Origin of the sequence: Vitreimonas sp. (assembly GCF_036392335.1) — a bacterium.
GTDB lineage: Bacteria > Pseudomonadota > Alphaproteobacteria > Caulobacterales > Aquidulcibacteraceae > Vitreimonas.
Genome location: NZ_DASVYD010000074.1, coordinates 54903 through 112163, shown reverse-complemented (window position 1 = coordinate 112163; position 57261 = coordinate 54903). Strand labels below are relative to the sequence as shown.

Sequence of the window (57261 nt, the reverse complement as noted above, 5' to 3'; positions counted from 1 at the left end):
CCCCCGAGGGCGATCAAGCCGGCAGCGACCGCGAACGCCATGCCGGTCATTACGCTGGTGGCGCGGCTCAGATTCCGGTTGAGCCCGTCAAGATCAAGATCGGGTTGGGCCGCGCGGTTGAGCGGCATTTGGAAGAGGACTTCCACCGCCAGGAGCGGGATTACGATGGCAAGCGCCGCCTGGCCCCCTGAGAGGAAGGATATCCGGTCCTGCGCCAGGCTCGCTCGGGCCGTGAAGATGAGCCCAAGCCCGCAAAGGAGGAGCAATTTCAGCCATTGCAGCGATTGCGTGTTTGAGGACCAGAGCGCAGAGCTTGCCACCCAAGCGACCAGGCCCAGCAGGAGCCAAAGCGCCAGGGGCCTATTTTCAATAACTTGCCTCATCGCGCTGGATCGGAAGGAGAGGGCGCCCGCAAGGCAGAGCAACACCGGCAAAGCCAGCGCGCCCCCGACTGTCGCCGCAGGCAGCAAGGCAAAGAAGGCCGCGCGGGCGAAGCCGTCGATGTTGGGGGGCCGCAAAGCTTTGGTGCTCCTTATGGGATCATGGCGATGTCACAGCGTGGGCAGATCAGGCAAGGGGCGACCATTTCGTAGCCAATCTTTCAGCATCGTCACCGCTTACGGCGCCTTAGTGCTTGGCGCCGGGCGATATTTAAGCTTTGTTACGCCTGAGACGTGTATTGAGGGTCGCCCAAAAGGGGGCCAGCGCGTCTTCGCGTGCGGGAGCTAAGTCGATGACAGAACGGTCAGCCCAATCGTTTGGCGATGAAGCGCGCGATACGATTGTGAAGTCCAGCCTGACGGGCGTGGCCGCGACTATGCTTGCGGTAACGATTTTTTCACCGGCTGGCTTCGGCGGTATGATCGGCGTGAGTTCCGCCTTTGGCGGCGGCGCGGACGCGACTTCAAATTCCGACGATCCTTACGCCGTGTTGCCGGCTTATCCCGCGCCCCTCAGCGGCGCTGAACTCGATGCAATTCAGGCCGAATTGGCCCGCTCGGCGGTTTCGCTGGAAATCACGCGCGCAGCAACTGACGAGCGTATCGAGAGTCTCCGCTCATTGGCGATGGACGATGGTCTCGTCACTTTCGCGCCGACCTATGCCGCTGCAGCGCCGACCCCAGCGCCAGCGCGTGAGCAATTGCGTCTCACTCTGAGCGAACCCGCTTCGGTGGAGGCGCCGGCGCCGGAAACGATCACTGCCATGCCGATCAGCTATGGCGGCGCGAACATGGATCAGAGCGTGCCCTATCGCGATCCACACCTGGAACTGGCCGAACTGTTTCTGGCGCACGAGAGCTACTAGGCTTCTCACAACTTAGTTGAAGTCCCAAACGCGACGCATCTCGCGTGATGACGCGCGCGCTTGCTTGCGCTAGCAACGGATCGGGGGCGACGGGGGAAATACATGGTGCGCACGTTTGTGGCTTCGCTGGTCGTGATGCTTGTTGCTGCGACAACGGCCCATGCGGAAACCTATCGTCTGAATTACGAAGCCGCTGTGCTGGGCGTCGTCGTGTTGGGCGAAGCCTCTTACGAAGTGACGGCGACGCCGACGCGCTACGCCGTGCGCGCCAATTTGCGCACCGCCGGGGCCGCGCGCTTATTCGATCAGACGGAGATCACAGCGACTTCGACCGGCGCCATCGCCGGCGCGGCGATCAATTGGACGAGCTACGACATTTCGCACGCCTATTCCGGCAAGTTTCGCCGCACGCAATTGGCGCGTGGCGCGAGCGGCGTGACGTCCACTATTGCGCCGACCTATCGCGACATGGGCGCGCCGCCCGCCAGCCAAGCGCAACGCAACGGCTCCTACGACCCGCTGACGGGGGTGTTCGCGCTGGGACGTCAGATCGGCGTGGCGCGCGCCTGCCGGGGCTCGGTGCTCGTGTTCGACGGCCGCCAGCATTATCGGCTCGCCGTTTCGCCGCGCGCGGAAACGACTTTCAGCGGCGGCGGATATAGTGGGCCGGCCCTCCACTGCAATTTCCGCTATGAGCCGATCGCGGGCTTCAGCTCGAATTTTGACCCGTCGCGCGTACCGGCGGCGGAAGCTTGGTTTGCGTTGCCGGAGCAGCCAGGCTTTGCCGCGCCGCTGCGCATCCAGGTGCCGACGCCAGTTGGCGCAGCGCAACTGGACATTCGCGGCTATCAGCGCAGCTAGCTTGGACTAGGCTGGCGCCGAGAGGGGCGATGGCGCGCGTTCTCATCACTGGCGCATCGGGATTCATCGGTTGCGCGCTCGTTGCGGCGCTCAGGGCGGATGGTATTGCCGTGCGCGGCGCCTATCGTGGCGCTGCGCCGGCGGATATCGATGCAGCGCCTGTGGGCGCGCTTGGCCGCGAGACCGATTGGCGCGCCGCGCTCGAGGATGTCGACACCGTCGTGCATCTCGCCAGCCCGGCCCACGCGCGATTTGACGAGCCGGCCTTGCGCGAAGCGATCGTGGACGGAACGAGCGCGCTGGTGGATCAGGCGCAGAAGGCGGGCGTGAAGCGCTTCATCCAGATCAGCTCCATCAAAGCAATTGCGGTGCGGACCGAGGGGACCCAGGCTGTGCGCGAGGGGCAGGCGCCAGAGCCGGCGGATGCATATGGCCGGGCAAAACTGGCGGCGGAAGCGATCGCGCTGGCGCACGCCGAGCTGAACCCCATCGTCCTGCGACCGCCCTTGGTGCATGGCCCGGAAGCCAAGGCCAATTTCGCGCTGCTGCTGCGGCTGGCCGCAAGCCCGACGCCTTTGCCGTTCGCCCACGTGCGCAATCGGCGTAGCGTGCTGGCGCTCAGCAGTTTTGTTGACGCCGTGCGCACCGTGGTGCGGCGTCCGGAGGGACCGAACGGCGTGTTTCACTTGGCGGATCAGCCCGCGCTGTCGACCGCCGAGATGATCGCGGCCTTGCGCCGAGGTCTGGGACGTCCGCCCGGCCTGTTCCGCGCGCCTGTTCTCGCGGCATTGGCGCCGGCGGTTTTGCGGGAAAGCTTGGCCGTCGACGATAGCGCGTTTCGCGCGGCTTACGGCGAGATCGGCGCACAAGACTCAGCAGCGCTGCTCAGCGAAACAGCGCGAGCGTGGATGGCGCGCGCATGAACCGCCCGAAGTTGCTTTTCGTGGTGACGGAAGATTGGTTCTTCCGCTCGCACTTTCTGCCCTTGGCCCGTCGCGCCGTCGAGGACGGTTATGAATGCGTTGTCGCGGCCAGAGATACCGGTGCTCTGGCGGATCAACCGCACATTCGCTTAATCGACTTGCCATTCTCCCGACGTTCGCTTCGCCCCTGGGATGTCGGCAGGCAAATCGCGGCGCTGCGCACAATCATCGCCAGGGAGCGGCCGGAGGTGGTCCACGCAATTGCGCTGAAACCGATCGCGCTATTGGCGCTGGCGCGCATACGTGGGCCGGGGCGCGTATTTGCGGTGACGGGGCGCGGTTATCTCTCGGTCGGCCGCGCGCCTTGGACACGGCTGGTGAGCTGGCGGCTCCGGCGCATGCTGCGGCGCGAATTGCGCGAGCCGCGCTCGGTGTTGCTGGTGGAGAATCGGGCCGATAGCGATTGGGTCGCGGGCACAACGCCGCTCGGTGAAGACCACGTCGTACTGATACCCGGCGCGGGTGTTGATCCGACGGCCTTCACGCCTGTGCCTCCGCCCGAGAGGGGGTCGGTGATCATTGGCCTGGTGGCGCGCCTGATCTGGTCGAAGGGGGTGGATCTGGCAGTGGAGGCGCTGCGGGCGTTGCGCGCGGAGGGCATGGACGTGGTGCTGCGCATCGCGGGCGCTCGCGACCCACAGAATCCGGAGGCGGTGAGCGGCGAAGAATTGGCGCGCTGGGCCGACCTGGAGGGCGTCGAATTTGTTGGCCGCATCGACGACGTGAATGCGTTCTGGGCCCAGGCGCATATCGCCTGCTTGCCCTCACGCGGCGGAGAGGGACTGCCGCGCTCACTTCTTGAAGCCGCCGCCTGCGGGCGCCCTATTGTCACATCAGACGTACCTGGTTGCGCTGATTTTGTCGCGCACGGTGAGATGGGCGTTGTTGTGATGCGCGAGAATGTTCAGGGTCTTGTCGACGCATTTCGGAAGTTGGTCCTTGACGCCGACCTGCGTCAACGCATGGGAAGTGCTGCGCGGCAACGGGTGGTGAAAGGTTACACTGAGGTCCACGCTGGCGCGCAGGCGAGCGAAGCTTGGCGTTCTGCCCAGAGGCCGTCATGAAGCGCTTACTGATTTGGTATTGGTCCGCCACTGGCGGTGGCGGCAGTCAATACGCCGTCAATCTCGCGCATCGCTTGAGTAGGCGTTTTGGCGCAGGGGCAATACGACTCTCGTTGCACGCCAACGACCCTCTGCTCGCACGCGCGCGAGGATTTGCGTTCGAAACGCGCGCGGCAGAGGTTTCAACCAACCGCCACAAGCCGCTCAGCACCTTACTGGCGCTTGGCGACAGCGCGGGCGTTCTCGAAGAAGCCGCGCGCGATTGCGACGCTGTGTTGTTGCCGATGAATTTCGCGAGTGCCGCACCGCTGGCATTGGGCTTAAATAAGCCGCTCGTGTATTTCGCGCATGATCCCGCGCCGCATCCTGGTGACTACGCGGCGCTCGGTCAGCGCGCGACGCAAGCGTTGCTGACGGCGTGCGCGGTGCGTGTTGTGGCCATGTCCGAATATGCCGCACGTGAACTTGAGCGATGCGGTGTGACGAGACGAAAAATCATCATCGCACCCCTGAGCGCGGTGTTCGCACCGCGAACAGCATCATTTCAGAACGACGGCCCGAAACACCTGCTTTTTGCGGGACGCATGATGGCTTACAAGGGCATTGATCTCCTGGCCGATGCGCTGCCCTTGATTGATGCTCGCGCCGATTGGCGGGTTACCATCGCAGGTGAGGGACCAACACTTGATGATGCAATGCGCGCGCGGCTCTGCGACGAGCGAGTCGAGGTGCGTCCCGGCTGGATGAGCGAGGCCGCATTAGAAGATTTGATTGCTGTTTGCGACATTCTACTCGCGCCTTACCGCTCGGCAACCCAATCTGGCGTAGTTGCGCAGGCGTTGGCGCTTGGACGGCCCTGTGTCGTCACGCCCGTCGGCGCACTGCCTGAGCAGATTGGCAGCGGTCGAGCCGGTTGGATCATGACAAATGTTTGCGCGCAGTCTCTGGCAAGCACGCTGTCGGAGATCACCGCCTCCACTTGGAGGGAAAAGTTGCAGGCGGCTGTTTCGATGTCCGCTCAGAGCTGGGGTCATGATTACTGGGGCTGGCTTGACGAAGTCTAGGAATGCACCTGAGACTACAAACATCGCGCCTGCGCTCAGCGCGGCGGTGTGCCCGTAGAAGGAAAGCCAATCGAGTCGACCGCCAGCGGTCCCCGGTAAAAAGTTGCCCCAGACGACAAGCCTCCAGACGAGACCTCCCGTTCGTCATGTTGCCCTGAACTTTGGATTCAGCCTTTGAACCGACGGCGTGTGCTTGCGCCATAATCGATCATTGTCACGGTCGGCGGCGGTCGTGGTCCGCCGATCAATCACCGCCCAAAGTGCGTTGCTGTTCAGATAAAATTCTCAAGAGCGTTTGAGTCCTCTGGTCCCAACTCTGCGAACGCGCATAAGCCCGCAACGCTTCACGCGGTGCGGCTGCGCCAAGCGCCGCGGAAACCTCGTCGATAAAAGTTGGCCCATCGCCCAGATAAAGGCCCGGAGCTTCAAGTTGTTCAAGCTCGGCCCAGCGGGTTGCGACCACTGGTAGACCTGCCGCCATATACTCGTAGATCTTTAAGGGGTTGATCGCGTCTGCATAGTCCCGCTGTGCGTGAACTGCAAACGGCACCAGACCGACATCGCAATGCTGGAGATATGGAGAAAGGTCCGTCCATTTTCGTGGTCCAAGAACATGGACGTTCGGAAGGCGCGCGAGTGGTGCAAGCGCTGGGCGGCCGGGTCCGATAACAACGAAACTAACGTGCGCCAAGTTTTGCGCGGTTCGCGCCAAAAGCGTGATGTCGAACAAGGCACCGGTCTGTCCCACATAGACCGCACGCGGGCGGGGAATTGTGGCGTACTCTTGCGGCTCTGGCGCCGGGCGCGCGAAGTGATCGGCGTCTACACCATTGGGGAGGTACAGCAATCGCTTGGCGCCAAGAGATTTCGCGTCTCTTTCAAGTGTTCTTGCCGAATAGATCACGAGGTCGGCAGATTCTGCGCTGTGGTGGGCCAAATCCATGAGCGCCGGTGTCACGCCTGGCATGTGGCTGAATCTATCGAAGATCCGGAACACAAGGCGCTTGGGGTCTGCGAGTTGCGCGGCCGCGACCTGGAGTGGGCCGTCAATGATTGCCAAGTCCGGCCGATCAAATCCCAGATGCTCAAATGCTTGTTTGAGCGAGGGCATTGTCAGCGCTGGCCAAGCAGAGAGATTTCTTCTGCTGTTGGCGCCGCAATGCGCGCTTAGCGGCACCCAGGTGAAGGGTGCAATGACCCGGACGCCCTGATCTTCAATGCGGGTGAAATATTCGCGCCACCTCACACGAACCGACGCGGATATAGCTGCTGCGGCGATGTGTGGCGGCGATAGGGGGGGAGCCACGAAGAGCACCCTGAAATCAGCGCGCTGCAGTGCCGACGCCAATTGATGTGCGCCAAGACGAAATGGCCCGCTCCAGGGATGGAGACCAAAAACAATTGCATTCCTCGTCACGCCGCGCACCAGCGATCATGCCAAGCGGCGAGGTTGAACAGGGCCCAAATATAGATCGAATAGTCGCGCTCTCCCGCATAGTGGAGATCGATGAGACGCAAGCATGCTTCTCGATCGAGTGGGAGCGTCTGATAGACCGTACTATCCGCCATACGGCGGCGCAATTCGATGCCGAGGTCACCGCGCAACCAGTCACACATTGGTGCGCCGAAGCCCTTTTTGCGTCGGTCCAAGACGTCATCTGGAACAATGCCGCGCAATGCTTGTTTGAGAAGGTGCTTGGGCCGCCGACCTGGTATCTTGCTTTCCCGACCGAATTGTGCGGCCATCCGCACGATCTCTAAATCAAGAAATGGGACGCGCGCTTCAAGCGAACTGGCCATACACATCTTGTCCACGCGCATCAGAAGCAATTCCGGCAGGCGTTGTGCAAGTTCAAGCCAGATCATACGCTGTAGAGGTTCGGCGTTTGGCTCGGCCGCGTCGAGCGGCGCCAAGAGGGCAGATACGACAGCGCTTGACGGTTCGTCCCATGGAATAATGTCAAAGCCCGCGGCGCCAAGCCGAGGATCGATCGATTGCGCTGGCAGCCCACCGCGCCATATTGATCGCTTCATGCCGTCTGTAAAGACGATGGCGCCCCCCCAGAAAGCTTCTTGCCCGAGCGCTGCGCGCCGCAAGAAATCTGCATGAAAAGAACGTCGCAAATCTTGTCCGCCGATGAAGTCGGCCAATGCGGCGATGGGGCGACCCGCGCCGAGTGTGTGAAGCGCTGAAATCCATTTGTGTGGTCCAGCCGCGATGTCCAGATAGCGCAGGTAATGCTCATAGCCGCAGAATTGCTCATCGGCACCCTCGCCACAAAGCACAGTCTTGATGCCGGCCTCGTGGGCGCTGCGCGCAACTGCACGCAAGGGGAGGCACACCCAATCAGCTATTGGTTCGTCTTGTTCGAACACCATTTCGTCGAGAGACAAGGCCACATCGCGCGCCCCAATCCGCACTTCGGTGTGTCTGGACCCGAAACGATCCGCGATCGTGGCCGCATATGCCGCCTCATCAAGCTCAGTAGGTTCAACGAACCCGACGGAGAAGGTGCGCGGCGGTTCGGATTTGATCTCGGATGCGAGTGCAAGCAACGCTGTGGAATCAACGCCGCCAGAGAGGAAGAGGCCAACCGGCACGTCTGCCAGCAATTGTCTCTCGACCGAGGCGCGTAATACCTCGCGCACGCGCGCGACGCGTTCGGTCTCGGGCAGAGCATCGAGCGTGTTGTCCGGCCATGGCGAAAAATAGCGCGTACCATCAGCTTTGCCGCTCGCTGCGATGCGCATCCGCCAGCCAGCCGGCAATTTGTAAACGCCCTGAATCATGGTCATAGGTGCAGGCGCGACCATGAAGGTCAGATAGTGATGTGCGGCCGCGACATTGACCTCATTGCGGACGCCCGGCAACGTCAATAGCGCTTTGATCTCGGATGCGAATGCAACTCCGTCGTGATAGAAATTAAAGTAAAGTGGTTTGACGCCGACGTGATCACGCGCAAGCCAAGTTTCGCCGCTGCGCCGGTCATGTAGCGCAAAGGCGAATATGCCATTGAGCTTGAGGAGCAATCAGTCAAAACCCCAGGCTAAATAGCCCTGTACGAGGACTTCAGTGTCTGCGTGATCCGTCCGGAAGGTGTGTCCGAGCGCTTCGAGTTCGCGTCGCAAGTCTTGATGATTGTAGATCTCGCCGTTGAAGGTCACCCATATCTGCTGGCTAGATTCCGTCATCGGCTGTGCCGCAGCGGGCGTCAAATCTATGATTGCCAGTCGGCGGTGGCCAAAGCCAACATTTCCCTCCGGCGAAATCCAGATGCCGTCGCCATCGGGCCCGCGATGACGCAGGCGGTCAAGCATCCGGACAAGCGCTGCTCGATCGATGGAGGCGCCGCGTGGCGCAGCAAAACCGGCAATTCCGCACATGTTCGGTCTTGATGCCGTCAGTGGCTTGAGACAAGAGAATGCCTAGCTTAACACTTGTGCGGGTCAAGGGTGACCCGCTGTGGCGCAGAGGTTCAGTGGCTCGGAGACTTCGTCTCAATCTGTCGCGGCGCGCCTTTCTTCCCTCCGCGGATGAAGACGTATGGGATTCCGAGGTAATCCGCGCACGTTTGCGTGGTTCGGCGGCCTTAGGCGCGCTGCTACGTTATGAGCAGGTAGTGCTCAGTGTCGACAGTATTGACGAGTTGCTGACAGATAAGCCGATTCTGGCAGCGCGGTCGCTCGCCCGCTCGCATGCGCAAATCGAGGACTTGCGAGGGCAGAGGCGGTTGATCGGCTGGGTAGAGCTGCCCCGCATCGCGCTGCGCGCCGTCTCCAGCGTCCAGTCGTGGCGAGCAGCGCACGCGCGCCTCAGCCGTGACTTGCTGGCGGTTCAGCCGCGTCCGGCAAGGCGATTAGGGGACGGCGATGGCGCGCTCGTAGTGCGCCCGGATTTGTGGTTCGGGCTCGAAGCCGGCGGCGCTGTCGCACACACAGCAGGAATGCTTAACGCGCTTGCCAGAAGGGTTTTGCCGCTTCGGCTATTGACGAGCCACGACGTGCCGACCTTGTCTCCGGTCATCGAGAGAGTACAGGTGTCATGGAGGCGCTATCCGAAGCCTGAATGGGCTTTGTTGGCGTTCAACGCAGCTCTAGTCGACGCGGGAAAGAGGCTGCCGCGGCCGCGCTTCGTCTACCAGCGGCATTCCCTCTATGGCTACGCTGGCGCAACTTTGGCGCGCCATTTCGATGTGCCGCTGGTTCTAGAGTATAATGGTTCAGAAGTGTGGGTTGGCGATCATTGGGGGGTGCCGCCGTCCGCGCGCGACATCGCGCTTGAGATCGAAGCGAAGATGCTTAGCGCCGCGGATTTGGTGACGACGGTGTCTCGACCGCTGATGACTCAAGCGGCGGCGCTCGGCGCTTCGCGTGATCGACTATTGTTGTGCCCCAATGCAGTCGATCCCGAACGCTACACGCCCCAAGTTAGCGGCGCTGGAGTGCGTCAGCGTTACGGCCTTGGGGACAGCATCGTCATAGCCTTCATCGGCACGTTTGGCGCGTGGCACGGAGCGAACTTGTTGGCCGAAGCGTTCTGCGCGCTGAAGCGGCAGGTGCCGAGCAGCACCGCGCGCTTGCTGATGATTGGCGACGGCCCGCAGCGCGGGACAGCAGAGCGCATCATCGAGGATGCAGGATTTGCTGGGAGCGCGACGTTCACCGGTCTTGTGCCGCAGGACGAAGGGCCAGCGCATCTGGCTGCGGCGGACATTCTCGTTTCGCCAACCGTGCCCAACCCGGACGGCAGCGAATTCTTTGGCTCGCCCACGAAATTGTTCGAATACATGGCCATGGGCCGCGCGATAGTGGCGTCAGATTTGGCGCAACTCGCTGAGGTGCTGGCTCATGATCGGACAGCGCTGCTGACGCCGGCGGGAGACGCAGCAGCGCTGGCGGGCGCGTTGCAGCGACTGTGCGGTGACGAAGGGCTTCGGCGGCGCCTGGGAGAGGCTGCGCGCGAAGAGTCTGTTGCCAAGCACACTTGGGCGCAACGCGTCGAAGCGCTGACGGCGGCGGTGAACGCGCTTACCTGAAATTTCGGAAAAAGAGCGCGCTCACTGAATGGCGCAAGAGGCTGCTCACCAGTCGCTGCGGTTGGTGCATGAATTTTGGCCTGAATACTGGCTGCTGACGCAGCCACATCGCGATCTGCCCCAGCGTGTGCTCCTTGTGATACCAAGTGCCATGATACTGGTAGCCCATCGGACAGCGCGCACAGGGCGGCAGGACCTTGTCGGAATTGACCGTGCGGCGGAATAGCTTGGCCGTCGCGCCGTTCCACACTTCCTGAAAGCTTTGCTCGCGCAAATTGCCTAGGCTATAGCGTTCCTGGCTAGGCCCGGTCGCAATGCAGCACACGTCCATGCGGCCATCGACGGTGAAATTGTGGAGATCGCTCCATGGTTTGTGGCAGAAATACCTCTTGCTGCGACCCGTCGGCTCTTCGAGCGCGACTAGGCGTAACGGCCCTTTATCCATCGGCGGCGCCGCAATTTGCACCGGTTCGGCTTCCAGCTCGGCGCTGCTCGGCGAGGGCGGAGGCAGCGCGACGAGGCTGTCCTCCTCGGACACTGATTCATTGGTGATCGTCGCACCAGACAAATCCAGTTCGGCCGCAAGTTCGCCATCGTTTGCGGCATAGACAGCCAGGCGCACGGTGCTGTCCTGACCGCTCCATGCCTCAAGCTCGACGCTGCCGTCCTTGGCCGTGCTGGTCGCCAGCCATGTTTTCTGATCGCTGCTCAAAAGGCCAACGCCTAGTTCGCCCTTGTTGACGCGCGCCGTGAACTTGACGCGAACGCGAGAGCCTTGCTCAACGGGCAGAGCATAGCTCTTCAGTAGATAAGGACCTGCAGCGCCCTCATAGCGGATGCGTGCGCGGCCGGCGGAGGTGTGCGCTTCCATATTGGGCAGGCAGACCTCCCACCGCGCGTTACGCAGGACGTGTTCGGCACCCTCGACCGGCGCTGACGGCGTACGCAAGCACTCGAAGTCGATCTCCGCGGCGATCTCGCGAGCGACGCGGAAGCGCAAGCGTAACTTTCGCCGGTGCCCGACGCCGATTTCACTGTTCACATCTTCAGCGCCGCAACTCAGCATTTGACGCCAGACAATATCTGCTGGCGTGTCGCCTTCAACGATGACTTCCAGTGCGCCGGAACGAATCAATGGATGCAGGATCAGCCGCAGCTTTTCATTCTCAAGCACGGGGATCGGTGCCGACACCGCTTCCCAAGCGGCGCTCGAATCGCCGACGCGGCCGCTCAGAAACGCGCGGCTCGTTTGCCAGGTCAGCGAGACCTCCGCGGTGGAGGCGCTCCAATAGCGGGGGCGCGGCGCAAGCAGGCGATTCTCCATACCGAGCGGACGACGCACTTGGCCGAGTGGATCGGGACGCACCGACTTGAACGCTTCGGCTTCGAAGCGGATTTCGAGCTTGCGGCGTGTGTGCGCTTTGTAGTCTTCGACGGCGTCGATCAGATCCCGCAGGTCGGACTCGAACGGCACGATGTCGCGTAGGTCTTCAACCGAGCCCAGCTCGTTGCCGAGTTCCGAGAGCGGGCGAATCAACGCGACATCGACGCCGATCTCGTCTTCGGCGAGCGTCAGGAATTGCTCGACTTCGTGTGCGTTTTGGCGCGTCGCGACGAATGAAACCGACACCCTTGGATTGGTGGGCGCCTGAAGGGTTGGGTCCTGGAAGCCGCGGGTTTGTACGATCCGTTTCAGGCCCTCGACTACGGTGTCATGCTCTTTGAGCTTCATCACGGCGCGATGCGTTTCGGCGGTTGCGGCGTTGAGCGACACGTTTACCGATTCCAGCCGCATCAGTGAGGGGAGTAGCTGTTCGGAGAAACGCGAGCCATTAGTGATCAGGTAGGCTTCGGAATCGCTCGCCGTGAGCCCTTGAACGAGTTCGGGAAAGCCGCGATGCAATGTTGGCTCGCCGTTGCCTTCAAGCCCATACATCGCGACCGTGCGCCTGACCGGTGCGGTGAAGCGGTCGATCAGTTCGCGGTCAATTTCCTTTTTGATTATGCCAGTGCGATTGATTGTAACCGAGCAGAAATCGCACTGCGCGTTGCATTGCCCGGTTGGACAGAAGGACATGTAGCGCGGCATACTTATAAGTTCTTCGCGGCCAAGCCGGAACTCTATTCCTTGCACGAACGCATTGAACGCGGGCGAACGCTTGCACGCGCGGTGGATCAAGCGCTCCAGCTTGCCCCATTGCGGCAGATAGGTGTCGTGCTCATCGGTCCAGGACGCTGAAGTTTCCGTGCGCAAGTGCACGTCGACGGCGTGCAGCGTCGGCCGCTCGCGGCTTAGCAAATACTGCGCGACGACAGAGGGCTGGTACCGTCCGGGTGGCAAGTTGCGGAAAGGCGTGATCGCTCGAATTGGTCCATCGGCCAGCCAATAACGTCCAGCAGCGATGGTTTGGCGATCCACGTCGCGCAGCCAGAGGCCGATCACGAGCGGGGTGTCGCTCACGGCCTCAAAGGAGACCTCGCCTGAGACGCTGTGACGCGACTCCAGGATGGGTCCACGCAGCGCTTCGCCAGTGTGCAGCACTTCGAGTGCGTCGCCGCGCCAGCGAGCCGCATTCGTTGTCCAGCGCGGCAGTGCGAACGCATCGCTGTTGGAACGCACCGCCGTGCGTGCATCGAGGATGTCCGGACTTCTGTGCTCGCCATCTTCGATCTGGATGTGGAGCGTACGCCGGGGGCCATCCGGAATGGGGAGGCGCGCTTGTACGCGCGTGTCGCCGAATAAAGGCGCCTGGGCAATTTGCGCCCCATCGGGCGAGAGGGCCATGCAACGCAGCCCATCAACCTGCTGTCGCAAACGCAGGCTCAAGAATAGCGCACCCGGACCACTCGGCACGGTGATAGCGCCAACGCCCGCAGCTTTCAGCGCGTGCGCCGACAGCGCTCGACCACGCTTGCGGGCGTTCAGAGGCTGCTCCGCGCTCATATCCACCTCCGCTTGGGGAGCCGCCCCCAATGGCGGACGCTCATGCGGCCGCCCGCGCGCGCGGCTCCACCCAGCGCTCGTACCAGAACACTGCGTTCATCAGGGTCCACAAGTGGAAACCCCAGTTCGATGCCCCAGAGATCTGATTGCGCAGCAACGTCTCGACGAACTCATTGTCGAAATAGCCGTCGCGCCGCAGTCCTGAGCCCATGAACGCAGCCATGCATTCGCGGCCGAATGTCGGATCCTGGAACCATTTGTCCATCGGTGCGCCAAAGCCCTGCTTCTTGCGATAAACGAGGTCATTGTCGACGTAAGGCTCGGCGATCTTTTTCACGATGCGCTTCCCCACGCCATCGCGCAATTTGTATGAGGGGGGCAGGCGCATAGCGAAATTGACGACATCGTGGTCGAGGAATGGTACGCGTGCCTCGATGGAATGCGCCATCGTCATCTTGTCGACGCGCATTAGCAAGTGCTCGGGCAGCCGATTCTTCATCTCCATGTAAGGAATTTTCTGCAGCACGTCCGGTTCGACGAGGTTGCCCGCAAGATCGCCGAGATAAGTGTTCACTACGGCGTGGCTGTCGAGCAATCGCACACCCGGCGGCAACAGACCGTCGATTGGGCATTCGATCTCGTCCTGGAACGGCGATTTGTCCGGCGTAAGCTGCTGGCGCAGTCCGCCCCACCAGCACACCGCGCCCCCCCAGAACAGCTCTTCGCCATTATCGGCGCGGCGGCGGATGTCCTTGTCTTCCTGACTTTCGAGAAGGCCCAGCGAAAGGCGGCGGCGTGCCGGCTTATACACGCTCTGGTGCTTCTGGAGGTAATGATCGCACCACCAATAGCCGAGGAAATTCTCGTCGGCACCTTCGCCTACTTGCACGACCGTGGTGCCGGATTGGCGCACAAGTCGCGAGAGGAAATAGAGTGGAATGCAGACGTTGTCGGCGATCGGCTCGTCCTGCAATTCCACAAGATGCGGCAGAAAATCCAGTGCTTCCTGGGAGCTGATGCGCGTTTCATGGTGCTCGGCGCCGTAGCGCCGCGCGTGGCGACGCGCGAATTCGAACTCGTTGAACTCCTCGTGCGTTTCATAACCGACGGTGAACGTGCTCACAGGCCGGTCCATTAGTTCGGCCATCAGCGCAACATTGAGGCTGGAATCCACGCCGCCGGAGAGCAGCACGCCGAAAGGCACATCCGAGACCATGCGCCGCTTCACCGATTGCCGCATTAGCCGAAGCAGTTCTTCTGCCGCTTCGTCAAAGGACAGATCACTTTCTTTGAATGTGGTCGCCGCCGAAGGCCGACAATCCCACCATTGTCGCGCCTTGGCACGGCCCTCCCGATCGATCGTTACCAGGTAGCCGGCGGGCAGCTTAAAGACGCCCTTGAACATGGTCAGCGGGGCGGGCGCAACAATGAAGGTGAGGTAATGCCAGAACGCTGTCCGGTCCATTTCGCACCGCACGTCGTCATGCGCCACCAGCGCGCGGATTTCGGAACCGAACAGCCACTCGCCCTTCGGTGTGCGCGTGACATAGAGCGGCTTGATGCCGACGCGGTCACGCACGAGATGCAAAACCGGTGCGGCGGGATTGCGCGCGTCGTAGATTCCGATCGCGAACATGCCGTAGAGCCGATCGAGGAAGGCGAGGCCATACTCCTCGTAACCGTGCAGCAAAACTTCCGTGTCTGAATGGTTGGTCTTCCAGGAATACTTTCCCAGAGACTCCAGCTCCTTACGGAGCTCGGCGTGATTGTAGATCTCGCCGTTAAAGACAAGCGTTACGTTCCCCGCCGCGTTACTCATAGGCTGGTCAGCCGCGGCCGAGAGATCGATGATCGAGAGCCGGCGGTGGCCTAGTGCGCAATGGCCATCAGAGGAGCGCCAATTGGCCCCGCCGTCTGGGCCACGGTGGACCATGCGATCGCGCATGCGTGTGAGCATGGCTTCGCTGGCCGCCGCCCCAAACGGATTGAATGAACCAACTATGCCGCACATGAAGCTATCCCCAACGGTGCAGCGACGTCTAGCGTCTCCGCGTCCCATGATGCAAGCTGAGGTCTAGCACAGCGCCGCACCCGAGCAGGCGGGCTATAGCGCGCTGCGCTGCTTTGCGACTTTAATATCAATAATACGCCCTATGTCGCGCTGGCGCGAATGATCATCTTCAGCTGGACTGGGGTCGCTATCATGCCGCCGCGACCGACGCTGGCCGACCTATTGCAGCGCGTATTGCACGTTGTGGAGCGTGAACGTGGTATTGGCGGGCGAGCCCTGGTTGGTCTGCAGCACGATTTGCACGTCGCCGCTGACCGGCACCGTTTGCTCGCCCGTGGACCGCCGATCGGCTTCAAGTGGAAAGTTGCCCAACCAGGAGGAACCATCGCCCTTCAGGACGCCGATATAGCCCGGCCCACCCTGTACCGTGATATCGTAGCGAAGAATCATGGTGGTCGCGCTGCCGGCTGACACATTTTGGCTAACCTGGTAGCCCTGCACCGTTGGACTCGCCGTCACAAGGATGGTGTTGTCGGTTTGAGCAAGCACGGTGACCCCATCGACCAGAGCGCCCCACTCGGACAGAGTCACGAAGTTGGCCGCAGCCTGCACCTCCGCAGGAGCCTGCACCTCCGCCCCTTGGTTTTGGCCGCAAGATGACGCACCGACTCCCAGAATAAGGGCCGCCGCGAGCATTTTCAGAGTTGTCCAATTCAAGTGCGTTGCCCTCTGCAAGACGAGTTTCGAAGGATTGATGGCCCTTTGACGGTCGCAAACCGGCCATTTCCTGCGCCAGGCGGGGGCACTCGTCAAGCACGCCCAGTCGCGCTTCGGTCGTGATTGGGGGTAATCTGTGTATGGGCTGGCGAGCATGGGGCGGCGGTTGAGGGACGTGGTGACGGGGGCGGAAAATGACTTATATGAGTTGTACAAGCTCTCTAATGATCCAATGAGAATGAACATTTCCACCGACGCATCCACAGACGATGAACCAACACAGAATGCTGCTCAGAAGAAACTGGAGGCGGCGGCTCTCCTGTTTCCAGAGCTGTCATCGCAATTGCGGCTGCTGTCGGCCTACGTGACAACGTTGCAGGAGAGTTTGACGCGCGTAGAAGCGCTGGCTGAAGCCAACGCCGCGGGGTCGAGCACGCTGGATGAACTGATCGGCGAGGTCACGAACCTCAACGATCTGGAGCTCGCTTTGATCACCCGACAAGACGCTGCGGAGTCGGCCCAGCAAGAGCTGGGAACCATGCTGAGGAGCGCGGCGGCGTCTCACCAGGAAACCTTAGTCCACCTCGTGGAGAATTTTGGCCGTCTCGACGAGACCATGGTTGCGTTCGGCGGTCGGATGGATCAGGGCAGTGCAGCTGTTCAAAACAACATTGCCGACCTGACGCGGGGTTTCGCGCGCATCGACGAGACGCTCGTCGCGCTGGGGGAACGGCTCGATCAGAGCAATGTTACAATTCAGACCAGGATTACAGACCTCACGCGCGGTTTCGCGCGGGTTGACGAAACGCTGGTCGCCCTGGGCGACCGTTTGGATAGGGCGATCGGCATCATCGCCGCGCGCCTCGACGCGCTCGATCACAACATGGTGCAAGGCTTCGAGATCGGCAGAAGCACGCTCTGGGAAGTCCAGGCGGCGCTTGCTGCCCAAATGAAGGAGCTCCCGCAAGCACTTGTCGACGCTGGGGTCGGCGTTGGCGGTGGCGGCGGTCAGAGCGACGACGGCGTTCCCGTCGGCGAAATGATTTTTCCGCGCGCTGCGCGCGATGATGTCGTCACGCTGGACTTGGCCCAAGAGGTTGGCCGCTTCGGCCTGAAAATCGCAGAGCACACGAACGCGGCCACCTCGCAAGTCTTGGAGCTGCTGCCTGGCCGTGACCTCTCGGCGATGGGCCGCAATTCGCCTGAGCTGCGAAACTTGGATTGGGCGCCCTATATTTCACTCAGCGCCATCCGCGTGGCGCATACGCTGGATGCGGTCGAGCGTTTTGCGCCACGCAAAGCGAAAGTGCTCGATTTCGGCGCGTATTTTGGCAATTTTTCAATCGCGATGGCGCACGCGGGTCATCAGGTCGACGCCCTCGATGCTTATGGCGGCGCCTTCTCCGGTGCGCTGGAACCGTTCGCGGAAATCATGCGCACAGCCGGTGTGAATGTGATCGATGTGGCGGATGTCGGCTACGATCTGATGAGGTTCGGCGAGGGCCATTATGACGTCGTTCTGTTTATGGGAGCAATCGAGCACGTGCCACATACGCCACGACAGACGCTCGAAGCGATCACGCGCGTGCTGAAGCGGGGCGGCGTCTTGGTCCTGGACACGCCCAATCTCGGTTACGTCTACAACAGAAAGAAGTTCATCTCTGGCAAAACTGTTTTTCCGCCGATTGAGCATCAGTTCGAAGCCGAACCGCCGTTCTTCGGTCACCACAGGGAATATCTGCCAGACGAAATCCGCTGGATGCTCAAGCGCGTCGGCCACGAAGTCTTAGATGAGAGATATTTTAATTATTCCGGTTATGGCATGAGCAAATTGCGCGGGGAGCATCTTGCGCTCTGGCGTCTGACGGATGAGCATCCGCAGCTGCGCGAACTCATCTTTACGGTCTCGCGCCGTCCAGCGTAATTACACGATTTTGAGCCGTTGCGCGGTCGCGCCAGTGTTTGCGCCTTCCATATGCCACTCGGCGACGCCGACGACGGCCGTGCCTTGGTGGATTTGGCTCGCGCCTGCCACGGAGATCTCGGCGGCGACCGATTGTGCGAAATACACTTTCGGGTTCATCGAGAAATAGAGGTCTTGAGTCTCTTCGTAATAGCCCTCGGCCGCCACAAGGACGGTGATCGAATAGTCACCCGGCGCCAGCGGCAGCGGGTCAAGATTCGCGCGCACAACCCCGCGCGGCATCTCGCTCCCGTCGAACAGAAGTTCACGGCAGATGACGCGAAACACGTCTTCGACGCCGTGACGCTTGAAGGCGAGAACGACCTGCGCGCGTTCGCGAAGGTCCGGACGGGCAATGGCGTAGGCAAGCTCGAACGCCGCCGCCCGGTTCACTTCCAGGACCGGTGTTTCCCGCCCGTTCTGTTCGATCACGCGGAAGCTCTCGATACGAATGTCGCCCGCGCCGTAGACGCCGCGCGTGTTGACGCTGGAGTCGATTTCGCTTCCGTCGGCGTGACGTAGTTGCGCGGCGAGCGGCTCAGGCGCGGCTGAGTAGAGCACCAGCGTGAGGTGGGCGGTCTCGCCCGCGGCGAAATCCAGCGTCTTGGTTTCGGTGCCGATGATTTCATGTGTGTTGATCCACTGGCCTGCATCGTTCAGCGCGCCGATCCCCAGGCGACCGCTTTTCACCGACGCGGAGATCGGCAACAGGAGGCTCGCGCCGGGCGAGACGTGGATTGGCGGGCCCATCATCAAATAAGGTCCCGGCGCGCCGTGCCAGGCGAGGTTGAGCAGGTCCGGACCGATTTCGACGATGGTCCCGTCCGCCACCACCGACCAATTGTTCCAGTCGCTGATGTTAAGCGCCGGGGGAAGATTGGCGTCTGCCTCACCACCCGCATGCGTGGTGGCGACGGCCTCGTGGGTGGTCCATGCGCGTTCCTCCAGAGGCGGCAGGACGCCCAAATCGACCCGCCACTCCGCGCTCGTCAGTGAGACGCGCAAGTCGGACGGTGCTTCCATATAATAGTCGATGGCGATCGCGAAATCGCGCGCTTCAATCGTATCCACGGCGTCAATTTCGAACACGCCGGCGACCTTGTGGAATGGCGAGCCATGGGTGCGCAGCGGGCGCGCCAGACGGCCCTCAATGGTTGCCAGGTCGCCCCAATTGGAGCCCTCACGCTGAAGGCTGGCGCCACCACGCGCTTCGAATGCGTCCTCGCCAAAGCGCAGGCTGGCAACGGGCACTCCCGATTGCAGTAGCGTCGCGCGGCAGAACCAGACCGGCGCGAGTGGCGGCTGGTTGTCCTTGGACTGGATTTCGACGACCAGGCGCTCCTTGCGCGCGCGTTCGCCGCGTTCGCCGGCATATTTTAGCGCTTTTAGCCTGAGACGGCGCTCTTCCTGTTCGCGCACGGCGTCCTCGTAAGCGCGCGTCACAGTGGGCGGGTCAGCGTCGATCAGGATGCGGCCATGGTCAATCCAGATCATGCGATCGCACAGGCTCGCGGCGGAATAGACATCGTGCGTAACCAACAGCAATGTCGTTTCTCGCCCTTCGCACATCTCGCGGATGCGCTCAAAGCTCTTGCGCTGGAAGTAGGCATCGCCGACGCCCAACACCTCGTCGATGACAAGCAGGTCGGGCTTCATCATTGTCGACGCGGCGAACATAAGGCGCATGCCCATGCCGGTGGAATAGGTCTTCACCGGCTGATCGGCGAAATTCTCCAGCTCGGCGAATTCGATTGCGTCCGTGATCAGCGGCTTGGCCTCGCGTTCGCCCACCCCGAGGCTGGCAAGGTAGGCCCTGACGTTCTCACGGCCGGTGAAATCTGGATGAAAGCCGGTGCCTATCTGCAGCAACGCGCGGGATTCTCCGTGCACTTCTAGTGTGCCGCTGGTCGGATCGGTGACGCGCGTAATCATCTTCAGTAGCGTTGACTTGCCGGCGCCGTTGCGGCCGATGAGGCCGATCTTTTCGCCGCGCCGAATTTCGAAGCTGACGTCGTTCACCGCGAGGTGCTGGCGCACCTTCTTCTTCGCGTTCGGCAATAGCCCGAGCAGATCGAGTAGGCGGTCGCTCGGAGTGTCATAAAGTCGATAGGATTTGCTTACATGACGCGCGCGGATGGCGATGTCATTCATAGTCGACCACCACCGACTTGAAGCGGCGCGTCAGCGTTGCGCCGATGACCAGCACCACCATAGCGAGCGCGGCGAAAATCGCATAAACATTCCAGTCTATGACGCGATGGTTCAAAACCGCCATGCGAAACGACTCGATCAGGTAATTGGCCGGATTGAGGATGGTGATGAAGCGCAGGGGTTCAGGCACCATAGATTGGTCGAAGGCGATCGGCGACAGGAACATCAAGAACAGCATTAGTGTGCCGATGGCGTGATTGATGTCCGGGGCTAGCACGCCGAGCGGTGCAAAGATGAGCGCAAAGCCAAGCAGAAAGAAGAACTGGATCAGCAGCGCAAGGGGCAGCATCCAGAGCACCTTAGCGCCCAACGCCCCGTCGATCCCGGCGAGGCCGATCAGCAAAATCAGCCCAACGCCTTGCGTGGCCATCGCCATCAGCACGACGCGGACCGGGATGAGGTCGATCGGCATGATGACGTTCTTGATCAGATGCATATTCTGTTTCAGCGATGCGGCGGAAACGCTCGCCACCTCCATCGAGGCTAAGAACGGCACCAAGCCGGAGAACACCATCGTCACGTAGCCCAGGTTCGAAAGCCCCGGCAGGCGCATTTTGAACACGACCAGGAACAGGAACATGTAGACACAGAGGAACAGCAGCGGGTTGAGCGCTACCCACAACATGCCGAGCGCCGAGCCAGCGTAGCGCCGCTGGAATTCAACGCGCGTTGTAGCAAACAGCAGTCGCCGGTGCTCGGCAATGGCTTGGGCAAGTCTAAGCGCCGCGATCATCTACCCGCCTCTAAGCTCGCGATATCAGGCTTTCTGTTATCAGTGGAGGGCCCAATTCACCATCCCAGCTGAGCACAAGAGTTTTCGAAGGTCGTCTTACGCCGTAGGAGGGGGCGACCCAGCCCGGCTCGATCCGGGCCTTGAGCCGTGGATCATGAGTAAGGCGCAGTGACACGCCACCAGCATCCACTGATACGGCGCCAGCGCCGGCGAGTTCCAACCCGACTCCCGGGGCAGCATGGAAAAACCAGTCGAGGTGGTGCCGGCCCGAGCCGGTGACCTCATCAGTAATGACAAGCGCGCCGCTGGCGAGATCGAAACGAAAGCAACGTGCATGAGTGACGGGCTCAGCCAGCCGCGCATAGCCGGTGTGGCTACCGCGATAAATAATTATATCACCTTCCTCGCCGAAATGCTCGTGCTTGGGGTCGGCTTTCTCGAACATCCGGAATATCCACTCCGGATTGACTTCGTTCTGCTCGACCCCATCCACCATCAGGGTGTTGTGCGCCGCCGTGGATCTAAACATGTTTCGAGCGTCGAAGTCGGACGTGTAGACATACGAGCCCGTGTCGATGAACACCGGCGCGCCGTCAACGTGCAGCTCGAAGCCCAAGAGCTCGTTATGTTTATGATTGCCGAATCCCTTGGTGCCGACGACGCCGTTGGTTACGGCAAGATAGTTGCTGCCACGGCGTGCGATCGCAACGCCGGTGTCGGGGAAGAGCTGGACGAATGCTGGCGGTGAGCCAGCGCCGCTCGGCACATCGGCGGGATCGAAGCCCCACCAGACACTTTCCCACACCGCCTCACCACCACGCGCGGCCAGCCAATCCGTGCGGTTGAGCAATAGCGCAGCGGGCCCAAGCAAGTGGCGCGCGTCTTGTCTGTCCCAGCGACCCTGATCGGAGAAGATGTGCAGCCTACCATCATCGGCGTCGCCGATCACCGGCATCAGCCCATCGGGCCGCATCACGCCGACGACATAGTCGACCATCTTAGTCAGCACGTCGTGATAGTGCGACGAGAGCGGCGCGCCACGAAATTGGCACAGGCGGGCCGAGCCAAGGAAAAGCTCGGTTACCAGTCGGTGATAGGGGACCGCGGACTCAAAATCGGCACCGTCTGGTAGCACTTGCACGTCGATTTCGGTCTCGAGTGCCTTCTCCGCGAACTCATACCAGCGTTGGCCTGAGAGCACGTCGGCGAATTCGGCGCCGAGGTAATGCAGGCCAATGACGTTGGAAAGGAAATGGTTGGAGGTCACCTCATAAGTGTTCTCCAGATTGGCGCGGATAAATCGGCCGTGCTCGAACAGTGCGCCATAGGCGCGCCGCCAGAAGCTGTTATCCAGTACCTTTGCGTCTTGGACCAGCGCCAACCCTAAGCACCAATTGGCAGCACGCAGACCCACATCCATCGTGCAGGTCCAATTAACGCCGAACCCAACGGGATTTGCTTCCATGAAATCGTCGAGCTGATCGGCAATTTCCTGCGCGTACTTGGCGTCCCCCGTGAGCGCCCACGCTTGGCCTAGCGTTACCCAGTGCTGGCTGCGCGACAGCTCCCAGGGAAACTTCACATCCGCGTTCGCGGGGCGCATCTCGTAGAGTTTCCACTCGTTGTAGGGCACCTTACGCGGGAAGCGCAGATTGCGCACTGGATCGAAATACCAATCGATCGGCTGATAGCCACGCCGTGGGGACCGCTCGGGGTCGGCATAGAGACAGAACCCGCTACCAAGCAAATCGAATTCATGGCGAACAATACGATTGGCGTCCTCGACGAGCAGCGCGCAGCGCTGCGGCTCGCGCGTCTTCAGCGCGGCGATGTGAGCGCGACCCAGCTCGACATAGTGGCGGGGCGCGCTGCGGCGCTGGCGCAGGAATTCCGCAAATGAACGGCCTGTCTCGTCGAGCTCTTTGTCGAGACTGGTTGGCGGCGTCATCATGTTTTCGAGCGAACGCCTGGCCTGCTTGAATCGCAAAAGCGCAAACGTGCGGGCGCGTTTCAAAAGGCTGGTCACGGCGAAATCTCCTGATCAGCGCGGCTTGTAAGCCTTGACGATCAGATTCCAACCCATAAGGCGTCCCAGCACAGACGTCGGCACCCAGGTCAGCCAGGCCGGTCGCTCCTCGGGCACCATTTGTCGCTGACAGATGCGCACATCCTCGAAGCGGTGGAACATCTGGCGAAGGCGTCTGGGTGTGTAGACCTTCACCAGCGGCCGGCTGCCGTGTTCTGAAATTTCCACCGTCTCGGACATGATGTCACCGATCGAGCGCGTTTCCAGCTGCTGCTGCTCGACACCGATTCGAACCACCAGATTGCGCCAATAGTGCAGCGAGTTTTCCGCGTAGACCATAATGATAATACGTCCGCCGGGCTTCAGCACGCGGTACATCTCATCGAGAACGGTTTGCGTGTTCGGCGTGTGATGGATGACGCCGTTAGAATAGACGACATCGAACATCGCATCGTCGAACGGCATGCACTCGCCATCGCCATGCACGAACTCGCCCTTGAGCCCGCGCAGTTCGAAATTGCGCTTGGCGTGCGCCAGGTGGCCGGATGAGAGATCGTAATCGGTGGTAATGGCACCGTGCTTGGCGAACTGCGCGTGATCGGTGCCCATCCCGGCGCCAACTTCGAGCAGCTTCTTCCCGCGGTGTTTCGCGAATTCCATTACCTCGAACATCCACGGCGCATAGACCGCGTAGCGATAGCGTTCGGCCTCAAGATAGAAATCGAGCGTGCCGGCCTCGGCATCCTTCACGTAGTGCGATCCGCAGGCGTCGCGGTCCCACTGGCGCTGGACTTCGTCCTTGTAATGGTCGCCGGTGGCGAGGGCTGTCGTATCCATCAGGGTTACTCGATCCCTTTTGTCGCGAGGTCGGCGTGAAAGCCGTGCCGTTCAGTTCCACTCAGCACCGCCCACAGGTCGGCGACGTGTTGATCCCAAGTATAATATCTTTCCGCGGCCTGTCGGGCGTTTTTTCCCAACGCGGCTGACAGTGCAGGATTGTTGACAAGCGCAAGCACCGCCTCCACGAACTCATCTTCGTTCCCTGGCGCGCAGAGTAGTGCCCGGTTCTGGCCGGCTTCAGTGCGACCGCTCCTCAGATCCTCGAGGCGCAGGGCTGGCGCCAGCACTTCGCCGATCTGCTCAAGGTCGCTGGCGACGATGCCGGCTGCCATCGCCATGTATTCGAACAGCTTGGTGGGCGAGCCGAAGAACTTGCTGTCGACCATGTGGCTCGAATGCGGCGAGACGAGCACGTCGCATGCTTTGAGGAGCCGCGCGCCCTCCGTCTGCGGCACGCGGCCGACATCCTTCACTCGCTCGTGCAATCGGTGCTTTTCGATCGCCTCAAGCACCATCGGCTTGAGGTTGCCGTCGCCGATCAGCAGGAACCGCGCATTGGGCGCGCGCGCCAGTATCTTATGCATCGAACCGGCGAGCACATCGACGCCGTGCCAGCCTCCGAAGGTGCCGATGAAGCCGATCACGCGATCGCTGTCGCCGAATCCAAGTTCGGCCCGGATGGCGCGCCTTTCCTCGGTCGGGGCGGGCGCGTAGGCATCCAGTTCGACAGCATTCGGATTGGTGAGAATGCGTCTCCGAGGCACGCCCCTCTTGGCGACATCGGCGCCGACATGCTCGGATACGACGCTGATGAGCGTCGCCTGCTTGAACGCGAATTCTTCGGCCGCAAGGTAGAAGTCTTCGTTGTCGTAGCCTTGTCCGCTGAAGCTACGCATCATCGAGATCTCGGAGCCATTATACTCCGCGATGTAGGGAATACCGAGCTCCCGGCAGATCTTGGCGATGACGTAACTGCCGAGCACCAGGCGTTCGAAAATGAAGGCTGGCCGCATCGCTTCGATCACCGGCTTCAGCCTCTCGTAATAGAACCGGTTGGCGTCGACGATATTGGTCTCGTTGCCTTCACGACGTTCTGGCTGCACCACCACTTGGCGTACGCCGAGCTTGTCCAGCGTGCGGAACGGATTAGCGACGACGCAGGCGAAATCCTGCGTCGTGCGCGACAGCGCCTTGGCTTGGTAGACGGTGTGGCCATAACTGCCGCCGGAGGTCAGCGGCGCCCAGAAATCGAGCCGAGCGTACATGCCGGGCCTCGTCAGCGGTACCCGCGGGTTGGGCGCCTTCTCTAACCTGAACTCGGCAGGCTGCGCCATCGCGATCAGAGCGCGCACATCCTCCATCGCCGTCTGCACTGGCAGCGTGCGCTGCGGCGGCGGCGGCGGCAGCGCGTGCAGGGATGTCGCTGCCCCCAATGCATCAGCTGCAGCGGTGGCAAATTGCTGAACCCGGTCGAGCACGGGCAATCCGGCTTCGACATAGTCAGCGACGCCCCACATTTCGCGGCCAGCCACCTCCTGGCCGTCCTCAGCGTAGCGCCGCGAGAGGTCGCGCAAAGTCGCGACTGCGCCCTCATTGTGCACCTTGAGGCTGGAGGCCTCGCCGATGATGCGATCGAGGTGCGCCGCAAGCTCCGACGTTGCAGGTGCTGCCACGCCCGTAGAGACTCCGCCGGCTGTCGGATGTAATGCCGCGCTGTCAAACTGCGCCTTCCTCGCCTCACGTCGCGCGTGCCAGCGCCCGTAAACGCGGGTGACGAACCACAGACGCCAGAACGAGGCGAGACGCTCACGATCTAGCACCTCAAGCGCTCGCTCTTCCGGCCAATAGAAATATACTCTCTCGCCTGCACGCAGTAGTCGCCCGCACTTGCGCAGCAGCGTGAGTCCGGGGGCGCCGCGATCAAGCGAGAAGATTATCCCTCCAACGCCGGCTTGCGCGGCGAGGCGTTCGACATCCTGACCGATCACGAAGTCCGGCGCGTCGATGCTGAACTCGTGCCTCTCGGTGAAGCGCTGCAGCCGGTGGTCCCTGATCGTGGCCGTCGCGCGTGTGGCGACGTCCACGATGATGTACGTGGAATGGTGGTCAGCCGTCATGCCGCCCATGGATCAAATCCTCGATGTGCAGGGCGACTGCGCTGGTTTCGAATATCTCTTCAATCGGGATCGGCGACGGTTCACCGTTCACGATTGAATCGCCAAAGCTGGAGAGTTCATCGAAATGACCCTTGTCGACTGCACCGCTCCATAACACTCTGCCGTCGCTGCAACGCGTGATGCTCTTAAAATCGTCGACGATCCAAGCTTCGCCGCCGCAGAGGACTTCAATGCGCTCTTTCGGCATACCCTCCTTCGGGCCAGAGGCTGTGTAGACGAGATTGGCGATCGAGCCGTCGCTATAGGTGAGCGTCGCAGCGAAATTGTCGTTTCGCTTGTAAGCGGCGGAGCCCGGATCGATTGCGCTTGCGCCAATCGAGTTTACTGGCGCGCGCGTGATCGAGCGGAACACGTCGTACATATGGCATGCCTCGCCGATATTGCGTCCGCCTCCTTCTGGACCTTGGGTCCAATGATCCATCGGCAGATAGCCGGCGTTCAGGCGGTAGTTGATGATCACCGGCGCGATGCGCGCCGCGAGATCTTTGCGAAGCGCCTGGAGCGCCGGTGAGAACCGCCGGTTAAAGCCCACCATGAGGAGGCGTGGCTCTTTCAAACTTGCATAGGCATTTCGCACGCGGTCAAGTTCGTCCCATGACAAGGCGAGTGGCTTTTCAACAAATACGTGCTTGCCCGCTTCGAGCGCCCGCACGACTTGATCGGCGTGCTCATTGTGCCGCGTGGCGAGCACTACAAGATTGATGTCCTTGTCTGTGAGGATCGGTCCCAGCTCGGAGCAGAATTTCTCTACGCTCTTACTGCGCGCGAAATTGCCGCCGCGCACCGCGTCGCGGCTCACCACCGCCCGCAAGAAGAAGACGTCCTTACGCCTTTCCATTTGTGGGACGAGCATCGCGGTGCCGAAACCGCCGGCGCCGACCAGGGCATAGTTGATGCGATCCTCGCGCGGCGCACGATGACCACGCAATGTGATGAGTGGAGCATCTTGAGGCTGAGGAAGCGGACGTGCGTCGTCAGGATACTGAAAAAGCACCGCAAGCGGCGCCGTCGGTGAATCCGCCAATTCTCTATAAACACTGGGCGCCTGATCGATGGAGGCCACCCTGTCTATCAGCGAGCGCACGTCGATGCGCCGGTCGGCAATGAGCTCCATATAAGCTTGCATGTTGCGATTGAGCGTCCAGCGGACGTAGGCTGCTGGATAGTCGCGCCCAAAATCTTCGTAATCGCGGTCATACCGTCCTGGACCGTATGACGTGCTCATCAGCAGATCGATTTCCTTGCGATAGAAGGCGGTTCGCTCCGCTTTGAGGCCGATATCGCCGACCACCACGACGCGGCCTTTACGGCGCGTGATGTCCATCGCCTGGTTGATTAATCGGTCGGATTTGGAGGCTGCGGTGATAATCGTGGCGTCGACGCCAAGCCCACATGTGATATCATACGCTAGGCGCTCAAAGGCTTTGGGATCCGTCGCGGTGGCGCAAGCGCCCAGGCCTGCGGCGCGTACAGCGCGCTCATGGTCCAAATCGATGCCGATGACGCGCGCGCCGCTGGCGCGCAATATCTGCACCGTAAGCATGCCAATAAGGCCAAGCCCCACGACAGCGATGGTTTCGCCGACTTGCGGCAGGGTGCGGCGTACGCCTTGAAGCGCGATTGAACCGACCGTGGTTGTGGCTGCAAGATCGGGGGGGCACCCGCGTGGAATCCGGCACACCAAATTGCGCTTCACTGCAACATAATCGGCGTGATTGGCTTGACCTGCGCCGGCGCAAGCCACGAGGTCTCCCGGCGTCAGATCCTCAACGCCATCGCCTACAGCAACGACTTCGCCAGCAAGCGAATAGCCCACATTCCAACCCACGTCCGTCATCTCGGAGACGGCGAGACCGGTCCCATCGGGAGGAGAGAGGACAACATCGGCGCGGGTGAGCGTGAGGCGATTTTCTTCCTTGGTGCCGGCGTTGGTGATCATCACCGTGACGCTTGGTGAGCCTGCAGGATGGAAATGGAAGACCTCATCGAAGCTGTCGTCGTCGACCCGATAAATGCCCAACCATTGCGATTTGTCGTGATTCAGCAGGCCAAACGCGATCGCGCCTTTCTCAACGCCGCCTTTGACTCGCAGCGCCAAAGTGTGATCAGCTGGAACTTCAATGACTTGTGAGGTGGCCTGGTAACCTGCTTCCGAAGTATCAGTAGTAAGGGCTAGTGCGCCGCCGCCCTTGTTCTTGCAGGTTTGCGCGGTCTGATTAGTCCAATCGAGCGGGCCAAATTCGATTGATGGGCCTCGCTCGGCCGGCGCAGGGGGGGGCGGGCGCATGGCTCCGCGAAGAATCTCGGCGACCTTTTGGGCGGCCTTTTTAGGATCGCGCACCGCCTTGCCGAGATAGAGCTTAGCTCGGTTAGAGAGATCGCTCACTCGTTCGGCTGTGGTCGTGCCTGCTGTGCCTGCGCTCAGCGGGCGTAAGGACGCAAGCTCAGTGCCGGTACTGATGAGCGAAAAGTGCGTTTTCACCAGAACAGTACCGGGGGCGATGGCCGGCCGCGGCATGCGTGCGATGACGGCTTGTTGGCCGCTGAACAGTACCTGTCTCATGGAATCTTTTCGCTTAGGCCGCGCGCAAGACGCCGGAGGTGTCGATGATGCTCTTTCCCGCAAGGATGGTGCGGTTCAGATCACGAAACGCGTTGTGGGACACCAACAGCGTAACCACGTCGGAATTGGCGATGGCGTCCTCAAGCGGAAGCAGGCGCACATTGTTCCTTCCTTGGAGCGCCGGGGGTAGCTCTTCGATGTGCGGCTCCACGATATTGAGTTCGTTCAGCCAGTCTTGGCCGGCGATAGCTTGGGCGACGTGCATCGCGGGGCTTTCGCGCAAGTCGTCGATGTCGGGCTTGTAGGAAAGGCCGAGCAGCGCCACGCGCGGCGTGGTGTAAAGTCCAGCGTTGCGGCGAATTTGCTGCACTACCCAATCGGTCTTGCCAAGATTCACCTCGCGCGCGGTGCGAATCAGAGGGGTGCATTGCGGTGCAGCGTGGTGGATGAACCAAGGATCAATCGGGATGCAATGGCCGCCCACGCCAGCCCCCGGCAACAGGATGTTGACGCGCGGGTGAAGGTTGGCGAGTTCGATCACCTGCCAAACATCGACATTTAGCGCATCGCACGCGAGCGACAATTCGTTGGCAAACGCGACATTGACATCGCGGAACGCATTTTCAGAGAGCTTCGACATTTCAGCTACGCGTGCGTGAGTTTCGCGAATGTCGCCTTTTGCAAAGATGCGATAGAGCCGCTTAGCGGCCGCCGCGCTTGTTTCGTCAAGCCCGCCGACCAAGCGTGCATTTTCGACAAGTTCGGTCAGCGTGCGGCCCGGCAAAACGCGTTCCGGGCAATAGGCCATCAGGATATCCGACGCGTTCGGATGATCACTTGGAAATCTCAGATCTGGCCGCGCGTGGCTCAGAGCTGCTTCGGCGCGCTCGGTCGTGCCGACCGGCGACGTCGATTCAATAATAACCAGATCGCCCTTCTTGAGCACTGGCGCAATCGAGTTCACCGCCGATTCGACCATAGCCATATCCGGCGAATTGTCTTCGCGGATGGGAGTGGGCACTGCGATCAAAAAGGCTTCGGCGGGCTCCGGGTGATGGGTTGCGCGCAGTTTGCCATCGCGCACCACACGCTGGACTACTGCATCCAGGTCCGGCTCGATGATGTGGGTAAGCCCCTGATTAATTCGGTCGATGACCGCCGACGACTTGTCGACGCCAATGACGTTAACACCGGCGGCCGCGAGCGTGGCCGCGGTTGGCAGGCCGACATAACCAAGGCCAATAACGGAAACGGTCGAATATGGCTGCGTCATGATAGCAAATCCTCAATGATGCGTTTTGCGGATAGCCCGTCGCCAAATGGATTCGCTCCCGCACTCATAGCTTCATATATCTCGGCATCGTCGAGCAGCCGCACCGCCTCTTCGACAATGCGGTGGGACTCTGTCCCTACGAGTTTGGCGACTCCCGCGTGCACCGCCTCCATACGCTCGCTGGTGGAACGCATCACGAGCACCGGTTTGTTGAGCGACGGCGCCTCTTCCTGAATGCCGCCAGAATCCGTCAGGACGAAGCGGCAGCGTTTGAGTAGGTACACAAGCGATACGTAATCTACCGGCTCAATCAGATGCACATTGTCGAGTCCGGAAAGCAATTCAAATACCGGCCCTCGAACGTTCGGATTGAGGTGCACAGGATAGACAATTTCGACATCTGGCCTGGACGCCAGATCGCACAATGCCCGGCAGATGTTCTGAAAGCCTTCACCAAAACTCTCGCGGCGGTGACCCGTGACAAGGACAAGATTGCGGCGTGAGTCCTGAAGCCAATTGAACTTTGTATCGAGTTCCCTGCGCATGACGGGGTTAGTGTCGAGGCGCACAGCCACGTCAAGCAGCGCGTCTATCACTGTATTTCCCGTGATCACGACGTCTTTCTCTGAAATCCCTTCGCGAATCAAATTGTCGCGCGCTTGGGCCGTCGGTGCGTAGTGTCGGTCCGCCACCACGGAGACAAGCCTTCTATTGGCCTCTTCCGGCCAAGGTTGAGTCTTGTTTCCGGTGCGTAACCCCGCCTCAACGTGGGCGACTTTCACCTTCATATAAAACGAGGCGAGCGAGGCGGCGAACGCCGAAGTTGTGTCGCCCTGCACGAGCAGCCAATCGCTGGGGTGTCTTTCGAGCGCGGTTTGCACGCCTTGGATCGTCGCAACCGTGATGTCCCCAAGGCTTTGATTGGGGCGCATGATGTTGAGATCTGAGTCTGCCTTCAGATCGAATACGCGCATCGCCTCATCAAGCATCTGCCGATGCTGTCCGGTAGCGCACACGTGAACATGGATCTCTGGGTGGGCGCGCGCTGCGGAGATCACCGGAGCCATCTTGATAGCCTCCGGCCGGGTACCGAAAACCACCATGAGGCGCACACGTGCATTTGCACCGCCCGATACGGTCCGCCCATTTGAACCGTCGCTCAAAGCAGTGCCCCCCGCGCCTGCAACCCGTCGTTCCGCCCACAGGTTGTCCCGGCCCTTGTGGACACCCTCCTATTTTCAGTCAAGCGGGATGGGCACCCGACGCTCTGCGCGTGCCTTCAGGGGTAAGCGATGATGCGGGTGGCGCTCGATGATCATTGCAGTCAATTCAGTTGGGGCCGATGGAAACACCACTTTCCTCCAGTCCGCGAGTCAGGGCTTGGCCGGGCGCGTCGCCTCCCTGAATTCCGCAATAATTCAAACGGACAATCCCGACGAAGCCGCGCTCATCAGCGGCAAGCCCTGCATCCTCAAAAGATCGGTGCATTGTCTGCAAGATATTGTGTAAAAGCATGACTTGCTGTCTCGCAGACGTGGTTTCTCGTACGCCTCGAAGAACAATTTGTATAGTATCGCCCAGTTGGAGGCACGCTGGCGAACACGTGCAGCCGGCGTGGTGTTGGCCGGTGCACCAAGTGCGCGCGGCCGTCAGGCAAATCGAAGAATGATGCCGTCCCACCATCTGAATCCGCCGTATAAGCGTTGGATGTGGGGGTTCAGCAGAAGGGGATCAGCTAGGGCCCAAAGGTACGTCATGCGCCGCCAGCAGTTCTTGCAGTGCGGCGCGCGCCTCGGCGCTTCCGCCCGTAATGGAGTACACGCGCAGTCTCAGCAGATCGAACAGCGCGGAAGGCGTAGGGTCGAGACCCAGCGCGTCGAGCTCGCGCGCATGCGTGCTCATGAAGCGCTCCAGGCTGTCGTTAGGATGGGTGCATACTAGCAATCCTGGACCCGGCTCACAATTGCCATAGGCGGCTGGGACCGGTCGCCCCAAAGGCCAGAGCTGATCGCGCATAGTGGGGCGTTCGACGATGCGGACAGGCGCGCGCGCCAGGATCTCATTCAGAGGCGCCCATGTCGCGTCTGGGCGCTCGACGTGAAAATTAAACGTGGGGTCCAAAATGTAGAACTGACGTTGGCCAAAGGGGTTGAACACCACCGTTGTCACATGTGTCATTGAGCCTTCGACAGCACCGAAATCGATATTGAGGGCGTCGAACCCGAACTCGCGAAAGACCATGGCGCTGAACACTGCCGTCACAGAGCAATAGCCGCCGGCAACGTTAGGGCGGTACGCATGGGCGTACATTTCCAGCGCCGAGCGCTCGCGCAGCATTGACACTGTCAACTGATCGAACTCCGGAGCGTCGCTCATGTCGGCGTTGCGCGCAGTCCAGTCGAGAATGCGCAGCAGATCTGTTCTGGTGTCCGCAGGCTGTCCATCGGGGAAAATCTCAGCCTGCAGGCTGACAAGCTTGCGCCCCTCGTCATGGGGCGCGCATCCGGCAAGCGCAACGGCAAAGATGAAACCCCATCGCATACAGGTCATCCTAGCGCTGGAGTGACGCTATTCAATAGGAGTAGTTGATGCGCCGGCAGCGCTTTGGTCCAGCATTGTTAAGAACGACATCAAGAGCAAATATGCCAGAGACTCGATCCGCGGACTCGCTTTTGGGTCGGCCATGGAATACAACCCCGGCGGGTCATTCTGGGGGCGACATTGGGTAAGGTGCGCGCCAAAGCGGGAGCGTGGGCGGGAAAAAGGGTGCTGATCACTGGCGCTGCCGGCTCGATCGGACGGGCGCTTGCGGCTGGGCTTTCGAGCGACTTCCAATGCCAGGCGCTCATTCTGTTCGACCACCATGACCATGGGTTACTGGAGATCGCCGAGGCGTGCGCGGCCAGCGCGCCGGACACTCAAATCGTTGAGGCGCTCGGCGACATCCGCGACCAATCCCGCCTTATGCGCATCATGGACCGCGAGCGACCGGACATTGTGATCCACGCGGCAGCGCTCAAACACGTACATATGGGCGAGCGTCATCCCGGCGAATGCGTCCGAACCAATCTGATTGGCGTGCGCAACGTCGTCGCCGCCGCCGAGCAGGCGGAGGTCCAATCCTTCACCCTGGTGTCTTCCGACAAAGCCGCAGAGCCCGTTTGCGTCATGGGCGCATGCAAGCGCTTGGCCGAACTCTATCTGGGGGGGCGCAGCATTGCCGGCGCCCGCATGCGCATGCGCTCGGTCCGTTTTGGCAATGTGTTGGGCTCCAGTGGCTCGGTGCTGCCGCGCTTTGAAGCGCAGATCGCAGCGGGCGGTCCCGTTGAAATAACCCATCCAGACATGGAGCGGTTCTTCATGTCGCACGATGAGGCCGTCGATCTTGTGCTTGCAGCGAGCGCGCTTGATTCTGACTGCCTCTCCCGTGGCGGCGCCTATTACGTCGACATGGGCCCGGCGCGCTCCATCGTCGAATTGGCGCAGGAGCTTATTCGACGTTCGGGCCGCGATATTGAGATCCGATACACTGGCGCGCGCGCGGGCGAGAAGATGAGCGAGCGCCTGTTTGATGATCATGAAAGCGTGTCGCCCACGCCGATCGAAGGGCTTTTTTACGCGTCCCCGCGTGTCGAGAGCGCTTGTCTCAGCGATGCTGAACTTGATGAGATCGAACGCGTCACACGTCACCTCGACGATGCGGCGCTGGCGCATCATTTGTTTGCGCTGCTTGATCGAAAGCTCGAACGGAGCGCCCGTCTCGCGGGTTAGGCCAGCTTTGCAGCGCCAGCCCGGCGCCGCCAGTTCGCCCCGGGCGCGCCCAAGGCGACTATGCCGTCTTGTCGCCAGAGCGGGCTGTTTAACTCGGACTCTGCACAGCGTGCGCACCGGCGAGGGCGCAGTGTTGAGGGTGATTTAGCGATCCAGACCGCGCTGGCGTTCAAGCCGCAGCTTTTGCGTTTGCTGCTGATTAATCGTGCGCGTCCTTACAATCTCTTTGCGGATGTCGAGATGGCGCTCCATTGCGGCGAGTTTGCCGCGCCAATCCTCGACGAAATTGACCCCAAAGCGTCCTTTATCGTGAGCGAGACCCAGGCGCTTCAATTCCTGAAGTCTTGTCTTGAGCGCTGATCGCAGCGCTGGGTCGTTGTTGGGCGCTTGGATCTTGGCGATGGCAATAGTGCCGGCGCCGTCGAGTTGGGGGGCGAGCAGTGCGTCCAGCCGTGTTGGTCGATGCGCTCGGGCTTCGCGCTCAAGCGCCAGTCTTGCATCCTCTCTGGTTCGTAGTCCCAGGCGTTCGGTCGCTATGTCTCGCGCCAGATCGCGAAAGCCGTATTTGACGTAGTCACGCGGGATAACAAGTGACCTTCCATCGCTGCGGACGCCGCGCAAGACGATGTGCGTGTGCGCATTGTCGGTGTCCCAATGGTCGACGGCGACCCATTCGAGGTTCGTTCCGAGCGCATCTTGGGCGCGCGCCATAACCTCACGCGTGTAGGCGCGCAAATCGCCCAGCGCCTCGCCGTTCTCGGGAGAGAGCATCAGGCGAAAGTGGCGTCGATCTTCCCTGGACCATTTGGCGATCAGCTCGCCGCCGTAATCGCCTTCCCATGCCGGGCCATAGAATGGTTTGGCGCTGTCGCTCAGCTTATCGGGCGCTTTCCTCTCTGGCGCCGTCTCCTGTTCAACGGCGAGCTCGGGTTCGCGCGCTTCCTGCTCAGGCAGCGAGACGCCGGCGCGGGCAATGTAGCGGCCATGCGCCCGCATAGCCGCGCCACCTGCGCCAAAATTGCTGAAATAATGGATTTTCACGATCGCACGTTGTCGCTGGTCGAAACTGACCGGCCGCGGGGTGGTTTTGCGTTGGCTTCCAATCACGCGCGCACGGCCGACCAACTTGTCCAACTTGGCGGCCATACCCGCCTTGGCGCCTGTTGCGCCGCCTGCGCGTCCCTCGATGCGGCCGCGAATAGTGTCGATGTCGGCGCGCGTGCCTTTGGTCAGGTCGCTGCGCATCGTGGAGGGCGATGGCGCGCTGTCATCGGCGAGCAGGCGGTTCATACTCTGCAACTTCATCAGAAATTACACCGAATTTGACACGCACCCCGTTTGCACCTTGTGCAGGGCGGCCAAACCCCACACGCGCGACCTTAAACGCTGGGCGCGTCGGCAAGGCGTGGGGTAAGTTTTAACTGGCCTTTGCCCCACAAGCGAGCATGGCTTTGTTTCCCCTTGTTTCCGCGCTGGGTTATTTCTCTCACACGCCCGTGCGCAAGATGGCTGCGCCACATGCGAAGGCGATGAGAACCGGGCCATCAAGGTGCGTCGCGCCCGGACCTGTTCCGTCCCACGTCCGCGCTAAGCCGCGCGCCGCTCACGGTCGAAAAAGAGATTAGGCTCGCTCAAAGCCGTAAAGCGCCAATAGCGCTCGCCAAACGCTTCCACGATCCCTGCGAACTCCACCAAGCGCTCGCTCATCACCGCGCCGCTGTGCAAAACGCGATAGATCACGACCCGATCCAAGCGCGCGGCGTCCTGGCCCAGGTAGAGCACTTCAACATGGACGCCGCGATGATCGACGTAGAATCCAGGCCCAATGCCTGCCATGCGTGCCTTGCTTACCCGCGCCTTCATCGCCCGACCTAGAACGCCGATCTCCAGGCCGCCACTTTCAAACGCTAAGCTTGAAAGTGCGGTTAAGGCGCGCGGGCGTCACGCCCGCGCGACCACGACACGCTCAATCATCGGCGAACCAGTCGGCGATCTCGGCTGCGTGCTGAGCCTCAGCCGCTGCAAGCTCTGCTGCGATGATCGCCCGCTCGTCTGCGTCCGTGTTCGCGCCGAGCTCCAAACGCAAAAGCTGAATCTGATCGTAAAGCGCTGTCATGAGAGCCTCCTTCGTTTCGATGAGGCCCATGCCGCCGGGGGCGGGGCGGAGCGGGTCAAGGGATCGCCGGCAAAGCCGGCGACCGCGAGGCGGCGGGGGAAACGATTTTTTCCGGCGCGCACAAGGCCAACACCGCGAAAGCTCCAACCAAGCCGCGCCGGAAAAAATCGTGGGGCCCCACCGTCCCTTGAGGCGCTCCGCCGCGTCCCCGATGCTCGGACGGCCGTCGACGCCCCTAATCTGTGCAACTCCCGCCGCCATAGGCGCGCCATTCGGCGAGCTCTTGGGCGCGCTCGAACAAGAAGATCGCGCCGTGCGGTTCCTCGACAATGATCTCCAAGCGCCCGGTCCAAAGGCCCGGACGCAAGATGGCGAGGATCTCGATCTCGTCGCCGCGCACCAAATCTCGCGCAATATCGATGCACGAGGGTTTGGTGATCTCGATGCGAAAACACTCGGGGGCCGCGCCGTCGCTGACGCCCATGCGCAAGCTCACGCGCACGACGCGCCGACTGAACCAGGCGCGATGCAATTTGGGCCGAGCGATGAGCCAGCCAAAGAGACGGATCTGATTGTGCGCATGGGACATGAGCGCTCTCCTTCGATGTGATCAAGGCGCGGGCGCCTCCAAGGCGTCGCGCACGCCCGGCCATGAAGCGGCGGCGTGCAAGGCGAAAATGGTGGGACCCGCGCCCGAAGGGCCGGGCGCCGCGCGTGCAAACGCGGCGCGCGGGGCAACGATTTTCAGCTTGCACGCCGCCGCGGGCCGGGCCGAGTGGCGACGACAAAGAGGCGCCCGCGTCAGTGCGCATCGCAGCGCGCTCAACACCTGCCCGCACGCCTTTGCACCCGCGGCGCCCCATCACGGTCTCTCGCACGCGTCGGCGACGAAACCAGGGTGACGCGCGGTGTTCGAAAGGCGCGTGCGGATGCGGCGATGAAAAGGATGCGGCCCCGGCGATTGGGTGGGGGAGAATTGTCCGCCGGGGCCGCGATTGGACGCTTCTAGCGTCCGCTCGTTGAAACATCTATTGCGCGGGTTCGTTCCGCGGAGCGCTATGGTGACGGAGCGCGTGCGACCACGCGCAGGCGTGACAGCGCCCGCATCGTCAATATTCGCTCGGCAGGAAGATCACCTGGTTTTGGAACCAGAGAATGATCTCCGCCAAGGGAAAGTCGGTGAAGCCGATCTCCTGCTTGGCCACGAGATGATGGTCGCCGTCTTCGCAGGTCAACACAGCAGAGCGATTGGCGGCGACGACGAGCTTCCAGACTTGAAACTCATGCGCGGCCACCTTCGGATCAAGCTGGTGGGCGACGATGGCGTCCAAGAGCCAATAGGCTTCGCCGGCCCGCGCCACATGATGTGCGCCGTCCGTGTAGGTGATGTTGGGATTGAGCGGATGGCGCCGCCAGGTTTGCGAACCGGTGAATTGGGCAAGGTCGCTTGCGCGCAATGTCTTCGACATCACGGATCTCCAATGAGAGATGAGAGAAGAGAAAGCGCCGCCGCGATGTGCGGCGGCGCCAGCGTTCAGGCGGCGGTCTCCACGACGCCCAATGATTTGACCACGCCTTCAGCGGGATCGATGGCGACGAAGACCTTGCCGGTCCATGTGTCCGTGCCTTTGATCTTCCAGCGATCGTGACGCAGCACGCCGCGCACTTCGGCTTTCACGTTCTTGCGCATCGCCTTGGCGGTTTCTTGCTGACGCGGGCAATAGATCTCGATGGTGAAACGGTCGGTGCGCTCGCCGGTGCGGACATCGAGCCAGAGCGAGACGATTGTGCTGGTGACGCCGCGATGTTCGAGCGTGCGGAGCTTTGGGTCCGCGACCAGCACGCCAATGAGGTGGACGGAATTGTTCATGGGGCTTTTCCTTCAAGGCTCCCTTTCGGGGCCGCGGGGAGGGCGCCCCGCGACGTCGCCTCTCAGCCCGGCCGCGCCAAGCCGGCGTGCAAGCGCAAAATGGTGGGGCCCGCGCCCGTTAGGGCCCAGAGGCGCCCGCGTGCGCGCGGGCGCGCGGGGCAACGATTTTGCGCTTGTGGGCCGGCGACGGCCGGGCGCTCTGGGCGATGGCGTGGGGCGAACACCCAGGTCTCGAACGGGAGCTCAAGATCAGGCCGCATGCGCGGTCCGCACCGCGCTGGTATGGGCGCGATCCCGATCTCACGCAGGCCAAGACGAAATCATCCCGGCGCGCTCGCGCGCGCCCAATCGTTCCAATCCGCAAAGCCCGGCGGCGGCAGGGCGATCTCGCAGGCAATCGAACGCTGCGCGCGTGTGCGCAATCGCTCGGCTGCGGCCAGGCCCGCCTCGTCCTGGTCGGCGGCGATGATGAGCTTGTCGATGACGCGCGGCGGGTCGAATTGGGCGAGGTTTTCAGCACTCAGCAAAGCCCAGGCGCCCGCGCCCAGCGCGCGCCGCGCCGAAAGCGCGGTCTCCAATCCTTCGGCCACGACCAGGATGTCGCTGGGCGCATCGATGCGCACATAATGTCCCATGAGCCGCCCGATCGTGCGCCGGGGCGTTGCAAGTGCGGCTTTGGCCGCGCCATGCGCACTGAGCAACGTGACCTGGATGCCGCCCAGAGCGCCTGCCTTGTCGACGAGAGCCGTGACCAGAGCGGGGCGGCGCTCACGGTCTTCAAGGCTCGTCATGCGCGCATGAAAACGCAGCACGTCGGGACCGGGCAATTCGCCTTCGATCGCACGCGCGCGCAGATAGCGCTCAGCGATCGTGCCCGCGATCGGCGCGGCCTCCTGCCAAAGCCGGGTCAAGCGCGCCATCCGATCTTCTTCGCGCGGCTCGTCATGGACGCGCACACTCGCATCGGCCGTATCGCCGTGCGGCGCGCTCTCTTCGTCCAAAAGACCAAGGTTAGCCAATTCATCGCGCACGGCGCGCCAATCGTCGCGCGGACTGAAACAATAGATCAGCACCCGGCCATCTTCGGTTTCCAACAGCGAGACCGAGCGATCGTGGGGCCCGTGTCCGGGACCACGAATCCGGGCGCGCCGGCCTCCGTGTGTGATCTCGCCGCCCATGGCGTCGACGATGCGCTTAAGCCGCGACATCGCACGCCTCCGGGGCGGGGCTCTTGGTCAACAGCCAATCGACCGCGACCTGAGCTTGGCCAGCCGCGAACAGGAAGGCGCGTTTGTCGTGGGCGAGCACATTCATCCAAGAGCCAATATAAGCGCTGTGATCGAAAATGTGATGCGGCGGCAGGCGCATATGCGCGCCCAGGATCGCTGCGCCGATCTCAGCGATCAGCTCTTCGACGGCGCGCGCCTCGCGGCTGAAGCGTCGGGTCAGATCGCGCCCGACGCGGTGCTCTGCGCCAGTGGCGTGGACGCATTCATGGTTCAAGGTGGCGCAATATTGGGCGACGCTGTCGAAGGCGGCGAGCGCCGGCATGGCGATCTGATCGCGGCTCGGCATATAGCAGGCGATGTCGCGCGACAGCACGCGGGCGATCTCAAGTTTGGCAAACCAGGCTTCGTGTGCGGCGCTCGCCATGGGCGGGGCCAAGCTTGCGGGGGGATGAAAGCTCCGGCTTAAGCCCTCGATCTGATCTGCGTTGAACACCAGATAGGTTTTGAGAAAGCGGAAGCTCTGGCCTGCGTTTTCGGCTTCGCGGCGCGGCAGCGCACGCTTGGCGGCGCCGTAAAACACCACGGTCTCGCCGCGTTCGCCGCGCCGCACCTGGGCGCCCAATTTGGCCGCCTGGTTGAAGCTCAGCCAGAACGGCGATTGAAAGCCTGAGGCTTGAGCGCGCGACCAGAGCAGAATGATATTCACGCCCCGATAAAGCTCGCCCGTGACGCGGCGCGGCAGAGCCGGGCCAGCGCGCGCGCCATCCCAGGGCTTGCGCCACGGCATTGCGCCCTGGGCAAGCACGCTCAGGATCTTTTCACTGATATGGGCCGCGATATCGCAGCGCGTCTTGGTCGTCGTCATGATGACGCCTCCAAAGCAAGAAGCACGCGACCGGCGCTTGGGTCGGCCGCATGCAGAAGGGGTGATGGGGATCAGGCGCGCTCGGCCTGCGTCTCCGCCTCGGGCGCCTCTGCATCAAGGGCGATGGCAGGCGGCGCGCCGAGGTCTGGCGTGACAAGGCAATCGGGCAGCCAGCGCGACGCCGACATCGCCTTGGCCGCGGCCTCGGCGAAAGCGGCCTTCTTCAGTTTCGCCAGCGCCTTCAATTTGGACTCGGCGTCCTCTTCACGAAAAACCTTGGCCCCGCGCAGGATCTGAAGCGCCAAAGCGCGCGGCGCGCGCGCCCAGAAGGCGGCGTCCGCACACCAATGTGCGCCCATGTCGAGCGCGAGCGCGGAAGCGATCGTGTCGCTAGATCTTTGGCGGGCCTGGTCGCGGGCGCTCACGCCCTCATGGGTCAGATCAATGGTCTGCGCCACGATCATGGCCAGGCAGCGGCTGAGTTCAGCGGCGTCAAGGGCGAGGCAATCCTTGAGCGTCTGCGGCGCCGGCTTGCGCGGCTTCAAGCCCTGCAGCGTGTAAGCATCGTCGAAATCATGCGCGGTCGCTTGGATGTCGACGCCGCACAAGGCGTCTGCGTCCACGTTCTCGTGGCCCAGCATGCAGACGAGGAGCGCCAGCGCCAGGTGCGGGGCGGCGGCCACGCCCTCGCGAATGGCGCGTGTGCGCGCAAGCGTAAGCTCGCGCATCAGCGCCTTGCTGAAGCCAGACCCAGAATTTGGCCCGCAGGCGCCGGCTTGGTCGTCGCCCGAGGCGGCAAGCTTTGCGCGGCGCAGCTTTGCGATCGCTTTCAGATCGGTCCTGCGGATGAGCCCGCGCAGAATGACCGCCTTGCCATCGCGATCGACGCTGACCAGCAGCCCCGCATGCGCCATCTCGGTCGGCTCGAAGACGCGTGCGGCTTGCATGATCTGCTCGCGTTCTTGGTCGAGCGCACGGCGCTCATCCCAGAGCGCGTCCGCGCCATCGCAATCCTCCAAGGCTTCGAGTTCGGCCTCGAGGCGCGCGATCTTGGTTTCCAACGCGCGCAAGCGCCGCGTCTCGGCGGGGCTAAATTGGCGCACGCGCGCGTGCAGCCGCTCGCTCGCGCAGCCCTCAATCTGCGCGCCGGTCAGATTGATCTCTGACCAGCCCCAGCCTTCAGCATGGGCGGCGCGCAGCGCCTCGGCTTTTTCCAGAGCCAGGCGCTGCAGGATCTCGCCATCTTCAAGGAAGACGGAAGTCGCATCGAAGAGATCGCGCGCCAGCCGCCCGCCCGCCGCTTCATAGGCTTGAAGTCCGACAAACAGCGCCAGACGGTCGGTCTTCGCAATCCGCCCCGCGGTCAAGGCATTGCGTACAAGCCCCGCATTGGTGATGGGTTTGGCGAGGCCCTTGAAGACGCGTGCTTGGGCCTCTGGATCGGCGCTGATGCAAAACGCGCGCGCGACATCGAGGGTGATCTGGCCGCTGCGATAGGCGGCGCGCAGCGAAGGCGAAAGCCTTCCGAGCGCCAGGCGTTGCTCGACATGGCGCACGCTTGCGCCAAAGCGCTGGGCGATGTCGTCGACGCCCGCGCCCGCATCGACCAGCGCGACGAAGGCTTCGACTTCGTCCATCGCGTTCATCTCGACGCGCTGGATGTTTTCCGCGAGCGAGGCCTCCGCGGCCGCTTCCGCATCGATGACGACGCAGGGGACGGGCCAATTTTTCGCAAGTTTGCCCTCGCGCACGAGGCGTTTGAGGGCGTTATGGCGCCGGCCGCCCGCTTCGACGGCATATTTGCCGTCGGCGCGTGCGCTGACAGTCAGATTCTGCAGCAGGCCATGCGCCAGGATGGAGGCGGCGAGCGCCTCCTCATCGGCTTTGCGATGGGTGCGGCGCACATTGTTTGGACTTTGCACGAGCTTGTGCAGGGGAATGAGTTGGATGGCTGACATGAGAGAACCTCGAAAGCGCCCACGCCGAACATCGCGCGCGGGGGCCGCTTGGTGCGACGGGTGGTCTCATTGGCGCGCCCCAAGGCGCGGCCCGGGTCGAGGGCTTTAGAGCGTGAGCGTCCCTCGACGCGGACTGCGCCGGCGCGCATACATCGCCGTCGCACCAAGCGGCTCCGCGCGGGGGCGGACTAGCGGGTCCACACCGCGTCGATGTCGCCAACCGCAACGGGACCAAAATAGCGACTGTCGAAAGAATCTGCGCTGTCGCCTAAGACAAAGACCTCGCCGTCTAATCTGCGGCAGCCTTGCCAGCGCGGCATGAGACGACCCTCGCGATCAAGGCGGCGTCTGGAGGGGAGCTGCGCGCCATTGATCGTGACGTTTGCGCCATGCGCGCAGACGATGTCGCCGTCGACGCCAGCGACGCGCTTGATGAAGCGATCATGGGCGTCGGCGAAGCCGCGTTGGCGCGCATAGGCGGAGGCGACACGTTGGGCGCGCACGGTGACGATGGCGTGGCGCGCCGGTGCGTCCGTGCTGCGCCAATAAAACCCGACCGGCATCGACGCGGTCGCGTTGTAGAGGACAAGGTCCGGCGCGGGCGTGACAGCCAACCCAATGGCGATCGCGGCGGCCAGGACCCAGCGGCCCATGCAGATATTGGAAGCGCGTGTTGTGACACGGAGGCGACGGCGCGAAGGTCTCACAAATAAATCCGGGGCCGATTGCTGCGCGACGGCGCACGCCCATATTCGGCTAAACCAGGGGTTGCGGAAGGGGGCGCGCGCCAATATTGTTGAATATTGGCGCTGGCTGGCCGCCAGTGCAGTCGTCGGCAGCGTCGGTGCGGGGTGTGCGGCGGGGAATGAGCAAGCGGATTGCGACTTTCGAATTTTTGCAGGCTTGCCGCGCGGCCAGGACGGCTGATGAGATCGGTGGATTGTTGCAGCAGGCGCTGGCGCAATGCGGCGTGGCTTATGTCGCCTGCGCTTCGCACGTCGATCCGCTGAAGCCGCCGCGCGGTGCGGTGATGATGGTCAATTACCCGCAAGCCTGGCTCGCGCATTTTTCCGACAGCGGCTTTGCCCATGTCGACCCGATCTATTGGGCCGCGGGATGGATGCCGCGCGAATTTTGGTGGGACAAATTCTTTGCCGCCATGGAGCTCACGCGCGAGCAGAAACGCGTGCTCAACGAGGCGCGCGAATGCGGCATCGCTGGGGGCATGACCATTCCCATTCATTCCCCGGGCGCCTTGCCGGCGTCGTGTTCGGTGGTGCCGGGGCCTGACGGCGTCGACCCACTTGATATTCCAGACATCCAATTCATGGCCATCAACGCGCATGAGGAGGCGCGTTTGCGCAATGGCGGCGCGCTGACCGCGCCGCCCATTCTGTCGAAGCGCCAGCGCGAGTGCATGGCGCTGGCCGCGATGGGCAAGAGCGACAGCGTCATCGGCCAGATTCTGGGGATTTCGCCGCGCACGGTCGAACACACGATCGAAGACGTGCGCAAAAAATTCGGTGTTTCGCATCGCACCCAAGCCGTGGCGCTTTCCGTGGTGAGCCGATTGGTCAGTCTCAACGAGTTGTCGGACTGAACTCGGCGCTCTGAGTCGCACCGGAGTCAATTAGGGGAACGCCCCCTCTTGGGCGGCAGCGGCCGAACGTTCAGCATCGCTTCCATCAAAGGAGGCGATCGATGATCCAGATCATCACGCGGGAGAATAGGGCGCTCTTTCATCATGCGCTGACGGAAATGCACCGCCAGCGCCGCAGGCTCTTCATCGACGAGATGGGGTGGGGCTTGGCCGAGATCGCCGGCCTCGAGATCGATCAATTCGATAGCGAGGACGCGATCTATCTCATTGAGATGAACGCGCGAGGGGAGGTGCTGCAATCGGCGCGCCTCATCCCGACGACTAGGCCGCACATGCTGAGCGAGAAATTCGCCAGCCTTTGCAGCACAGCGCCTCCATCATCGCCCGCGATTTGGGAGGCGTCCAGGTTCTGTCCCGCGCCCGAGACGCCGAAGGGCGCGCCCAGACGGCGCCTGCTCGCGCGCATGATCGCCGCCATCCTCGAGACCGGTCTGCTCTTCGGCATGGAGCGGGTGACCTTTGTCGCAAGCGCAGCCCTTGCCCCGCTCGCGCGCACCGCGGGTTGGCGGGTGCATGCATTGGGGCCGGTGGTGCGCGCCAAGCGCGATCGCTTGGCCGCCTTCGCGGCGGAGATCTCAGCTGACGGCTTGGCGATGGTGCGCGCGCGCAACCAATTCGACGCGCCGCTCACCCGCCATGCCGATACTGGCCTGAAGCGCGCGGCCTAGAGGGGAGCATGACGATGATGAGTGCGGTCCGCCCGGGGGCGAGCGAAGCGTCACGATTGGCGCGGCATGCGATCGTGGATCTTTTGGCCCATGGCTATGTCATCCTTCCAGACGCCGTGAGCGCAGCCCAGATCGATGCGGTGGGGGCCGAGATGGGGCCGTACTTTGCGGCCACGCCCCGATGCCAAGGCGATTTCTATGGCTGGCAGACCACGCGCGTGGGCGGGCTTTTAAGCAAGGCGCCCAGCGTTCAGAGGCTCGTTTTGCACCCTCAAGTGCTGGACGTGGTGGAGACAATTCTTGCGCCATCATGTGATTGCATTCAGCTCAACCTGACCCAAGGCGTGCGCATCCATCCAGGCGAGCGGGTCCAAGCGGCGCATCGCGATGAAGAGATGTGGCCGTGCGAGACCAAAGTGAAGCCTTGGCTCGTCAATGTGATTTGGGCGCTGACGGATTTTACCGAGGAGAATGGCGCAACGCTGTTGTGGCCAGGCTCGCATAATGAGACGCTTGATCGCAGGATTAGTCCTCAACGTGCGATCGCTGCGCGGATGAAGCGCGGCTCAGCGCTCTTGTTCTTGGGCGCGCTCACCCATGCCGGGGGCGCCAACGCCACAGAGAGCCCGCGCGACGGGATTATCGTCTCTTATTGTCTGGGCTGGCTGCGCCAATACGAGAACCAATATCTGACCTATCCGCCTGAGATCGCGCGCGCCTTTCCGAAGGCGCTGCAGGAGCTCATCGGCTATCGGATGCATCGGCCCAATCTGGGCGGCTGGCAGGGGCGCTGCCCCAAAGGCGTGCTGGACGGCGAGGACGCCATCGGTCCCCATATCGACGCGCTGCCGCCCGCGATCGCGGCCGAGCTGAAAGCGCATTATGGCGAAGTCAGGTGAGCCGACGATCCCCGAGCGGGCGTATCAGGAGATCAAGCGGCGCTTGCTTGATGGCACGTTCAAGCTGCGCCAACGCTTGGATGCATCCGCGATCTCTCATGATCTTGGCATATCGGTCACGCCGGTGCGTGAAGCGCTTGTCCGTCTGGCGGCCGAGCGCTTTGTGATCGGCCGTCCTGCGAAGGGGTTCTACGCCATGCTCTGGACCGAAGCGCAATTGCGCGAACTCTATCTTTGGCGCGGCCTGCTGGCCCAGCTCGCTTTGGAGCAGCGCGGCAGGCAAGCGCCTATGCCAATGTCCCAAGCCGCCTATCCAGATTTGATTGCTGCGCTCTTGGCGGCCTTGCACGATGCTAGCGTCAATCCAGAAATCGTGCGCGCGGCCGACAATGCCGAAGATCGGCTGCGCCGCGCGCGCGCCGCGGAAACGAGTCTATGGGAGGATGTGCGCGAAGAGGCGGAGGCCTTGGCCGAAATCCTGGCCGACGCCAAAGTCGACAAGGCGGTTAAGGCCGTACTGGCCTATCATAGCCGCCGCGCCGCGCATGCAAGAGACATTCGCAACCTCGCCGCGCTGCACGATCTCCCCGCCAATGGCGGCTGAGTCCCCACTTTATTGTCATTTTTATAAAGGCGCTTATCGGCGCTGCGGCGCGCATCCTCCGCTCGGATCGATAGGCGATCCAGCCATGGAGGCAAACATGCGTGACCAAGACACTGAACTTGTCGATCTCGGCGCGGCCAGCGAAACGACGCTCGGGCCATACTTCCCGCCCTTCACCGAAGCGATCGTCGTCGAAGATCATCGCGATCCCGACTGAGCGTGTTTGAGGCGCGCAGGCCGCGGCCGGCGCGCCTCAATATCTGAGGCATGCGTCCAAAGCGCATCGATGGAGGCCGTAATGGAAAAGCAAACATGCGAGCCCGATCTCGTTGAACTCGGCAGCGCCAGCGTGATGACGCGGGGCGTTTGGGACCCGACGCTGATGGAAAGTCTTGTGCTTCAAGACTATCGCGATCCCGACTGAGCAAGTGGGCGCGCCAGCAAAAGCTGGCGCGCCCGAGATTGCGCGAGGGCGTGTTTCACGCGCCACAGCGCCTGACACCAGGATATGGAATGTGCTCGAAGGCGTCCGATGTGGACCTCATCGTGCTGAGCGAGGCAGGGCGTGGCGCTCGGCGCGGCGCGCTCATCCGGCGCGCCCCATGACGCGCCCCACCGCTCTCGCCGCTCATGTCTACGCCGTGCGCGAAGGCGATTGGGTCGTGTTCTATGATGTGAAGCAAGATCGATATAGCGCGCTGCCGGCGCATGCGGCGGATGCAAAATCCTGGGCCGCTCTCGGCGTCGATGTGGGCGCGTGCGACCATAGCGTCGATGCAAAGGTCGATCTCACAGGCCTGCTCGGCCGCAGCAATTTGCTGGATGTCGGCGCGCCTGCGTGTGCTGCGGCAGGACCGCCGCTCGCGTGGTTGCGCGCGCTCCCGGATGGATTGGCGTTCTTGTATGCCTGTGTTTGGGCGCGCGCCCTGGTGCGCCGGCGCCGATTAGATCTGGCCTACGCCAATCTGAGCATTTGGAAGCGCGCGGTCGCGCCTGCGGTCCCGACAAAGCCTATGCTTGCCTATTATGAAGCGGCGCGGCCCTGGTTTCCGGAGCGCCGCGTCTGCCTCTTTGACTCGCTTTCCCTGCTGACCTTCATTTTGTCGCGCGGCGCGTGCGCCGAATTGGTCATTGGCGTGCGCGGCCGACCGTTCGCGGCGCATTGTTGGCTTGAAGGCGGCGGCGAAATTCTCAATTCACCGTCTGACGCATGCATTGGGCATGCGCCGATCCTGCGCATCTAAGATGGCGCGCCTGTTCGGCATGCGTTGGCAGGTGGGAGATGTTGCGGCGACGCGCGCGGCCGCCGCGATCGGCGAGACCTTTGCGGCGCCTTGGCGGCGTGTGATCGCGCGCCGTGGCGTACTCTTATGGGCAACCCAGGATGGGGCGCAAACGCCGGCAATCGAGCTCCCGCATGAAGGCGGCATGCTTGTCGGGCAGACATTCGAGCGCGCCGATGGCGTGTCGCGGCCGCTTATGGGCGAGGCGATCGATGCGCGGCGCTGCGAGGCTTGGGTGACAAGAAGGGGCGAGGCCTTTGTACGGGAGTGTTGGGGCCCCAACCTTGCGATTTTCCACGACAGCTTCGCCGACAATCTAACGATCATTCGCGACGCTGGCGGGGGACGGCCGCTCTATATCGATGCGCGCGCCAATCCGATCCTCTTCTTCACGCATGTGGATGATTGGCTGACGCACGCCAAATCCGTCGAACTTGATTGTGACTATCTTGCAGCCTTTGTCGCCCAATCGCGCATCGTAACGAGCCAGACCGGATTGCAGGGCGTGGAGGAATTGCTCCCCGGCGGGCGCGTGGTGCTGGGGCGCCGTGGCCTCAGCTGGGACATGGTTTGGCGCCCGCCGATGCGCGGCGCGGCGCCCATGTCATTCGATCAGGCGAGGTCGGCGCTTCGCGCCGCGGTGTTTGACGCTGGCCAAGCGTGGCGACGCGCATCGGGCGCGTTTGTCCATCGTCTCTCGGGCGGGCTCGATTCCTCGATCGTGCTGGCCGCGTTGCATCAGGGCGAAGGCGGCGCGATCGTCTGTGTCAACGAACGGGCGGAGAACCTGCCCGAAGCCGATGAGTTCGCGTTGGCGGCCCAGACCGCCGCCTATTGGGGCGTGCCGATCGAAGCCTGGACCTCGATCCCGCAGCACGTGGATTATGCAGCGCTGCTTGAGATCGAAACGCATGGCAAGCCGTCGCTCGCCGATATGGGCTTTGCCGATCCCGTCGCGAGAGCGCTGGCCAAGCGCGCCGCCGGGGCCGTGGTCAGTTCAGGACAGGGTGGCGATCAGATCTTCCAGCGGGGTCGGGCGCCGTTCTTGGTTGCGGATGCGCTACGCGATGGATTGAGTCCCAAAGCAATCATGCGCGTCGCGCGCGACGCGGCGCGCTTGTCGAAGACCCACATGTGGGAAGTGCTTGGCGAAGGCGTAAAGCATGGACTCTTTCGCGCGCCCTTCGATCCGATCGGGCGCGAACGGTTTGCGACACCCTTGGCGAGTTCCGGCGGCATGGATCATGCGAACGCGCTGCGCCAAGCCCATGCTTGGCTTTTGGGCGCGAAGACGCTGTCGCCAGCTAGGCGTTGGCGGCTGACGCGTGCGGTGGATTTGGCTTTCTATGCGCAACCCAGCGTGCTCACGACCGCGTCCACGTCCGCGGCCGTATTAGCGTCGAGACCCGTGATGGAATGCGCCTACGCCATTGCGCCTTATGTCATGGTGGAAGGCGGTGTTGATCGCGCGCTGGCGCGCAGCGCTTTCGGCGATTGCGTGCCGGCGGCGGTGCTGGCGCGAACGCGCAAGGGCGACACCACGCGCTTCCATACCGCCGTGCTTGAGCGCAATTTCCCGTTCATGCGCGAAATGTTGATTGGCGGACGCCTGGTCCAGCACGGGCTTGTCGATGCGAACGCGCTGGAGAAGGCGCTGTCGCGCGCTTGGGCGCCAGATGGCTTGCTCAACGCCAATTTGACGACCTGTCTTTTGGCGGAGACCTGGATCAGACGTTTGGAGGCCGCCCAAGCGCGCACGCGTCAGTCGCCGGCCGCGCGCGCTTCTTGAGCCTCGACCATCGCGCGCCAGCGCGCGCGGCGTTCGGGTTCGATGGCGCTCTCAGTGTCGAGATCGCGAAGCCAGAGATCGATCCAAGCAAGATTGCGTTCCTGGATCGCCTCAATCTGCGACGGCATTGGCTTCAGATGATAGGCATTGGGGTGAAGGTAGAGTTCGACCGGCCGGCCCAGCTCCTGGAGGCGTGTGCGCAGCGGCAGAGCCGAGATGAGTTCGGTCTGCGCCAAATTTAAAAGCAGAGCCGGCTGATACTGGTCCGCGTGTTCGGCCGAGGACATGCGGTCCCACCACGCGCTCCAGCGCGGGTCTGTGTCCGAATAGGGTGCGGTGATCGCGCCTTGGCGCTGGAGTGTGGCGCGGTAAGCGCTCGACATAAGCCACCAGGACGCGCGGTCCATCGGTGGGGACGAGCTGATCGCGGCGCGGAAGCGCCAGCCGCGATCGAGCAGCGCATACAAGGTCTCGGCGCCATCGCTCATGCCTGTGATGGCGACGCGATCACCATCAATCAGTCGTCGCGCCTCAAGCGCGCGCAGCATGAGCGCGATCGAGGCGATCTTGACGTCTATTTCCGAGCCGTCGAGTTCGGTGCGCATCTGCGTTTCGGTGAAGCCATAGACACGGCGCACTGCCTCGACCTCGGGACGATCGACCGCCAAGACAAAATAGCCGCGCGCGGAGAGAGGCAGAACCGGATATTCGCCGCTGACGCCCGCGCCCAAAAACCCGCGCGCGCGATATTGAACGATGACGAGGGGATAGCGTCGGCCTGAGCGCCAATGCAGCGGATAGACGAGACGACCGAACGAGGCGTTGCCCGCGCTGTCGATAATGTCGAGGCGATCCACGCGTGGTGCGGCGATGGCGGCCCATTGCGGATTGGGATTGTAGAGGACGCGGCGTGCGCCGGTGCTGAGGTCAATGGAGACGATCTCGCGCGGACGCTGAAAGCTCTCTTCAAGGCAATAGAGAGAAGCGCCTGCCAATTGACAGCCGTGCAATTGGCCTTGGGTGCGATAGATCAGCCGCGTCGTTTGCGCGGCCCGGTCCCAGGCGCGCACGCTCATCTCGGCGTCTTCAGCGTCGGGGCGCACAAAATATACGATGTCGCCGCGCGCGCTCAAAAACACCTGGCGAAAGCGCGCAAGGCATGCGGCCAGCGCGCATACGACGCGAGCGCCGTCCGCGAGTTCCACGGCAGGCGCCAAGATTGCGCCCGCCGCGTCAGGGTGGTCGCCTGTGGCGACGATGCGTGCGCGCGGGAAGCCGCGCCCTTGCGCCTCGCCAGACAGACCTGCGCTCTCCGTGTCGTTGGCAGGGCTGACGAGGCCCGTGGCCGGATCGATCCGCACGACGGACGCGCCAGCGGAATCGTCGGCGATACGCCCGACATGATAGAGCGCGTCAAAGCGGTCGCCCAAGGCAAAGCCATAGGCGACATCCTGGCGTGCGATCCGCGCCAGCTCCGTCCTGGGCGTGCCGATACGCGCGATGATCGCACCGTCGGCGCTCCATGTGATCGCCTGCACATCGCCTGGAAGTTCGGCCACGCGGGCGCCAGTCCCGTCCGGCATCGCAATCGCCCAAAGCTCGGCGCGACCCTCGCGTTCTGCGATGAAGGCGATGCGCGATCCATCCGGAGACCATATCGGCGCACGCGGGAGCGGCGCGCCGCCGCGCCGACCCCGCACGCTGGCGAAGAGATATGCTCCAGCATCCGCCAGGATACGTGCGTCGCCGGTGTGAGCATCAACGACAATCAAGTCGTGGCGAAGTTTATTGTGGACGCGATCAGTGCGCCGCTCAATCAGGGCAAGCGAGCGACCGTCCGGGGAGAGGGCGAGCCCGCCTTCGAACTCGCCGAGACCCCGCAAGGCGGCGAGATCGTCGCGCGTCGCTGGCCGCCCGGCGCGCGGACTAGACTCAAGAATGATGGTGGCGCGTCCGCCCTCGACCCAGTTCGGCGTTTCGGCAGGCTCCTGCGCGGCGCCGCTACAGGCATACAAGAGCGTAAGCGCGACAATGCCGCGGCGGATGGCTTGGGACATGGGCGATCACCAACGCTTGCGGATTTCGACCGCAAACAGGCGTCCCACGGGCGAGGCGTTCTGGGCGTCGAAGGCAAAGCCCAACGGATTGTTGGCGAAGGGCGGATCCTCATCGAAGACATTCTGCACCGAGAGCGAGATCTCTGAGCCGCGCGCATCCAGAGCAAATCCTGCGCGCATGTCGAACGTCAGGGATGAATCGATCTCCCGTGTTGGCGTACTCAGATTGTCTCGGTAGCTGTCGACATAGATCCCAGTCACCCCGGCGCTCCAATGGCCAGCCTGCCATGCGAGGCTGAGCCGTGCGCGCCAATCGACCGGATTGAACATGGTGTTGAGGGCTTCGATCCCGGCAGCGCCGGGGACTGTCATTCGCTCATATTGAAGCAGACCGCTCGCCGACGCGTTCAGCGTGAATTCGCCCATGCGTGTTGCGAATGCGTATGCCGCCGAGAGGTCGATTCCGCGCACGCGCAGGCTCGCCAGATTGCTGAGCCGGCCGTCGAAAATCGCCTCGACGCTCGAGAGCGGCAGGGAACCGGCGACCGTGTCCACGGACGCGATGGCGGCTTGCACTTGCGCCAGCGTCGGATTGCGCGTGAAAACGGTCTCAAGTCCGGTTGGGTCGCGAAACGCGGCCAAAACATTGCCGGGGGTGGCGATGCGATTGGCGAAATCGATGTCAAAATAAGCGGCGTCGAGACTCAGTCCGCGCATGATGCGCGGGCGATAGGTGAACCCTGCGGTCCAGCTTTCCGCCTCTTCGGGTACAAGGTTGGGATTGGAGCCGCCCAGAATGAGCAAGCCGGTCGAGCCATTTGTTGCTTGGGGGTCTTGCGCCGCTGTCGCGCTCGTCAGCGTGCCCGACGTCGCGCCGAGCATTTGCTGGAATTGTGGCGCCTTGAACGAGAGACCCCAAGTGGCCCGCAGCGTCAGATCACCTGCAATTGCCCACGATACGCCAATTTTTGGCGTTGTCGCGTCGAACGTGTCGGAGCGCTCCTGCCGCACGGATGCTGAGATTTGGAACGTGTCCGTAACGGGGGCCAGAATTTCCGCGAACACGGCCTCGATCGTGCGCTCACCCGGGGCTTGGATTGGCAAGCGCGTGATCCCTGATGTGCGGATGAATTCACGATCGATGGTGAAGCTCTCCTGCCTGCGTTCGAGTCCCAGGGCCGCGCGCAAGACCCCGCCTGGCAGATCGAACAAGGGTCCATCGGCTTTGGCCGCAAAGGTGCGGATTTCGGAATCGGTGTCGATGTGCTGGTCGTAGGTGAAGGCGGCGAGCACGGAGGCGGGTGTGTTGGAGCCGTCCGCGAACGGATTGAAGGCGGTGGCGATGGCGTTGGAGGCATAGGCGGCTGTGACGGCTGGTGATGATTCAAACGTGTTCTCGATGCGCGTGTCCTCCTGCACCAGCGCATGGGACCCGACCAATTCCAGCCGCCACTCATCCCAGAGCGCGATCTCGGCGCCGGCGGCGACATTGTGACCTTGGCTTGAAGTGACATGTCGGATGGGGCCGAGGTCTGCGCCGAAATAATAGCCGATCGTGAGATTGCCTTGACCGAGGAAGAGCCCGTTGAGCTGGCGATAATAATTTGTCTCGGGGATGACGATCGAGGTCGCGATCTGCGTGTCTTGGGCGTAGGCCTCGCGCACGCCCGCCAGCGCATCGACAAAGACTTCGACATGCGGCGTCGCCTGCTGACGCGCGGATAGGAAGATGGAGTGGGACCTCTGCTCGGGGAGGAGATAGGAATCTTCGTTGATGTCTTGCTGATTGAGGCTGCCGGCGATGAGATCGGCTTGCGACAGGGACGTACCGTCTTGGCCCGTAGGAATGGCCCATGACGCCGGAATGGCGCCAATGCGGGTGATGTTGCCGGGGTTGGACAGCGTGCGCGAGAAATTGGACCCGCCATAGCGGCGAAGATCGGAGTTCGACGTGGTGTCGCGATCGGCGGCTGCAAGCGCGCCCCGCTCGCGATAATCGTAGCCCATCATCGCATGACCGGTTTCCCATGATGCGCCAATGAGCTGCGCTGCGGCGAATTCATCCATGCCGCCATGGCCGTCGCGGCCGACGCGCACGCGCGATGCGGCGCCTTCAAAATCGGAATCGAGGATGACGTTGACCACACCGCCCACGGCGTCGGAGCCGTAGGTGGCTGAAGCGCCGTCAGCCAACACGTCGATGCTGCGCACCGCGCTCAAAGGAATGAGCGAGAGGTCGACAAAATTACCAAAGCCCGATGGCGCCAAGCGCCGTCCATTGACCAGGGTGAGCGTGGCGTCGGCGCCGAGCCCGCGCAGATCGACGGTAGAGCCAAAGGCGATGTTGCGCCGCCCGTCCGTGGCGCCCAATTGCGTGAGTTCGTTCTGACTGCCCGGGAAGTTCTGCGGCAAGGTCGCCACCACATCTTGCACCGTGCCGCGCCCGGTGGCGTCGATCGCGTCGCGATCGAGCGACAAGACGTTCGAGCCCGCGGGCGGGGCGCCGCGGATGCGTGTGCCCGTGATCACCAGATCAGCGTCCTCGGCCTCAGCAACATGCGTGGGCGCCGCGGGAGCGCCGATCGTGTCGTCGGCGCTCCCGCTTTGGGTATGGCGCTGGGGGATCTCGCGAATGACCAGCGTGTCGCCGGTCAGTTCAGCGCGAACCCCCGTATCGCCAAGCAGGAGGTTCAGGGCTTGGCGAGGGGGGTGAACACCGTGCAGTGCGGTGGACAAGAACGGCCGCACGTGCGCGCGTGCGAACAGCACTTGGACGCCGGTTTGTTCGGCGAAGCGCAGAAGCGCGGCATCGAGCGGTTGGGCGGGTATGTCGTAGGCGACGCTCTGTTCGGCGGCGGCGGCCGCGCGCTCCTGCGCGGCCGCGGCGCCCGCGAGCGCGAAGGCTGAACTTGTCGCGAGCGCGATGGCGAAAAATGAGCGTGCGCCGTCGCGGCGCGTGCGCGCCGAAAAATTCCGCATGAAAAGACTCCCCGCGATCCGCCTGTTATCGGCGGCTTCTGCAGGAAGAGACGAACGGGGACGCCAAGCTTAGAGCGGCGCGGGCAAGAATTTTTCGGGCGTCGTCTGGTTCAAAGAGAGTCGAACAGCAGAAGCGCCAACGCCGCGCCCAACATCAAGGCCGCCGCGCGCATGCGTGTGCGCAAGCGCGCTGAGAGGCGGGGGACGTCCACATCGTTGGCGGGCCGGCGGCGCAGATGGCGCGCAATCTCATAGCCGGCCAGCGCCAGCGCGCCTCCAGTGAGCGTCAAGGCGATCAAGGGCACGATCATGAGCGGTCGTCACAGAACATATATGTTATGCTTCGATGGGCGGCCTAACACATAATCGTTCTAATCAGGTGGACGTGGGCCGTTATTGGCGTTCGCGCGGCTGAGCCCAGAGCTCAATTGTAATTGCGATTGCCCCAGAGGTCGGCGGGGCAGGCGAGCCCCCAGAGTCCGCGACGATTGGCGCGCGCTTGTGCTTCCTCGTCGGCGTAAGCGCCGCCGCTATAGCGGCGCCAATCGCGGGCCCAGCCTTGGGCGACCATGAATTCATTGACGCTGGCGCCGGCGACACTGCACTGGCCGATGTCGCGGCCGTAGCGATCAGGCGGCCCTGAAATCGTGCAGAGGACGGTGCGGCCCTCCACGAAACTGTCGAGCGCTTGAGCCGCGCGCTGGTAGACATTCACATCGCCGCAGCGTCTGCCGCGTTCGGGCGCGTCGACGCCATCCAAGCGGATGCGGCGGCCGTGAATCTCAAGCGTATCGCCGTCGATCACGCTGGCGCCGCCCACGCGATCATTGGCGTTCTGCGCGCGCGCGCCAGGGCTTGCGGCCAAGCCAGCAAAGAGCGCCACAAGGATTGCCGCTAAGAGAGGGATGTGTGCGCGTTGCATTGAGCCTCCACGAAAGTCCGTCACAGCCTAACGCTGTTCGCAAGCAAGCTGCAGCGTCCAAGACGAGCCCAGCCGTCCGCGACCGACGCCTCTTCTCCACAGACGCCTCCGCGCCTCGCCTTGACGCCAGAACATAACAAGAACAATATTGCACGCCTGGAACGAGGCCGGCGATGGACGAGTGGATCGACGACACTTGGGATGTCGATCAGCGTGTCTTTGACGAGGACGCGGACGAATTCGAAATTCCGCTGACGCGCGCGCACGCGCTTCGCCCGCCGCGCAATGCATGGCGCTTCGATTGCGACGCGGCGCCCAATCGCCGCGTCGTCTATGCGCGTGAGCCCAACGCGATGCGCGTGCTCATCGCCCAACGCGAGGACGAGGATTGGTTTTTGATCACGCGCGATGGCGAGGTGCAGCCCTTGGACGACGTCGCCTCTTGGGCGCCGCTGATCTCGGCGCTCGTTTGAGTGCGCGCGCATGGGGGCAAAGATCACTTTGGCGCAAGCGCGCCGCCAGAACCGCTATGCTTATCTGGTGGTCAAATGCGCCAGCACGCCGGCGCAATTCGGCGGCTGTCATCACAGCGGAGAGATGTCGCTCTTGCATGCCATTGTGCTCTGGGGCGAGGACAGATGTCTCGATGATTTGCCGCTCCGGTGCTCCAGATGCGGCTCGCGCAAAGTCGAGGTGCGCGCCGATCACCCCCGCGGCGAGGGCGGCAATCCGCTGTTTGAGTGAGCGCGGGCAGGGCGGCTCGGTTGGCTCGGCGTTGAAGCTTGAGCTTGCGTATTTTGAAGACTTGATGCTCCTCGATAAATCAAGGCGACGTGGCCGCCGAGCTCGGCTAGATGCGCGAGCTTGATCGAGCAATGGAGACGTGCATGCGCGGCGTAATTCTGGCCCTTTCGCTGATGCTGGCCGCCTGCGCGACGACGCCTGAGCGCCAGGTGCAATCCTTGCGCATCGCGGCCTGGAATATTGAGCATTTGGCCGAGCGCGACGAGAGCGGCTGCGAGCCCCGCAGCGAGGCCGATTATGCGGCCTTGCGCGCCTTCGTGCGCGGCCTCGACGCCGATATAGTGGCGTTTCAGGAAGTGGAATCGCCCGCCGCGGCAGCGCGTGTGTTTCCCGCAGATGCGTGGACCATCATCATGGAAGCGCGCCCGGGCTCGGGCCGGACGAGCGCCTGCAATGATCGCCCGACCCACACGCTCAATCGTCAAGCGACGGGGTTTGCCATTCGCCGGGGCGTGGCTTTCGAGCGCATGCCCGATCTGACCGCGCTCCAGCTTGGCCAGGAGGATTTGCGCTCCGGGGTCGATGTGATTGTGCGCCCGGCGGGGGCGCCGCCGATCCGGCTCCTCGTCGTGCATTTGAAGTCGCGCTGCGCCAGCGGGGCGAGCGGCGACGATTGCGCGGTGTTGATGGGCCAAGCGCCGATCGTCGAGGCCTGGATGGAGGCGCGCGCCGAGGCGGGCGAAGCCTTCCTGGTGTTAGGCGATTTCAACCGGCGGCTGGCGCGTCCCAGTGATGTTATCTGGGCCGATTGGGATGATGGGGCGCCGGACCTGCGTTTGGCCAGCGAAGGGCGGGGCCCCCAATGCGACCCCCGCTATTCTGAATTCATCGACCATATCGTGTTCAACGCCGCCGATGGGTCACGCATCACAAATTTCAGGGAATGGACCTATGCAGGCGCGCGTCTGTCCGATCATTGCCCGATCTCGATCGATCTGGATCAATCCGCGTTCTAACCGACGGAGTTTGCGTCAACGTGCACGCCGAGCAGCGTGTGGGCATTAACCTTTGATTTCGGACTCAGCAGGCATGGGCCAAGGCGTGGGACGCAAAGGTCCCGCGATGGAGCGCTACATGGCTGCGAAGAAGAAAGTGGCGAAGAAGGCCGCCCCCAAGGCCGCCAAGACCGCCAAGAAGACCGCGAAGAAGAAATAATCTCCAACGCTTGCCTCCCTTCACCGGGGGGACCCGTTGAATCGCAGGAAGCGCCGTCGCGAGCCCGCCTCGCGGCGGCGCTTTTCTGTGGCGCCTGACTAAAAGGTCGCCGTCGAGCTCAAAACGAAGACGCCGTCGACGCTTTCGGCGTTGATCGCCAAATTCTCCCGCAAGAGAAGCAAGAAGCCATCCAAATCATCGGCGCGGATGATGCCGCTGACGCGCAAGTCGCCCAAGGCGGGATCGCCAAATTCAAATCGCGCCCCGGTCTGGCGGGCGACGTCGGCGACGGCTTCGGCGAGCGAGGCGTTGTCAAAAGCAAGCTGGCCTTGGCGCCAAAGCGTGCGCCGCATCAAGGGCGCGCGCGCCACGGGCGCCACATCAATCGCATCGCGCCGGAGCAGCATTTCGTTGTGGGCGTCGGTGCGCGGCGTCTCGCGCGCGCGCAAGAAGCTGCGCTGCATCCCCGCGGCCGCGCCTGAAAGCAAGGAGACCCGCACCTGATCGGCCAAGACCTTGGCCAGCACTTCGCCGGCTTCGCATGCGATCTGGCCGTAGGGGGTCTTGATCACAAAGGGTCTGTCGCCCGCGGCAATCACAAAAAGCGCCTCGCCTGCACGAATTGTGGCGCTGCGCTCGCGCACCTCGACGCGCGTGGCGGCATTCAAGATGACGGATGAGCCGTCAACCAAACGCACGTCGCGGACTTCGCCGATCTGGGTTTCAAAAGCTTGGGCCTCTCCGGGGGCGAGGCTAGCATAGCCCGCCACGCCAACGGCCAGCACGCCTGCGCCCAAGCCCGCGAGCAGCATCCGCCGCGAGGCTAGAGGCGCCGCCGCATCATTGGCCGCGATTGGAAA

General features: G+C 62.6%; 50 protein-coding genes and 1 pseudogene (2 of these 51 running past the window's edge). 20 read left to right on the top strand and 31 right to left on the bottom strand.

All coding sequences use genetic code 11. The annotated features are described in order from the left end of the window. Window positions 1-383, bottom strand: partial view of an O-antigen ligase family protein gene (locus VF769_RS18045; protein WP_331009824.1) — the beginning only. The gene continues 649 nt to the left of window position 1, outside the view; 383 of the gene's 1032 nt are visible here — the first part of the coding sequence; the start codon lies at window positions 381-383; its stop codon lies beyond the left edge, outside the window. A 350-nt stretch (window positions 384-733) separates the two neighbouring features. Here VF769_RS18045 and VF769_RS18040 point away from each other — a divergent pair, with 350 nt between their 5' ends. From VF769_RS18040 to VF769_RS18020, 5 genes are all read left to right on the top strand, one after another. Beyond that, complete coding sequence (locus VF769_RS18040) at window positions 734-1306, top strand: hypothetical protein (RefSeq protein WP_331009823.1); 573 nt, start codon at window positions 734-736, stop codon at window positions 1304-1306. A 102-nt stretch (window positions 1307-1408) separates the two neighbouring features. Next, window positions 1409-2167: a DUF3108 domain-containing protein gene (locus VF769_RS18035; RefSeq protein WP_331009822.1), complete on the top strand. Its 759-nt coding sequence runs from the start codon at window positions 1409-1411 to the stop codon at window positions 2165-2167. Between the two features lie 29 nt (window positions 2168-2196). Next, window positions 2197-3090 (top strand): NAD-dependent epimerase/dehydratase family protein, encoded by an 894-nt coding sequence (locus VF769_RS18030; RefSeq protein ID WP_331009821.1) that lies wholly within the window; start codon window positions 2197-2199, stop codon window positions 3088-3090. Then, a complete protein-coding gene (locus VF769_RS18025) occupies window positions 3087-4214 on the top strand; it encodes a glycosyltransferase family 4 protein (protein WP_331009820.1) in 1128 nt (375 codons plus the stop codon). Before VF769_RS18030 ends, VF769_RS18025 begins: the two co-directional genes overlap by 4 nt. Next, complete coding sequence (locus VF769_RS18020; RefSeq protein ID WP_331009819.1) at window positions 4211-5278, top strand: glycosyltransferase family 4 protein; 1068 nt, start codon at window positions 4211-4213, stop codon at window positions 5276-5278. Before VF769_RS18025 ends, VF769_RS18020 begins: the two co-directional genes overlap by 4 nt. A gap of 244 nt (window positions 5279-5522) precedes the next feature. Here the strand turns inward: VF769_RS18020 and VF769_RS18015 are convergent, their stop codons facing one another. The 3 genes and pseudogenes from VF769_RS18015 to VF769_RS18005 all read right to left on the bottom strand — a co-directional run. After that, a complete protein-coding gene (locus tag VF769_RS18015) occupies window positions 5523-6704 on the bottom strand; it encodes a glycosyltransferase (RefSeq protein ID WP_331009818.1) in 1182 nt (393 codons plus the stop codon). Beyond that, window positions 6692-8029, bottom strand: a complete 1338-nt coding sequence (locus VF769_RS18010; protein ID WP_331009878.1) for an asparagine synthase C-terminal domain-containing protein — start codon at window positions 8027-8029, stop codon at window positions 6692-6694. The genes VF769_RS18015 and VF769_RS18010 overlap by 13 nt, the downstream gene beginning before the upstream one ends. A gap of 135 nt (window positions 8030-8164) precedes the next feature. Beyond that, window positions 8165-8596, bottom strand: a pseudogene (locus tag VF769_RS18005) (asparagine synthetase B family protein); the annotation flags it as partial. A gap of 161 nt (window positions 8597-8757) precedes the next feature. Between VF769_RS18005 and VF769_RS18000 the strand changes: the two are divergent. Continuing rightward, a complete protein-coding gene (locus VF769_RS18000) occupies window positions 8758-10314 on the top strand; it encodes a glycosyltransferase (RefSeq protein WP_331009817.1) in 1557 nt (518 codons plus the stop codon). Here VF769_RS18000 and VF769_RS17995 read toward each other — a convergent pair. The 3 genes from VF769_RS17995 to VF769_RS17985 form a co-directional block, all read right to left on the bottom strand. Further along, a complete protein-coding gene (locus tag VF769_RS17995) occupies window positions 10307-13258 on the bottom strand; it encodes a radical SAM/SPASM domain-containing protein (RefSeq protein ID WP_331009816.1) in 2952 nt (983 codons plus the stop codon). The genes VF769_RS18000 and VF769_RS17995 overlap by 8 nt on opposite strands. Window positions 13259-13298: 40 nt before the next feature. Then, a complete protein-coding gene (gene asnB / locus VF769_RS17990; protein WP_331009815.1) occupies window positions 13299-15269 on the bottom strand; it encodes an asparagine synthase (glutamine-hydrolyzing) in 1971 nt (656 codons plus the stop codon). A 219-nt stretch (window positions 15270-15488) separates the two neighbouring features. After that, window positions 15489-15986: a hypothetical protein gene (locus VF769_RS17985; protein ID WP_331009814.1), complete on the bottom strand. Its 498-nt coding sequence runs from the start codon at window positions 15984-15986 to the stop codon at window positions 15489-15491. A 238-nt stretch (window positions 15987-16224) separates the two neighbouring features. Here VF769_RS17985 and VF769_RS17980 point away from each other — a divergent pair, with 238 nt between their 5' ends. Beyond that, window positions 16225-17910 carry a class I SAM-dependent methyltransferase gene (locus VF769_RS17980; RefSeq protein WP_331009813.1) on the top strand — a complete coding sequence of 562 codons (1686 nt, stop codon included), beginning with the start codon at window positions 16225-16227 and terminating at the stop codon, window positions 17908-17910. Here VF769_RS17980 and VF769_RS17975 read toward each other — a convergent pair whose 3' ends face one another. The 8 genes from VF769_RS17975 to wecB are packed head-to-tail and all read right to left on the bottom strand — an operon-like array spanning window position 17911 to window position 30884. Then, window positions 17911-20100 (bottom strand): ABC transporter ATP-binding protein, encoded by a 2190-nt coding sequence (locus VF769_RS17975; protein WP_331009812.1) that lies wholly within the window; start codon window positions 20098-20100, stop codon window positions 17911-17913. It lies immediately after the preceding gene. Next, complete coding sequence (locus VF769_RS17970) at window positions 20093-20893, bottom strand: ABC transporter permease (RefSeq protein WP_331009811.1); 801 nt, start codon at window positions 20891-20893, stop codon at window positions 20093-20095. The genes VF769_RS17975 and VF769_RS17970 overlap by 8 nt, the downstream gene beginning before the upstream one ends. Before the next feature lie 10 nt (window positions 20894-20903). Next, window positions 20904-22919 (bottom strand): alginate lyase family protein, encoded by a 2016-nt coding sequence (locus tag VF769_RS17965; protein WP_331009810.1) that lies wholly within the window; start codon window positions 22917-22919, stop codon window positions 20904-20906. Between the two features lie 15 nt (window positions 22920-22934). Next, window positions 22935-23756 carry a class I SAM-dependent methyltransferase gene (locus tag VF769_RS17960; protein WP_331009809.1) on the bottom strand — a complete coding sequence of 274 codons (822 nt, stop codon included), beginning with the start codon at window positions 23754-23756 and terminating at the stop codon, window positions 22935-22937. 5 nt (window positions 23757-23761) lie between these two features. Next, complete coding sequence (locus VF769_RS17955) at window positions 23762-25885, bottom strand: glycosyltransferase (protein ID WP_331009808.1); 2124 nt, start codon at window positions 25883-25885, stop codon at window positions 23762-23764. After that, the gene (locus VF769_RS17950) at window positions 25866-28499 is read right to left on the bottom strand and encodes a bi-domain-containing oxidoreductase (RefSeq protein ID WP_331009807.1); all 2634 of its coding nucleotides are present in this window, start codon (window positions 28497-28499) and stop codon (window positions 25866-25868) included. The genes VF769_RS17955 and VF769_RS17950 overlap by 20 nt, the downstream gene beginning before the upstream one ends. Window positions 28500-28512: 13 nt before the next feature. Then, a complete protein-coding gene (gene wecC / locus VF769_RS17945; protein ID WP_331009806.1) occupies window positions 28513-29772 on the bottom strand; it encodes a UDP-N-acetyl-D-mannosamine dehydrogenase in 1260 nt (419 codons plus the stop codon). After that, complete coding sequence (gene wecB, locus VF769_RS17940) at window positions 29769-30884, bottom strand: non-hydrolyzing UDP-N-acetylglucosamine 2-epimerase (RefSeq protein WP_349258167.1); 1116 nt, start codon at window positions 30882-30884, stop codon at window positions 29769-29771. Before wecB ends, wecC begins: the two co-directional genes overlap by 4 nt. Before the next feature lie 199 nt (window positions 30885-31083). Here wecB and VF769_RS17935 point away from each other — a divergent pair, with 199 nt between their 5' ends. After that, window positions 31084-31281 (top strand): hypothetical protein, encoded by a 198-nt coding sequence (locus VF769_RS17935; RefSeq protein WP_331009804.1) that lies wholly within the window; start codon window positions 31084-31086, stop codon window positions 31279-31281. 222 nt (window positions 31282-31503) lie between these two features. On the opposite strand, the gene VF769_RS17930 is transcribed toward VF769_RS17935, so the two are convergent. Further along, window positions 31504-32313 (bottom strand): hypothetical protein, encoded by an 810-nt coding sequence (locus VF769_RS17930; RefSeq protein WP_331009803.1) that lies wholly within the window; start codon window positions 32311-32313, stop codon window positions 31504-31506. Window positions 32314-32538: 225 nt separating this feature from the next. On the opposite strand from VF769_RS17930, the gene VF769_RS17925 reads away from it, so the two are divergent. Further along, window positions 32539-33543, top strand: a complete 1005-nt coding sequence (locus tag VF769_RS17925) for a polysaccharide biosynthesis protein (RefSeq protein WP_331009802.1) — start codon at window positions 32539-32541, stop codon at window positions 33541-33543. A gap of 144 nt (window positions 33544-33687) precedes the next feature. Here VF769_RS17925 and VF769_RS17920 read toward each other — a convergent pair whose 3' ends face one another. From VF769_RS17920 to VF769_RS17875, 10 genes are all read right to left on the bottom strand, one after another. Further along, the gene (locus VF769_RS17920) at window positions 33688-34833 is read right to left on the bottom strand and encodes a relaxase/mobilization nuclease domain-containing protein (protein ID WP_331009801.1); all 1146 of its coding nucleotides are present in this window, start codon (window positions 34831-34833) and stop codon (window positions 33688-33690) included. A gap of 297 nt (window positions 34834-35130) precedes the next feature. Continuing rightward, on the bottom strand, window positions 35131-35379 hold the full coding sequence (locus tag VF769_RS17915; RefSeq protein WP_331009800.1) for a hypothetical protein: 249 nt from the start codon (window positions 35377-35379) through the stop codon (window positions 35131-35133). Window positions 35380-35509: 130 nt separating this feature from the next. Beyond that, window positions 35510-35659, bottom strand: coding sequence for a hypothetical protein (locus VF769_RS17910; RefSeq protein WP_331009799.1), 150 nt, complete (start codon window positions 35657-35659; stop codon window positions 35510-35512). 235 nt (window positions 35660-35894) lie between these two features. Continuing rightward, window positions 35895-36248: a hypothetical protein gene (locus VF769_RS17905; protein ID WP_331009798.1), complete on the bottom strand. Its 354-nt coding sequence runs from the start codon at window positions 36246-36248 to the stop codon at window positions 35895-35897. Between the two features lie 520 nt (window positions 36249-36768). Continuing rightward, window positions 36769-37128 (bottom strand): DUF6876 family protein, encoded by a 360-nt coding sequence (locus VF769_RS17900; protein ID WP_331009797.1) that lies wholly within the window; start codon window positions 37126-37128, stop codon window positions 36769-36771. A 65-nt stretch (window positions 37129-37193) separates the two neighbouring features. Then, window positions 37194-37529 carry a hypothetical protein gene (locus tag VF769_RS17895; RefSeq protein ID WP_331009796.1) on the bottom strand — a complete coding sequence of 112 codons (336 nt, stop codon included), beginning with the start codon at window positions 37527-37529 and terminating at the stop codon, window positions 37194-37196. Between the two features lie 320 nt (window positions 37530-37849). Continuing rightward, on the bottom strand, window positions 37850-38737 hold the full coding sequence (locus tag VF769_RS17890; RefSeq protein WP_331009795.1) for a DUF7146 domain-containing protein: 888 nt from the start codon (window positions 38735-38737) through the stop codon (window positions 37850-37852). Continuing rightward, window positions 38724-39623, bottom strand: coding sequence for an ArdC family protein (locus VF769_RS17885; RefSeq protein WP_331009794.1), 900 nt, complete (start codon window positions 39621-39623; stop codon window positions 38724-38726). Before VF769_RS17885 ends, VF769_RS17890 begins: the two co-directional genes overlap by 14 nt. A gap of 71 nt (window positions 39624-39694) precedes the next feature. Then, window positions 39695-41581: a ParB/RepB/Spo0J family partition protein gene (locus VF769_RS17880; RefSeq protein ID WP_331009793.1), complete on the bottom strand. Its 1887-nt coding sequence runs from the start codon at window positions 41579-41581 to the stop codon at window positions 39695-39697. A 188-nt stretch (window positions 41582-41769) separates the two neighbouring features. Next, window positions 41770-42234 carry a S26 family signal peptidase gene (locus VF769_RS17875; protein ID WP_331009792.1) on the bottom strand — a complete coding sequence of 155 codons (465 nt, stop codon included), beginning with the start codon at window positions 42232-42234 and terminating at the stop codon, window positions 41770-41772. A gap of 212 nt (window positions 42235-42446) precedes the next feature. On the opposite strand from VF769_RS17875, the gene VF769_RS17870 reads away from it, so the two are divergent. The 7 genes from VF769_RS17870 (at window position 42447) to VF769_RS17840 (ending at window position 48484) form a co-directional block, all read left to right on the top strand. Beyond that, window positions 42447-43181 (top strand): LuxR family transcriptional regulator, encoded by a 735-nt coding sequence (locus tag VF769_RS17870; protein WP_331009791.1) that lies wholly within the window; start codon window positions 42447-42449, stop codon window positions 43179-43181. 101 nt (window positions 43182-43282) lie between these two features. Further along, complete coding sequence (locus VF769_RS17865) at window positions 43283-43909, top strand: acyl-homoserine-lactone synthase (RefSeq protein ID WP_331009790.1); 627 nt, start codon at window positions 43283-43285, stop codon at window positions 43907-43909. Window positions 43910-43917: 8 nt separating this feature from the next. Next, window positions 43918-44808 carry a phytanoyl-CoA dioxygenase family protein gene (locus tag VF769_RS17860; RefSeq protein ID WP_331009789.1) on the top strand — a complete coding sequence of 297 codons (891 nt, stop codon included), beginning with the start codon at window positions 43918-43920 and terminating at the stop codon, window positions 44806-44808. Further along, window positions 44792-45412: a GntR family transcriptional regulator gene (locus VF769_RS17855; RefSeq protein WP_331009788.1), complete on the top strand. Its 621-nt coding sequence runs from the start codon at window positions 44792-44794 to the stop codon at window positions 45410-45412. The genes VF769_RS17860 and VF769_RS17855 overlap by 17 nt, the downstream gene beginning before the upstream one ends. Window positions 45413-45710: 298 nt before the next feature. Then, window positions 45711-45836 (top strand): hypothetical protein, encoded by a 126-nt coding sequence (locus tag VF769_RS17850; protein WP_331009787.1) that lies wholly within the window; start codon window positions 45711-45713, stop codon window positions 45834-45836. Between the two features lie 178 nt (window positions 45837-46014). Further along, complete coding sequence (locus tag VF769_RS17845; RefSeq protein ID WP_331009786.1) at window positions 46015-46656, top strand: lasso peptide biosynthesis B2 protein; 642 nt, start codon at window positions 46015-46017, stop codon at window positions 46654-46656. A 1-nt stretch (window position 46657) separates the two neighbouring features. Then, window positions 46658-48484, top strand: coding sequence for an asparagine synthase-related protein (locus tag VF769_RS17840; protein WP_331009785.1), 1827 nt, complete (start codon window positions 46658-46660; stop codon window positions 48482-48484). On the opposite strand, the gene VF769_RS17835 is transcribed toward VF769_RS17840, so the two are convergent. From VF769_RS17835 to VF769_RS17820, 4 genes are all read right to left on the bottom strand, one after another. Continuing rightward, a complete protein-coding gene (locus VF769_RS17835; RefSeq protein WP_331009784.1) occupies window positions 48457-50541 on the bottom strand; it encodes an Atxe2 family lasso peptide isopeptidase in 2085 nt (694 codons plus the stop codon). The genes VF769_RS17840 and VF769_RS17835 overlap by 28 nt on opposite strands. Before the next feature lie 6 nt (window positions 50542-50547). After that, entirely contained in the window at window positions 50548-53520 is a 2973-nt protein-coding gene (locus tag VF769_RS17830; RefSeq protein WP_331009783.1) for a TonB-dependent receptor, read from the bottom strand. A gap of 110 nt (window positions 53521-53630) precedes the next feature. After that, window positions 53631-53831 (bottom strand): hypothetical protein, encoded by a 201-nt coding sequence (locus tag VF769_RS17825; protein ID WP_331009782.1) that lies wholly within the window; start codon window positions 53829-53831, stop codon window positions 53631-53633. A gap of 113 nt (window positions 53832-53944) precedes the next feature. Further along, window positions 53945-54442, bottom strand: coding sequence for a thermonuclease family protein (locus VF769_RS17820; RefSeq protein WP_331009781.1), 498 nt, complete (start codon window positions 54440-54442; stop codon window positions 53945-53947). Between the two features lie 173 nt (window positions 54443-54615). On the opposite strand from VF769_RS17820, the gene VF769_RS17815 reads away from it, so the two are divergent. The 4 genes from VF769_RS17815 to VF769_RS17800 all read left to right on the top strand — a co-directional run bounded on the left by VF769_RS17815 (window position 54616) and on the right by VF769_RS17800 (window position 56401). Next, entirely contained in the window at window positions 54616-54915 is a 300-nt protein-coding gene (locus VF769_RS17815) for a hypothetical protein (RefSeq protein WP_331009780.1), read from the top strand. 10 nt (window positions 54916-54925) lie between these two features. Next, a complete protein-coding gene (locus VF769_RS17810) occupies window positions 54926-55186 on the top strand; it encodes a hypothetical protein (RefSeq protein WP_331009779.1) in 261 nt (86 codons plus the stop codon). A gap of 143 nt (window positions 55187-55329) precedes the next feature. Then, complete coding sequence (locus tag VF769_RS17805) at window positions 55330-56202, top strand: endonuclease/exonuclease/phosphatase family protein (RefSeq protein WP_331009778.1); 873 nt, start codon at window positions 55330-55332, stop codon at window positions 56200-56202. A 73-nt stretch (window positions 56203-56275) separates the two neighbouring features. Then, a complete protein-coding gene (locus tag VF769_RS17800) occupies window positions 56276-56401 on the top strand; it encodes a hypothetical protein (RefSeq protein ID WP_331009777.1) in 126 nt (41 codons plus the stop codon). Between the two features lie 98 nt (window positions 56402-56499). On the opposite strand, the gene VF769_RS17795 is transcribed toward VF769_RS17800, so the two are convergent. Then, on the bottom strand, window positions 56500-57261 hold the 3' portion of the coding sequence (locus tag VF769_RS17795) for a FecR family protein (protein WP_331009776.1). Its footprint extends 195 nt past the window's final position; 762 of the gene's 957 nt are visible here — the last part of the coding sequence; its start codon lies beyond the right edge, outside the window — the gene reads right to left on this strand; it ends in the stop codon at window positions 56500-56502.

Excerpts from the sequence above, each read along its gene's own strand:
- VF769_RS18040 (WP_331009823.1), top strand. The coding sequence starts at position 734 with ATGACAGAACGGTCAGCCCAATCGTTTGGCGATGAAGCGCGCGATACG.
- VF769_RS18035 (WP_331009822.1), top strand. The coding sequence starts at position 1,409 with ATGGTGCGCACGTTTGTGGCTTCGCTGGTCGTGATGCTTGTTGCTGCG.
- VF769_RS18030 (WP_331009821.1), top strand. The coding sequence starts at position 2,197 with ATGGCGCGCGTTCTCATCACTGGCGCATCGGGATTCATCGGTTGCGCG.
- VF769_RS18025 (WP_331009820.1), top strand. The coding sequence starts at position 3,087 with ATGAACCGCCCGAAGTTGCTTTTCGTGGTGACGGAAGATTGGTTCTTC.
- VF769_RS18020 (WP_331009819.1), top strand. The coding sequence starts at position 4,211 with ATGAAGCGCTTACTGATTTGGTATTGGTCCGCCACTGGCGGTGGCGGC.
- VF769_RS18010 (WP_331009878.1), bottom strand. The coding sequence starts at position 8,029 with ATGCGCATCGCAGCGAGCGGCAAAGCTGATGGTACGCGCTATTTTTCG.
- VF769_RS17995 (WP_331009816.1), bottom strand. The coding sequence starts at position 13,258 with ATGAGCGCGGAGCAGCCTCTGAACGCCCGCAAGCGTGGTCGAGCGCTG.
- asnB (WP_331009815.1), bottom strand. The coding sequence starts at position 15,269 with ATGTGCGGCATAGTTGGTTCATTCAATCCGTTTGGGGCGGCGGCCAGC.
- VF769_RS17980 (WP_331009813.1), top strand. The coding sequence starts at position 16,225 with ATGAACATTTCCACCGACGCATCCACAGACGATGAACCAACACAGAAT.
- VF769_RS17975 (WP_331009812.1), bottom strand. The coding sequence starts at position 20,100 with ATGAATGACATCGCCATCCGCGCGCGTCATGTAAGCAAATCCTATCGA.
- VF769_RS17970 (WP_331009811.1), bottom strand. The coding sequence starts at position 20,893 with ATGATCGCGGCGCTTAGACTTGCCCAAGCCATTGCCGAGCACCGGCGA.
- VF769_RS17960 (WP_331009809.1), bottom strand. The coding sequence starts at position 23,756 with ATGGATACGACAGCCCTCGCCACCGGCGACCATTACAAGGACGAAGTC.
- VF769_RS17955 (WP_331009808.1), bottom strand. The coding sequence starts at position 25,885 with ATGGGCGGCATGACGGCTGACCACCATTCCACGTACATCATCGTGGAC.
- VF769_RS17950 (WP_331009807.1), bottom strand. The coding sequence starts at position 28,499 with ATGAGACAGGTACTGTTCAGCGGCCAACAAGCCGTCATCGCACGCATG.
- wecC (WP_331009806.1), bottom strand. The coding sequence starts at position 29,772 with ATGACGCAGCCATATTCGACCGTTTCCGTTATTGGCCTTGGTTATGTC.
- VF769_RS17935 (WP_331009804.1), top strand. The coding sequence starts at position 31,084 with ATGATCATTGCAGTCAATTCAGTTGGGGCCGATGGAAACACCACTTTC.
- VF769_RS17930 (WP_331009803.1), bottom strand. The coding sequence starts at position 32,313 with ATGCGATGGGGTTTCATCTTTGCCGTTGCGCTTGCCGGATGCGCGCCC.
- VF769_RS17920 (WP_331009801.1), bottom strand. The coding sequence starts at position 34,833 with ATGAACCGCCTGCTCGCCGATGACAGCGCGCCATCGCCCTCCACGATG.
- VF769_RS17915 (WP_331009800.1), bottom strand. The coding sequence starts at position 35,379 with ATGGCAGGCATTGGGCCTGGATTCTACGTCGATCATCGCGGCGTCCAT.
- VF769_RS17910 (WP_331009799.1), bottom strand. The coding sequence starts at position 35,659 with ATGACAGCGCTTTACGATCAGATTCAGCTTTTGCGTTTGGAGCTCGGC.
- VF769_RS17905 (WP_331009798.1), bottom strand. The coding sequence starts at position 36,248 with ATGTCCCATGCGCACAATCAGATCCGTCTCTTTGGCTGGCTCATCGCT.
- VF769_RS17900 (WP_331009797.1), bottom strand. The coding sequence starts at position 37,128 with ATGTCGAAGACATTGCGCGCAAGCGACCTTGCCCAATTCACCGGTTCG.
- VF769_RS17895 (WP_331009796.1), bottom strand. The coding sequence starts at position 37,529 with ATGAACAATTCCGTCCACCTCATTGGCGTGCTGGTCGCGGACCCAAAG.
- VF769_RS17890 (WP_331009795.1), bottom strand. The coding sequence starts at position 38,737 with ATGTCGCGGCTTAAGCGCATCGTCGACGCCATGGGCGGCGAGATCACA.
- VF769_RS17885 (WP_331009794.1), bottom strand. The coding sequence starts at position 39,623 with ATGACGACGACCAAGACGCGCTGCGATATCGCGGCCCATATCAGTGAA.
- VF769_RS17880 (WP_331009793.1), bottom strand. The coding sequence starts at position 41,581 with ATGTCAGCCATCCAACTCATTCCCCTGCACAAGCTCGTGCAAAGTCCA.
- VF769_RS17875 (WP_331009792.1), bottom strand. The coding sequence starts at position 42,234 with ATGGGCCGCTGGGTCCTGGCCGCCGCGATCGCCATTGGGTTGGCTGTC.
- VF769_RS17870 (WP_331009791.1), top strand. The coding sequence starts at position 42,447 with ATGAGCAAGCGGATTGCGACTTTCGAATTTTTGCAGGCTTGCCGCGCG.
- VF769_RS17865 (WP_331009790.1), top strand. The coding sequence starts at position 43,283 with ATGATCCAGATCATCACGCGGGAGAATAGGGCGCTCTTTCATCATGCG.
- VF769_RS17860 (WP_331009789.1), top strand. The coding sequence starts at position 43,918 with ATGACGATGATGAGTGCGGTCCGCCCGGGGGCGAGCGAAGCGTCACGA.
- VF769_RS17855 (WP_331009788.1), top strand. The coding sequence starts at position 44,792 with ATGGCGAAGTCAGGTGAGCCGACGATCCCCGAGCGGGCGTATCAGGAG.
- VF769_RS17850 (WP_331009787.1), top strand. The coding sequence starts at position 45,711 with ATGGAAAAGCAAACATGCGAGCCCGATCTCGTTGAACTCGGCAGCGCC.
- VF769_RS17845 (WP_331009786.1), top strand. The coding sequence starts at position 46,015 with ATGACGCGCCCCACCGCTCTCGCCGCTCATGTCTACGCCGTGCGCGAA.
- VF769_RS17840 (WP_331009785.1), top strand. The coding sequence starts at position 46,658 with ATGGCGCGCCTGTTCGGCATGCGTTGGCAGGTGGGAGATGTTGCGGCG.
- VF769_RS17835 (WP_331009784.1), bottom strand. The coding sequence starts at position 50,541 with ATGTCCCAAGCCATCCGCCGCGGCATTGTCGCGCTTACGCTCTTGTAT.
- VF769_RS17830 (WP_331009783.1), bottom strand. The coding sequence starts at position 53,520 with ATGCGGAATTTTTCGGCGCGCACGCGCCGCGACGGCGCACGCTCATTT.
- VF769_RS17825 (WP_331009782.1), bottom strand. The coding sequence starts at position 53,831 with ATGATCGTGCCCTTGATCGCCTTGACGCTCACTGGAGGCGCGCTGGCG.
- VF769_RS17820 (WP_331009781.1), bottom strand. The coding sequence starts at position 54,442 with ATGCAACGCGCACACATCCCTCTCTTAGCGGCAATCCTTGTGGCGCTC.
- VF769_RS17815 (WP_331009780.1), top strand. The coding sequence starts at position 54,616 with ATGGACGAGTGGATCGACGACACTTGGGATGTCGATCAGCGTGTCTTT.
- VF769_RS17810 (WP_331009779.1), top strand. The coding sequence starts at position 54,926 with ATGGGGGCAAAGATCACTTTGGCGCAAGCGCGCCGCCAGAACCGCTAT.
- VF769_RS17805 (WP_331009778.1), top strand. The coding sequence starts at position 55,330 with ATGCGCGGCGTAATTCTGGCCCTTTCGCTGATGCTGGCCGCCTGCGCG.
- VF769_RS17800 (WP_331009777.1), top strand. The coding sequence starts at position 56,276 with ATGGGCCAAGGCGTGGGACGCAAAGGTCCCGCGATGGAGCGCTACATG.